The 57,671-nt window shown below is 61.3% G+C and carries 41 protein-coding genes (1 of these 41 running past the window's edge); 19 read left to right on the forward strand and 22 right to left on the reverse strand.

Annotated features, from left to right (window positions below):
* Positions 1-197, forward strand: a 197-nt coding sequence (locus FJ936_RS30730) for a hypothetical protein (RefSeq protein ID WP_210245833.1), incomplete at its 5' end; no start/stop codon positions are given.
* 7 nt (positions 198-204) lie between these two features.
* Here the strand turns inward: FJ936_RS30730 and FJ936_RS28635 are convergent.
* Both FJ936_RS28635 and FJ936_RS28640 read right to left on the reverse strand, forming a co-directional pair.
* A complete protein-coding gene (locus FJ936_RS28635; RefSeq protein ID WP_140789733.1) occupies positions 205-1,284 on the reverse strand; it encodes a hybrid-cluster NAD(P)-dependent oxidoreductase in 1,080 nt (359 codons plus the stop codon).
* Between the two features lie 89 nt (positions 1,285-1,373).
* Positions 1,374-2,231: a LysR family transcriptional regulator gene (locus tag FJ936_RS28640; RefSeq protein WP_141907330.1), complete on the reverse strand. Its 858-nt coding sequence runs from the start codon at positions 2,229-2,231 to the stop codon at positions 1,374-1,376.
* A gap of 134 nt (positions 2,232-2,365) precedes the next feature.
* Here FJ936_RS28640 and FJ936_RS28645 point away from each other — a divergent pair, with 134 nt between their 5' ends.
* The 5 genes from FJ936_RS28645 to FJ936_RS28665 all read left to right on the forward strand — a co-directional run bounded on the left by FJ936_RS28645 (position 2,366) and on the right by FJ936_RS28665 (position 7,676).
* Positions 2,366-3,448 carry an amidohydrolase family protein gene (locus tag FJ936_RS28645; RefSeq protein ID WP_140789729.1) on the forward strand — a complete coding sequence of 361 codons (1,083 nt, stop codon included), beginning with the start codon at positions 2,366-2,368 and terminating at the stop codon, positions 3,446-3,448.
* 11 nt (positions 3,449-3,459) lie between these two features.
* Complete coding sequence (locus tag FJ936_RS28650; RefSeq protein ID WP_141907331.1) at positions 3,460-3,813, forward strand: Rieske (2Fe-2S) protein; 354 nt, start codon at positions 3,460-3,462, stop codon at positions 3,811-3,813.
* A 200-nt stretch (positions 3,814-4,013) separates the two neighbouring features.
* Positions 4,014-4,946: a glycine betaine ABC transporter substrate-binding protein gene (locus FJ936_RS28655; protein ID WP_181763192.1), complete on the forward strand. Its 933-nt coding sequence runs from the start codon at positions 4,014-4,016 to the stop codon at positions 4,944-4,946.
* A gap of 86 nt (positions 4,947-5,032) precedes the next feature.
* Positions 5,033-6,163, forward strand: a complete 1,131-nt coding sequence (locus tag FJ936_RS28660) for a betaine/proline/choline family ABC transporter ATP-binding protein (protein WP_348643179.1) — start codon at positions 5,033-5,035, stop codon at positions 6,161-6,163.
* Complete coding sequence (locus tag FJ936_RS28665) at positions 6,150-7,676, forward strand: ABC transporter permease subunit (RefSeq protein ID WP_210245834.1); 1,527 nt, start codon at positions 6,150-6,152, stop codon at positions 7,674-7,676. Before FJ936_RS28660 ends, FJ936_RS28665 begins: the two co-directional genes overlap by 14 nt.
* A gap of 69 nt (positions 7,677-7,745) precedes the next feature.
* On the opposite strand, the gene FJ936_RS28670 is transcribed toward FJ936_RS28665, so the two are convergent.
* Genes FJ936_RS28670 through FJ936_RS28680 form a run of 3 tightly spaced genes read right to left on the reverse strand, consistent with a single transcriptional unit; the run spans position 7,746 to position 14,232 of the window.
* Positions 7,746-9,320, reverse strand: a complete 1,575-nt coding sequence (locus tag FJ936_RS28670; protein ID WP_348643180.1) for a trimethylamine methyltransferase family protein — start codon at positions 9,318-9,320, stop codon at positions 7,746-7,748.
* A 2-nt stretch (positions 9,321-9,322) separates the two neighbouring features.
* Entirely contained in the window at positions 9,323-11,788 is a 2,466-nt protein-coding gene (locus tag FJ936_RS28675; protein WP_141907335.1) for an FAD-dependent oxidoreductase, read from the reverse strand.
* Positions 11,785-14,232: an FAD-dependent oxidoreductase gene (locus FJ936_RS28680; RefSeq protein ID WP_141907336.1), complete on the reverse strand. Its 2,448-nt coding sequence runs from the start codon at positions 14,230-14,232 to the stop codon at positions 11,785-11,787. The genes FJ936_RS28675 and FJ936_RS28680 overlap by 4 nt, the downstream gene beginning before the upstream one ends.
* A 118-nt stretch (positions 14,233-14,350) precedes the next feature.
* Between FJ936_RS28680 and FJ936_RS28685 the strand changes: the two genes are divergently transcribed.
* Both FJ936_RS28685 and FJ936_RS28690 read left to right on the forward strand, forming a co-directional pair.
* The gene (locus FJ936_RS28685) at positions 14,351-15,328 is read left to right on the forward strand and encodes a LysR family transcriptional regulator (RefSeq protein ID WP_181763193.1); all 978 of its coding nucleotides are present in this window, start codon (positions 14,351-14,353) and stop codon (positions 15,326-15,328) included.
* Between the two features lie 98 nt (positions 15,329-15,426).
* Positions 15,427-16,755, forward strand: a complete 1,329-nt coding sequence (locus tag FJ936_RS28690; RefSeq protein WP_141907338.1) for an aspartate aminotransferase family protein — start codon at positions 15,427-15,429, stop codon at positions 16,753-16,755.
* Positions 16,756-17,472: 717 nt separating this feature from the next.
* On the opposite strand, the gene FJ936_RS28695 is transcribed toward FJ936_RS28690, so the two are convergent.
* The 4 genes from FJ936_RS28695 to FJ936_RS28715 all read right to left on the reverse strand — a co-directional run bounded on the left by FJ936_RS28695 (position 17,473) and on the right by FJ936_RS28715 (position 22,638).
* Positions 17,473-17,802 (reverse strand): hypothetical protein, encoded by a 330-nt coding sequence (locus FJ936_RS28695; RefSeq protein WP_141907339.1) that lies wholly within the window; start codon positions 17,800-17,802, stop codon positions 17,473-17,475.
* A gap of 659 nt (positions 17,803-18,461) precedes the next feature.
* The gene (locus FJ936_RS31040) at positions 18,462-18,947 is read right to left on the reverse strand and encodes a DUF6074 family protein (RefSeq protein ID WP_246680578.1); all 486 of its coding nucleotides are present in this window, start codon (positions 18,945-18,947) and stop codon (positions 18,462-18,464) included.
* Positions 18,948-20,296: 1,349 nt separating this feature from the next.
* The gene (locus FJ936_RS28710; protein WP_141907340.1) at positions 20,297-21,160 is read right to left on the reverse strand and encodes a YihY/virulence factor BrkB family protein; all 864 of its coding nucleotides are present in this window, start codon (positions 21,158-21,160) and stop codon (positions 20,297-20,299) included.
* A gap of 1,073 nt (positions 21,161-22,233) precedes the next feature.
* Positions 22,234-22,638, reverse strand: a complete 405-nt coding sequence (locus FJ936_RS28715) for a hypothetical protein (RefSeq protein WP_246680579.1) — start codon at positions 22,636-22,638, stop codon at positions 22,234-22,236.
* A gap of 194 nt (positions 22,639-22,832) precedes the next feature.
* Between FJ936_RS28715 and FJ936_RS28720 the strand changes: the two genes are divergently transcribed.
* From FJ936_RS28720 to FJ936_RS28730, 3 genes are all read left to right on the forward strand, one after another.
* Positions 22,833-23,654, forward strand: a complete 822-nt coding sequence (locus FJ936_RS28720; protein WP_141907341.1) for a Ku protein — start codon at positions 22,833-22,835, stop codon at positions 23,652-23,654.
* A 493-nt stretch (positions 23,655-24,147) separates the two neighbouring features.
* Positions 24,148-24,489 carry a hypothetical protein gene (locus tag FJ936_RS28725; RefSeq protein WP_141907342.1) on the forward strand — a complete coding sequence of 114 codons (342 nt, stop codon included), beginning with the start codon at positions 24,148-24,150 and terminating at the stop codon, positions 24,487-24,489.
* Positions 24,490-24,636: 147 nt separating this feature from the next.
* A complete protein-coding gene (locus FJ936_RS28730) occupies positions 24,637-24,954 on the forward strand; it encodes a YMGG-like glycine zipper-containing protein (RefSeq protein WP_140789708.1) in 318 nt (105 codons plus the stop codon).
* Between the two features lie 360 nt (positions 24,955-25,314).
* On the opposite strand, the gene ligD is transcribed toward FJ936_RS28730, so the two are convergent.
* Complete coding sequence (gene ligD / locus FJ936_RS28735; RefSeq protein WP_141907343.1) at positions 25,315-27,087, reverse strand: DNA ligase D; 1,773 nt, start codon at positions 27,085-27,087, stop codon at positions 25,315-25,317.
* A 244-nt stretch (positions 27,088-27,331) separates the two neighbouring features.
* Between ligD and FJ936_RS28740 the strand changes: the two genes are divergently transcribed.
* The gene (locus FJ936_RS28740) at positions 27,332-29,707 is read left to right on the forward strand and encodes an EAL domain-containing protein (protein ID WP_246680580.1); all 2,376 of its coding nucleotides are present in this window, start codon (positions 27,332-27,334) and stop codon (positions 29,705-29,707) included.
* 74 nt (positions 29,708-29,781) lie between these two features.
* Here the strand turns inward: FJ936_RS28740 and FJ936_RS28745 are convergent, their stop codons facing one another.
* A complete protein-coding gene (locus tag FJ936_RS28745) occupies positions 29,782-30,255 on the reverse strand; it encodes a hypothetical protein (protein WP_141907344.1) in 474 nt (157 codons plus the stop codon).
* Positions 30,256-31,387: 1,132 nt separating this feature from the next.
* On the opposite strand from FJ936_RS28745, the gene FJ936_RS28755 reads away from it, so the two are divergent.
* From FJ936_RS28755 to FJ936_RS28770, 3 genes are all read left to right on the forward strand, one after another.
* Complete coding sequence (locus FJ936_RS28755) at positions 31,388-33,937, forward strand: caspase family protein (RefSeq protein ID WP_141907345.1); 2,550 nt, start codon at positions 31,388-31,390, stop codon at positions 33,935-33,937.
* Positions 33,938-34,375: 438 nt separating this feature from the next.
* On the forward strand, positions 34,376-35,473 hold the full coding sequence (locus FJ936_RS28765) for an OmpA family protein (RefSeq protein WP_140789699.1): 1,098 nt from the start codon (positions 34,376-34,378) through the stop codon (positions 35,471-35,473).
* Between the two features lie 67 nt (positions 35,474-35,540).
* A complete protein-coding gene (locus FJ936_RS28770) occupies positions 35,541-36,719 on the forward strand; it encodes a caspase domain-containing protein (RefSeq protein ID WP_181171228.1) in 1,179 nt (392 codons plus the stop codon).
* A 61-nt stretch (positions 36,720-36,780) separates the two neighbouring features.
* Here the strand turns inward: FJ936_RS28770 and FJ936_RS28775 are convergent, their stop codons facing one another.
* Positions 36,781-37,317: a hypothetical protein gene (locus FJ936_RS28775; protein WP_246680582.1), complete on the reverse strand. Its 537-nt coding sequence runs from the start codon at positions 37,315-37,317 to the stop codon at positions 36,781-36,783.
* A gap of 212 nt (positions 37,318-37,529) precedes the next feature.
* On the opposite strand from FJ936_RS28775, the gene FJ936_RS28780 reads away from it, so the two are divergent.
* Positions 37,530-38,033: an OmpA family protein gene (locus FJ936_RS28780; RefSeq protein WP_140789767.1), complete on the forward strand. Its 504-nt coding sequence runs from the start codon at positions 37,530-37,532 to the stop codon at positions 38,031-38,033.
* A gap of 31 nt (positions 38,034-38,064) precedes the next feature.
* On the opposite strand, the gene FJ936_RS28785 is transcribed toward FJ936_RS28780, so the two are convergent.
* The 7 genes from FJ936_RS28785 to tagH all read right to left on the reverse strand — a co-directional run bounded on the left by FJ936_RS28785 (position 38,065) and on the right by tagH (position 51,001).
* Complete coding sequence (locus FJ936_RS28785; RefSeq protein WP_141907382.1) at positions 38,065-40,506, reverse strand: M23 family metallopeptidase; 2,442 nt, start codon at positions 40,504-40,506, stop codon at positions 38,065-38,067.
* Positions 40,503-40,997 (reverse strand): DUF1036 domain-containing protein, encoded by a 495-nt coding sequence (locus FJ936_RS28790; protein WP_181171465.1) that lies wholly within the window; start codon positions 40,995-40,997, stop codon positions 40,503-40,505. The genes FJ936_RS28785 and FJ936_RS28790 overlap by 4 nt, the downstream gene beginning before the upstream one ends.
* Positions 40,998-41,009: 12 nt before the next feature.
* The gene (locus FJ936_RS28795) at positions 41,010-43,691 is read right to left on the reverse strand and encodes a serine/threonine-protein kinase (RefSeq protein WP_141907346.1); all 2,682 of its coding nucleotides are present in this window, start codon (positions 43,689-43,691) and stop codon (positions 41,010-41,012) included.
* Positions 43,688-44,467, reverse strand: coding sequence for a PP2C family serine/threonine-protein phosphatase (locus FJ936_RS28800; protein ID WP_140789691.1), 780 nt, complete (start codon positions 44,465-44,467; stop codon positions 43,688-43,690). Before FJ936_RS28800 ends, FJ936_RS28795 begins: the two co-directional genes overlap by 4 nt.
* Before the next feature lie 135 nt (positions 44,468-44,602).
* On the reverse strand, positions 44,603-48,145 hold the full coding sequence (gene tssM / locus FJ936_RS28805) for a type VI secretion system membrane subunit TssM (RefSeq protein ID WP_181763194.1): 3,543 nt from the start codon (positions 48,143-48,145) through the stop codon (positions 44,603-44,605).
* Complete coding sequence (tssL, locus tag FJ936_RS28810; RefSeq protein ID WP_348643181.1) at positions 48,142-49,497, reverse strand: type VI secretion system protein TssL, long form; 1,356 nt, start codon at positions 49,495-49,497, stop codon at positions 48,142-48,144. Before tssL ends, tssM begins: the two co-directional genes overlap by 4 nt.
* A gap of 424 nt (positions 49,498-49,921) precedes the next feature.
* On the reverse strand, positions 49,922-51,001 hold the full coding sequence (gene tagH / locus FJ936_RS28815) for a type VI secretion system-associated FHA domain protein TagH (RefSeq protein ID WP_141907348.1): 1,080 nt from the start codon (positions 50,999-51,001) through the stop codon (positions 49,922-49,924).
* Between the two features lie 227 nt (positions 51,002-51,228).
* Between tagH and tssI the strand changes: the two genes are divergently transcribed.
* From tssI to FJ936_RS28830, 3 genes are read left to right on the forward strand one after another with little or no spacing between them, the layout of a single operon-like run.
* Positions 51,229-53,556, forward strand: coding sequence for a type VI secretion system tip protein TssI/VgrG (gene tssI, locus FJ936_RS28820; RefSeq protein ID WP_141907349.1), 2,328 nt, complete (start codon positions 51,229-51,231; stop codon positions 53,554-53,556).
* A gap of 10 nt (positions 53,557-53,566) precedes the next feature.
* On the forward strand, positions 53,567-53,989 hold the full coding sequence (locus FJ936_RS28825; RefSeq protein WP_141907350.1) for a DUF6484 domain-containing protein: 423 nt from the start codon (positions 53,567-53,569) through the stop codon (positions 53,987-53,989).
* 10 nt (positions 53,990-53,999) lie between these two features.
* On the forward strand, positions 54,000-55,163 hold the full coding sequence (locus tag FJ936_RS28830; RefSeq protein ID WP_141907351.1) for a hypothetical protein: 1,164 nt from the start codon (positions 54,000-54,002) through the stop codon (positions 55,161-55,163).
* 38 nt (positions 55,164-55,201) lie between these two features.
* Here the strand turns inward: FJ936_RS28830 and FJ936_RS28835 are convergent, their stop codons facing one another.
* The 3 genes from FJ936_RS28835 to FJ936_RS28845 all read right to left on the reverse strand — a co-directional run.
* Positions 55,202-56,014 carry a beta-ketoacyl synthase N-terminal-like domain-containing protein gene (locus FJ936_RS28835; protein ID WP_181763195.1) on the reverse strand — a complete coding sequence of 271 codons (813 nt, stop codon included), beginning with the start codon at positions 56,012-56,014 and terminating at the stop codon, positions 55,202-55,204.
* A gap of 227 nt (positions 56,015-56,241) precedes the next feature.
* Positions 56,242-57,330, reverse strand: coding sequence for a DUF2169 domain-containing protein (locus tag FJ936_RS28840; protein WP_141907353.1), 1,089 nt, complete (start codon positions 57,328-57,330; stop codon positions 56,242-56,244).
* A gap of 3 nt (positions 57,331-57,333) precedes the next feature.
* On the reverse strand, positions 57,334-57,671 hold the 3' portion of the coding sequence (locus tag FJ936_RS28845) for a hypothetical protein (RefSeq protein WP_141907354.1). 154 nt of this gene lie beyond the right edge of the window; only the last 338 of its 492 coding nucleotides appear in the window; its start codon lies beyond the right edge, outside the window; its stop codon occupies positions 57,334-57,336.

The following is a 57,671-nucleotide window of genomic DNA, read 5'->3' on the forward strand; positions in this document are numbered from 1 at the left end:
AAACGGTCCAGAAGTTCCTTCTCAATAGCCATGCGATGATTCTCCTTTCCATCATCATGGCCTCACGCACAAGATTCCTGACAGTCCCTGGACACAGCTTTGAAAGGTGCCTTTCTAGACTACGAACACAGGCGTGGAATGAAGAAATCTCAAACGACCAGCTTGCCGTCAATGAGACGACCCCGTTCAGAACCTGAATCGAAGTCAAAGATCAAGTGTAACAGCGCCTTTCGCGCGGCTGCAACAGGCCAGGACCAAGCCCGAGGACTTTTCATCGGACGTGAGTCCGCCGAGATCCTGCATCGTGACTTCGCCAGAGAGCTTGGCTATTCGGCACGTACCGCAAACTCCCTGCTGGCAGCCACTGGGAACATAGACGCCACAGTTGCGCGCCGCCTCCAGCAGGGTCTCTCCGGGCGCGCAGCGATGCTCCAATCCGGACCGAGCGAAATGCACCGAGGACGAAACGGCAGATGCTACGTCCGAAGTAACACCGCTCAGGCCGCCACCGAAGCTCTCCTCATGATAACGACGTGCATCAACACCCGTCTGGCCAAGACCGTCCCGCAGCGCCTTCATGTACTGTTCGGGGCCGCACGCGTAGACCGTGCGCTCGCGAAGATCGGGGACCAGGCGCAGGAGCATGGGACCGTCTACCCGGCCGGTGGGTCCTGCCCAAGTGGGATCTCTCCTAGAACAGACGCATGTGACGCTCAGGTTCCGAAACCGGGCAGCGAGCACATCGAGTTCCAACCTGAAGATGAGATCTCGCGGCGACCGCGCGCTGTAGATGAGGCACAGGTCCAGATCCGACGCTCGGTCCGTCAAGGTGCGCAACATCGACATAAGAGGCGTGATCCCGCTGCCTCCGGCAAGAAAGAGAGGCTTCTCGCTGTGGAAGCCGTCGAGTTTGAACGAGCCCAGGGGGCCTTCGATGTTGATTTCGTCGCCCGCTCGAAGGTTGTCGTGGAGCCAATTGGAAACGAGCCCGCCTGGTGTCCGCTTGACCGTGATGTGCAAGTCGAGCGGTCGTGTAGGTGGCGACGATACGGAATAGGAACGGCTTACCGTAGCGCCACCGATTGTGAGGTGAAGGACAACGTATTGCCCCGCATTGAAGCAGAACATGCGGTCTGACGCAGCCGAGAAGACAAATGTCTTCACGTCGTGTGTCTCGTCGATGATCGCGCGGCAGAGCATTGCCTGTGAGGATGCCTCGGCCCATTGCCGCTGCCGCATGGTTGCGAAAAAATCGGAAGCCGAAAAGGAAGTGTGTGCGTTCATGGCCGGGCTCTTCAGTGACGCCCCAACATGCCAGCCGAACCATCTCCCGAACAGGGGTTCAGCCCCGCTCTTTAATCGGGAATTTCGATTTAGGTCTCGAGCGACATCACCGCAAGCTGCAGTGCACGGAGTCCTTTGCGAATGATCGGTTCGTGTCTGCGCCGAGCGAGCATAGCCGTGTGGACAGGCTGGTGGAGCGTCGGTGCGCCCTCGACCAGGAAGGACGGGCACTCGGCCGTAAATCTGCGGGCATCGTCGTTGCGCATGTAACAGCTCCCCCCGGCTCGCCGCAGCATCGCTTCGGCCAGGCTCTCGGATCCCATGGAAAGTCGCGAAATTGCCAGAGAAGGGATCAGCTCCGCATGGGTCTTCTCAAGTAACACGGTGTAGCCCGGACGAATGTAGCTATCAGGATTGACCTCCGACATCGTCCTGGCGAAGGTCGACACCATTACGTATTCCTCGACCATGAGGTGGTCGTACGCAATTTCGGGAAGATAGCGGGGTGCGTAGAGCACGGCGATATCGAGATTCCCCATGCTGAGATCTGTCACCATCTGGTTGGAATAGTCAGATTCCACGTGAATCGAGGCTTGGGGAAGGGCCTGACAGAGCGCCTCCACCCAGCCAGGCAGCACTGAGCGTGTCATGCCAACCTGCGCTGCCACGCGCAGGGTTCCTTCGAACCGGTTGAAGGCCCGCACGTCATGGCGCGCTTGCGACCAGGTCGACAGCATCGCCCGCGCGTAGGCTTCGAAACGTCGCCCCGCCGCTGTCGGTTCAGCGCCAGCGCGACCACGATGGAAAAGCTCCGACCCGACTGCGCTTTCAAGACTCTTGATCCGGCTGCTGACAGTCGACTGCGTAATGTTCAGCCGGTCGGCAGTCCGGTTAAAGTTTCGCGATTCGATGATGTCGAGGAAGGTCTCAATGTGGTCCAGCTGCATGGTCTAACCCCTCCGATCGAAAAACTCGATCATTACCCAGAAATCATTGGCTTGATCCGGCATTTGTCAAGGCGGAAGCTGAAGAGACTAAACGGCTAGCGGAACGCGGCCTGCGGAGAGGGAGCGAAGCTAAAGTGTTTATCGTCGACTGCGATTGCCACAACTACTGGTCCAGCGCCACGGTGCTGGAGCCCTACCTCACCGGTGTCTGGAAAGACATGTTCATAGAGGGCGAAAAGACCGGTCCCCGCGGATCCTTCCCGCATGGCCACCGTCCCTGGTTTCATCCGCAGGATTTCTCGCGAAAGGACGTGCGGCCCGAGACCGAAGCCGACAACTACCGCATCATGAAGGAAAAGCATCTCGACAAATACAATGTCGGCGTGGCGATCCTCACCGGCGACGAGCCAATAGAAGCCTCGACTCTGGCCAATCCCTATTACGCAAGTGCGCTGGTCAGTGCCTACAATGACTATCAGATCGCGGAGTGGCTGCCGAAGGACAGCCGCTTCATGGGTTCTATTGTCATCGCGCCTCAGGATCCGACGCAGGCGGCGGCCGAAATCCGTCGGCTCGGCAGCCACCCTCGCATGGTCCAGGTTCTCGCCTCCCAAGGCTCTGTGCGGCCGTATGGTGATCCCTTCTACCACCCGATCTACGAAGCCTGCGCGGAAATGGGCCTGCCATTCGCCATCCACCTCGGCGGACACGGGGGGATCAACTGGAACGCTGTCGCGCCTGCCCCCACGACTTTCTTCTGGGAGACACACGCTATCCTGCACATGTCGGCGATCAGCCATGTGGCCAGCATGATTGCCCATGGAGTGTTCGAGAAATGGCCGGAGCTCTACTTCGTGGTGGTCGAGTGCGGCGTGGCCTGGGTGCCGACGGTGCTGTGGCGCCTCGACGCCGACTACAAGGCTCTTCGCAAGGAGACGCCTTGGCTGAAGATGCTGCCGTCCGAGTACTGCCGCCGAAACATTCGGTTCTCCACACAGCCCCTGGAGCAGCCGGCGAATGTGCAGCATCTCTGGTCCATTCTGGAGGCAATGGACGGCGAGAACACGCTTATGTTTGCGTCCGATTATCCGCACTGGGATTACGATGACGTCAACACATTGCACATTCCGCCGGGGTGGCGCCGCAAGGTGCTCGGCCAAAATGCGCTTGACGTCTATAAGCGCATTCGCCGCCCGGAAGCCGCCGCGGCAGCATGACGAGGGTCGACATGGCTGAGAAGACGTATATTTGTCGCGCCGACGAGATCCAGATCGGAACGCCATTCATCGCTAAGGTGCGCAGCCTGTCGATCGGCGTGTTCCGGATCGGCGAAAGTTTCCATGCGCTGCTGAATGTCTGCCCTCATCGAGGGGCTCCGCTTTGCGAAGGGCCGCAATGCGGCACGACCGCTCCCGTCGAGGGACCCGAATTCATTTACCACCGCGAGAACGAAATCGTTCGCTGCGCCTGGCATGGGTGGGAATTCGACATCAAGTCGGGTGCGGCCCTGGTCAACCCGAGCGTTCGCGCGCGGACCTTCCCAGTCACCCTCGAAGCTGGGAGCATTTACGTGACGGCCTGATATGGAGGCGGGACTTTGGGAGCTAGTTGGGCATCGCAACCATGATCAACGTCTTATGCGCTTCATCGTTTTTGCTAATGCGACGCAATTTGGGATGGATTGCCTGCACGTTCCGCTAACGTGACAATAGTCTGAGAAAAATCAGCGCAACTCGACTGGGGAACACCATGAAACATGATCTTCTTGCATCGGCTCTTGGCATGCTGTTGCTGGCGCCGATCGCATCGGCAACTGCTGCAGACGTCACCATGCCGGACCCAAATTACGCTACCGCGACGGCGGTCATGAACGTGATCAAGGACGCCGCCGAGCAGGAGCTCGGGCTCGACGTTTCGACCGTGACCACCACGGCCGTCCCCGTTATTTGGGAAGCGATGGACCGTAACAAGGGGGAAGTCGATATCTGGCCCGATGTCTGGCTGCCGAACCAGCAGGGTCTTGTCGACAAATATGTCAAGGGCGCGGGCACCGTGAAACTCGCGAAGAATGGCTATGAGGCCAAGCAAGGTTACTGCGTGACCCAAGTTACGGTCGACAAATACGGCGTCAAGGACGTATCCGACCTCGCCAACCCCGATAACGCCAAGATATTCGACACCAATGGCGACGGCAAAGGCGAAATCTGGATCGGCGCTTCAGGCTGGCAGTCGACCAACATCGAAAAAGTGAGGTCCCGTGATTACGGCTTCGCCGATTTCTTCGATCTGCAGGTCACCGACGAAGCGGTAGCTGCGGCATCGCTCGATCGTGCCGCGAAGGCCGATAAGCCGTGGGTGGGCTACTGCTACGGTCCGCACCAGAATTTCGCGCGCTACAAGCTTGCCTTCCTTTCCGAGCCGAAACACGATCCGGCCAAGTTCGTGATGCTGCAGCCGAGCGAGGACCCTCAATGGTTCGAAAAATCGAAAGTGTCGTCGGCCTACGCTGACACCACCGTGCACATCGCCTATGCTGCTTCGCTGGCGCAGCGGCAACCGGAACTGACGGCCGCTCTGGATCGGATTACTCTCAATCCGGATGACATCAGCAAGTGGGCCTACGCAATCATCGTCGACAAGAAGCCGGCAGATGATGTGGCGAAGGAATGGATCAAAACCCACCCCGATGAGGTGGCGAAATGGTTTGGGCACTGAAGTCGAGGGCTGAGGCTGCGGGCTCTAAACGGGCCCGCATTGTCGCCAAGCCGCGCGATCCTGTTTTTAGACGGGGACTGTAGCCGGTGGACGCCGCACCGGTCAGGGCATCGGGCCGAGCCGACCCGGCGGACCGCGCCGACGGGGCAGCCCATGCTGCCGCCATTATCATGAAGGGCGTTTGGAAAATCTTTGGCGCCCGCGCGCCGGAGGCGATTGCGGCGGTTTTGCGCTATGGCCTCGATAAGGACGAAATCGCCAGGCGGTTCGGCTGTGTCGTTGGCGTGGCCGATGTCAACATTTCAGTTCGGCCGGGTGAAATCTTCTGCGTCATGGGTCTGTCGGGCAGTGGCAAATCGACATTGATCCGCCATATAAACCGCTTGCTTGAGCCATCCGCGGGCGAGATTTTCGTCGATGGTGAAAACGTTATGGCGAAGTCGCCCAAGGAGTTGAGGGCATTGCGGTCCCGCAAGATAGCCATGGTTTTCCAAAGCTTCGGGCTGCTTCCGCATCGGACCGTGCGCGACAACGTCGCGCTTCCGCTGGAGATCCAAGCGGCAAACAAGCAGCGGAGATTCGATGCCGCCGAGGCGGCGCTCGCCAAGGTGAACCTATCGGGCTGGGGGGATCGTTACTGCCATGAACTCTCCGGCGGCATGCAGCAGCGCGTCGGGCTGGCACGCGCTTTGGCTGCCGAGCCGGCCATCCTACTGATGGATGAGCCGTTCAGCGCGCTCGATCCGCTGATTAGGCGGCAGTTGCAAGATGAGTTCCTGGCCCTTTCGCGCTCCATGGGCAAGACAGTGATTTTCATAACCCATGACCTCGACGAGGCTATACGGATTGGCGACCGGATCGCGATCATGAAGGACGGTGTAATCGTCCAGACTGATACGCCTGAGGAGATAGTCACATCCCCGAAGCATGACTATGTGGCGAAGTTCGTCGCCGACATTTCGCGCCTGAAGGTGATCACAGCTGGACGGATCATGGAGTCGGTCCAGAATTTCAGGACCCGGCACCGTCCGGAGTTGGATGTCAGCCGGTTGCGCAGTGTGGATTCACGGCAACCCCTGGCCGAACTGGTCGAACTCGCGGCACAGGATGGCGCACCGCTGGCTGTGACTGCTCCCGATGGGTCAGTTGTCGGAATTATCGATAGGCAGATCCTTCTCGACGGTTTGCGAAAGGGCAAAGCCCGTGAACGCCCATGATCCGGCCCCCGTGCGGTCGACAGAACAGGCTCAAACGGCAGAGGACGCGCTCGTACGGGAGTTCGTTGTGCGCAATCCGCATTATTACGCGCAGGTGTTCGCCCGTATCCGGCGAGCTTCCGGTGCCATCTGGCCGTTCAACTTCGCGGCCGCGCTGCTTGGGCCAGTGTGGGCCGCGGCCAGAGGCATCACGCTGTTGTTCTGGCTTACGTTCTTCCTGGAGACACTAGCGGTTGTTCAAATCGGCGTCGGCGCGGCTCGCAACCTCGGCGTCACAGAGCAAGCACGAGCCGAACGCGTCAGCAAACAGGCACAGGTGCGTGCGCAACAGGCGGAGGCCGCCGAGGCGGCGGGGCAGGACAATGCAGCAGGACTGAAGTCATCAGCCGCCGCTCTGGAGAAAGCTGCCGACAGCGCCAGGATGCAGGCTGAGGCTGCGAAGGCGAAGGCCCCGCTTGTAATTGGGTCCGGTCTTGTCACTTTGCTGCTGGCCAGGCTGCTCGCCGGTTTCGTCGCCAACCGGATGCTCGAGCGACGCTTCGCGCTCTGGCGGTCGAAGTCGACACTTCAGCGCGGGCTCAATCTTCCGCTGGCCATATGTGCTTTTACCTTTTGTATCGCAGCCTACGGGCTTTCGGCTTATCGCTTCGCCTCGTCAACGCCAGCGGTCTGGCTAACTGCTGCCCCCTCGAACCGCGAGTGGCAGGCGACCTTGTCATCAGCGCTGGACAGCCTAATGGCAGCGGTATCGCATCTGGGGGACGGCTTTTTCGGCGGCATCACCGCCGCAATCTCGTTGGTGCTCGATGGCTTGGCCTATGGGCTGACAGGCATGCCGTGGCCCGTTACGATGGCGATCATTCTCGTCCTTGCCTGGCAACTGGCTGGGCCGCGCATAGCCATCTTCAGCGCTGCTGCGCTCGCCTATCTTGCCGTCCTCGGCTTTTGGGAAAAGAGCCTGGAAACCGTGGCCCTGTTGGGCACATCGGCTATTCTCTGCCTGTCGACCGGAATCCCGCTTGGGATATGGTGCGGACGCCGGCCGCGCGTCTACGTGTCTGTGCGGCCGGTGCTCGACTTCATGCAGACCATGCCGGCGTTCGTCTACCTGATCCCAGTGATTGCGTTGTTCGGCATCGGTAAGCCGCCCGGCGTCATCGCCACGCTGATCTTCGGCACGCCGCCCGTTGTGCGCCTGACCGCACTCGGCCTGCAAGGCGTCCCTCCGGCCATAAGAGAGGCCGCGCAGGCCTATGGCGCTACAAGATGGTTTCTCTTAACGCGGGTCGACCTCCCGCTTGCCATGCCTTCCATCATGGCCGGAATAAACCAGACCATTCTGATGTGCCTTTCAATGGTGGTCATCGCTTCCCTGATCGGTGCCAAAGGACTTGGAGAAGATGTCCTCAACGCCCTTCAATATGCGGCCGTGGGGCAGGGATTGCTCGCGGGCTTCGCCATTCTTCTGTGCGCCATGATCATAGACCGCATCGTGCAGGGAAGGGTCGAGTAGCGGTCTGCTGATTTTCGGCACCGGCCAGCACGTCCCGAACCGGGCACCACAGGACCACGATACCCGCGCTCAGAAATAGTCCTGGTCCGGCATGCTCTCCTTACGTTTGGCGATGAAGGCCTGCAGCGCTTCATCGATCGCGGGATCGAGGCCAGGGTCCACATAGTCGCTCAGAAGCTTCTTCCACTGGCGATTGGCGCGCTGGGCGGCATCCAGGCCGCCTTCGGCATTCCACTGCTCGAACGAATTGTTATCGCTGACGGTCGAGCGGTAGAATGCGGACAGGAAGTTCGACTGCGTATGGGCGCTGCCTAGGAAATGCGATCCGGGCCCGACTTCCCCGATGGCATCCATCGCCTGACCGTTCACCGACAAGTCGATACCTTCGAACAGGCTCATTACCTTACCGCAAAGGTCGGCGTCGATTATGGTCTTCTCGAAGCTGGTGACAAGACCTCCCTCCAGCCACCCCGTCGCGTGGTTGATGACGTTGGCGCCGGCGAGAAGCGACATCAGCAGGCCTAAGGTCCCCTCCTGCTCAGCCTGCGCGTCTGGCAGCTTGGACGCCGAAAGCGTGCCGACCGTGTGGAATGGAACACCGACCCTTCGCGCCAGTTGTCCGGCCGCCAGGACCATCTTTGCCGCTTCCGGCGTGCCGAAAGTCGGCGCGCCGCTCTGCATGGAGATGGTGCTTGCAAAGCTCCCCATCAGACAGGGCGCTCCTGGATTGATAAGCTGGACTAGGGAAAGGCAGGCAAGCGCCTCTGCGAGCACCTGGGCTAGAGTACCGGCGACGGTGCAGGGGCTCATTGCGCCGGCGAGCGTCCATGGCGTGCAGGCGACCGGCTGATTGTTGCGCGCGCAGACCTTGAGCGACCCGGACATGTTCGCATCGAGCACCAACGGTGCGTTGGTGTTGCTGACGTTGTAGAGCACGGCGTTGGTTGCGACGAACTCCTCGCCGAAGACGATTTTGGCGATGTCGACTGCGTCCTGCGCCCGCATGGAGCCGATAAACGCCCCCATGAAGGCGCGATCCGAATGGCGGACATGCGCATAAAGCATGTCGAGATGCCGTTTGTTGGCCGGCAGGTCGACAGGCTCGCAGACCACACCGCCCGAATGATGCAGATGCGGGATCATCTGATGGATTTTTACCAGATCGCGAAAGTCCGCGATCGTGGCATAGCGACGGCCCCGATCGAGATCATGGACAAAGGGCGGCCCCCAAGACGGACAAAGCACGGTATTGTCGCCGCCGATCATCACCGTGTTTGCCGGGTTGCGGGCATGCTGCTTGAACTGCGAAGGCGCTGTGGCGCGTACGATCTTGCGGCACATTCCGGGCTCGAAGCGCACCCTGGTGCCCTTCACGTCGGCGCCCGCTTCGCGGAAGATGTCGAGGATCTCCGGATCGTCATGGAATTCCATGCCGACCTCCTTCAGCAAACGATCGGCATTTGCCTCGATTAGGCTCAACCCTTCTTCGTCGAGGATATTGAAAGTGCCAATCCTGCGGTTGAGGTAGGGACGCCGTGCCGCCTGCTGTGCCATCCGCTGGCCTTGCCTTCCGGCACGGCCCCCGCTTCGTGGCGCTGGAGCGGTAGGGATGTTCGTGGCGTCCTTATTCATCTTTATCTCCATGATCAGGCAGGTGTGCAGGCGACCAGCGCATCTGCCCGGACGCCGCGCATCCGCAGATTGTCCGGATCGTAAGGAGCTTTCCTCAACTCCCGCGCCGTCAGTTCCTTGCCGAGGATCGAGACGGTCAGATCTTCAACCGCAACGCCGGGCTTCAGATAGGCAAGTGCGATGGTCTTGCCGGTGCGGAAGCCATGAGCCCCGGAGGTGACGATGCCCACCGGGCGGCCAGCCTGCATTACTGCGTGAGCATAGAAGGGCAGCCTTTCGTCATCGTCTTTGATCTGAAGCAAGACCATTGACCAAGAGCTCTTGCAGACGCGCTCCAGCATTGCCTCGCGGCCCACAAATGTCCGGCCATCGGTCTTGACCAACGCGCCCAAACCGGCCTCCAGCGGCGTACGCTCGGTGGTCAGGTCAGCCCCCCAGGCGCGATAGCCCTTTTCCAGCCGCATCGCGTTCAGCGCGTAGACACCGAACGGACGCAGGTCGAACTGAGCGCCGGCTTTGGTGATTGCCTCGTAGAGCTTGCCGAACTGCGCGAGTTGCACATGCAGTTCCCAGCCGAGTTCGCCAGCATAGGAGACGCGGAGCGCTGCCGCTCTGATGCCCGCCACGCGCATGATCTGCGCTGAAAGCCATGGGAATGCCGCATTAGACAGGTCGGCTTCGCAGATCTTTTCCAGTAGATCGCGGGCACGCGGGCCCATTACGCCGAGCACGCCTCGCCTCTCCGTGACATTATCGATCGTCACGTCCGGAAAGGCCGCGGCGCGCGCCCGCAGCAAATCCTCGTCATGGCGTTCGGCAAGTGCTGCACTGGTCAGGTAGAAGACGTCATCGCCCAAACGCGTCACGGTGAATTCCGACGCCACGCCGCCCTTTGCCGTTAGCACATGAAGAAGCCCGATGCGGCCATGACGCTCCGGTGGCCGGTTGGCGCCGAGAGACGCCATGAAGGCGCCGGCGCCAGGTCCACCGATTTCGAACTTGGAGAAGGCCGAAAGGTCAATGGCGCCGACGCTGCCCTGCACGCCGAGGCATTCGCCGCGCACTTCGTCGAACCAACCGGGCTTGCGGAAGGTGAGCGGCGGATTGCGGTCGGTGCCGTTGGAGGCAAACCAGTTCGGCCGCTCCCAGCCATAGGCGGCGCCCAGCACCGCGCCCTGGCTATTTTGAAGCTCAAGCGCCGGCGTCGTGCGGCGCGGGCGGCCGGCCTCGCGTTCCTCATTGGGATAGTGGACGCCGAATTGCAGGCCGAATCCTTCGACCGCCTTTTCGATGCGATAATCACGATCGGCGTAGTTGCCGAACCGGCGCGGATCGACGGCCAGAGCATCGCTTGGCGGTGACCCGTCGACGATCCAGTCGGCAAGGAAGCGACCAGCGCCGCCGCCTTCCATCACGCCCATGCTCGAGCCGGTGAGCAGCCAGGCGTTCGCAAGGCCGAAGGCCGGCCCGACCAGGGGATTGGCATCCGGCGTGAAGGTGATCGGGCCGTTGACCACCGTCTTGATGCCGGCATTGGCAAGCGCCGGCACCCGGTCCATCGCCAGGGCGATGATGTGCTCGACCCGATCGAGGTCCGGCGGCAGCAGTTCCATACCGAATTCAGGCGGCACGCCATCGATCGCCCACGGAAGGGCTGACTTTTCGTAGGGGCCAACGATATAGCCGTCGCGCTCTTGGCGAAGATACCAGCTTTCCTCCGGATCGCGGATGATCGGCAGTTCCTTGGTGCCTGCGGCAATACGCTCGGCGATCCCGGGAACTGTGTCCGTCACGACATACTGATGCAGCATTGCCACCACCGGCAGGTCGATGCCCATCATGGCGCCGATCTCGCGGCACCATGTGCCGGCGGCATTCACCACATGCTGGGCGATGATGTCGCCCTTTTGGGTGCGGACAAGCCATTCGCCCGATGCCTTGCGTTCGATCCCCAGCACCGGATTGTGGCGCACGATCTCGGCGCCGCGCGAGCGTGCTCCAGTGGCCATGGCGTTGGTCGCGAGCGTCGGATCGACATGGCCGTCATTGGGCTCGTAGATGGCGCCGATGATCTCATCGGTATGGCAGAGCGGATAGAGCTCCTTGAGTTCGCTGGGGCTCAGGATGTCGAAGTCATGTCCGACGAACCGGCCGAGCCCCTGAACATGGCGGAATTCATCCATCCGCGCCTTCGAGCGGGTTATGCGCAAAGCGCCGCTGGGATGGAAGCCGGTCGGCAGTCCAGTCTCGGCGGTTAGGATTTCCCGGTAGAGCTGCACCGAATGCGCGCGCATTTCCATGATCGTCGCGTTGTGAGCGAAATGCGTGCAAAGGCCCGCGGCGTGCCAGGTGGAACCCGCAGTCAGCTCTTGTCTCTCGACGAGCATGACGTCGTCCCAGCCGCGCTTGGCGAGGTGGTAGAGCAACGATACGCCCATGGCGCCGCCGCCGATAACGACCACACGGGCCTGTTGTCTCATGAATTTTCCTCCGCGCTTGCGCGCATGCGCGATCCGGTTGGGTCGTAAGGTGGTTTGTCGAGCGGCCGAAGCTTGTAGCGGACACCGGCTACCGTGATTTCGTAGTCGCAGGCGAGCAGCTGCGTTTTCGTTTCGCCCGGATCGAGGGCAACATAGCCCAGACAAAGGCTTAGACCCGTGCGAACGCCCAGGCCACCCGAAGTGGTCAACCCGGCGAGCTTGCCGTTTCGATAGATCGGCTCGTCATGCAGCAGAAGCGGATTGGCGCCGTCGACGGCGAAATGCATTAGCCGGCGCTGCACGCCTTCGGCCTTCTGCTTCAACAAGGCCTCCCGGCCGAGGAAATCACCTTTCTTCCAGGACACGGCAAATGAAAGACCCGCTTCCAGCGGCGTGTCCTTCGGCCCGATATCATGGCCCCAATGGCAGTAACCTTTTTCGAGGCGGCAGCCGTCGAGCGCGTAGTGACCGCAAAAGACCAGGCCGTGAGCACCGCCCGCCGAGGCGATTGCCGCCAATACGCTCTCGGCATGTTCGACAGGTGCGTAGAGCTCGAAGCCGAGTTCGCCGACAAAGCTGATGCGCGTGGCCCGCACATTGGCGGTTCCGATGTCGATGCGACGCGAGGTCGAGAACGGGAACGCCGCGTCGGAAAGATCGGCGTCGGTGAGGTTCTGGAGCAGCGTACACGAGCCTGGGCCCATGACGCCGAGAACGGCCTCCGCCGATGTGGCGTCGAAGACTGAGACAGCGAGGCCGAGATCCTCGGCACGGCGGCTGATCCAGGCAAGATCCTTCTGCCTTGTCGCGGCGCCTGAGATGATGCGGAACGCGTCTTCACCGTCGCGCGTGACCGTCACGTCGGCTTCGATGCCGCCGCGCGTATTGAGCATCTGGGTATAGACGGCGCAGCCTTCGGACCTGTCAACGTCGGCGGCGCACAGGCGCTCCATCAGCGCGGCCGCGTCGCGTCCGCGCACATCGATCTTGGTGAAGGGCGAAAGCTCGAACACGCCGACGCCTTGCGCCATCCGCTCAGCTTCGTTCCTGGCCGCGCTCCACCATTTCTGCGCGCCGACGCAATAGCCGCGTGTCTCCGCCCCGCCAAACCAGAGCGGTCGCTCCCAGCCGGTCGGCGCGCCGAAAACAGCGCCCGCTTCGGCGAATGTGCGGTGAAATGCGGAGCGCCTGACGTCACGCCCGGCGGTCGCCTGTTTATAGGGCCAATGCATGTGGAAAAGATCCGCGACGGCTTCCTCCATCCTGGCGCCGACGAAGGAACGGGCCGCTGCCGAACGGTCGAAACGGGCGATGTCGAGGGCCCACAGATCGAGGCCAGGTTCGCCATCGACGATCCATTCAGCCATCGCCTTGCCGGCGCCGGCCGAAGACATCATTCCCGTCGAATTGAAACCGGCGGCAACAAAGAATCCGCGCAGGTAGGGCGACTCACCCATCAGCGGTCGCGTATCAGGCGTAAAACTCTCCGGCCCGTTCATGAAATGCCTGATGCCGGTTTCAGACATCGCCGGCAGAAGCTTCAATCCTGCCGACATGAACGGCTCGAACTGCTCCCAATCCTCCGGCAGCTCAAGGAATGGCCTGTCGCCGGCGGGTCCGCGAACGTCGAAGAGCTTGGCGTTCGGCTCGAACCCGCCCAACACCAGCTTGCCGGAATCGCCCTTGATGTAGATGCCTTCATCGAGGTCGCGAAGGATGGGGAACGGATCCTGGAGCCCCGCAATCGGCTCGGTGACGACATACATGTGCTCGACGGCCTGCAACGGCACTGGAACGTTGGCGAGCGCGCCAATACCGCGCGCCCAGGCGCCGGCGCAGTTGACGACGATCTCGCAATCGATGGTGATGCCGGAGGCCAGGTTGACGCCCGCGATCCGGCCGTTTCGGGCTATGAAGCCCGTGCAAGCGGCTCCTTCAAGGATGCGGATACCAGCGCTCCGCACACGTTTTGCATAAGCAGCACAGATGTCGACTGGACTGGCCTGGCCGTCTTCGTCGACCCACAGCGCGCCAACAATGCCATCGGCGCCGACCCCGCTCACCCGCTCGGTCACAGCGGCCGGACCGATAATTTCAACCGTCAGGCCACAGACATCGCCCATATGCGCGATGCGCTTCAGCTCGTCCATGCGCTCCGGGTGACGCGCCAGCCACAGCCCGCCGGTACGCCTGTAGCCGGACGCCTGCCCGGTGAGCTCCTCAAGGCGTGGGAACAGTTCAGTTGCGTATTGCGCGAGCCTTGTCAGGTTAAGGCTGGCGCGCAACGGGCCAACAATTCCGGCTGCATGCCACGATGTGCCGCTTGTCAGTTGGTGGCGCTCCAGAAGGACGACATCACCCACCCCCGCTTCGGCAAGGTGATAGGCTGTGCTGAGGCCAATGACGCCGCCACCAATAATTACGATGCGTGCACTGTCATTCACTTATCGGGCACCTTTGCTGGGTCGCAAGAAGGTGATCTTTTCCCGCTAAGCCTCTTGCGCTCAAGCCGAATTGCGCAACATTAGCAAAACTTATGGAACCTCACGGGCGGAGTTGCGGGTGACGAGCGGCAGTTTCGATTTCAACCTGTTTCGGGCGATCGAAGTGTTCGTCGCCGTTGTCGAGACGAGGCATGTCACCCAGGCGGCACAGATGTTGGGCATGACGCAGTCAGCTGCTTCGCAACATCTCAAGAACCTGGAAAGGGGCCTCGGCGTCACCCTGATTGACCGCAATTTACGGCCGATCGAACTCACCAAGGCAGGCATTGCACTGCACCGCCGCGCCGTCGCCATACTGGCTGAGGTCGAGGGCCTACGCACCGACGCACGCCGGGTCAACGCTGCGCCGCTGCCCTTGTTGCGCATTGCCCTTTTAGCCTCGATTGCGACCACGCTGGCGCCAGCGCTGTCAGTCCTCGCCCGCAAGAACTTCGGCATCCCCGAACTCAGCCTTTTCGCAGGTCTTGCGACGGATCATGTCGCCTTGCTGCGGGCCCGGCGCGCCGACCTCGCCGTCACCTCTGGCGAACTGTTCGAGATCGAGGGACTGACGCGCTATCCTGTAATGACCGAAAAATTTCTGCTGGTCACGCCGAAAGGCTTTGCCGGCGATGTCCGCGACATCGTCAAGCTCTCGAAGAAGCTGGCTTTCGTACGCTTCTCGCGCGAAACGCCCGTCGGCCTTCGCGTCGACCAGCATCTCAGCCGCCTTCGCATCGAGATCCCACGCGCCATGGAAGGCGACCGTTCCAGCGTGGTGATGGCGCCGGTTGCGGCTGGCATGGGTTTTGCCATCCTGACGCCGACCTTGCTCATCGACGGTCTGGCGGAAGGCATGGAGATCGACGTCCACTCGCTGCCTTTCACCGGACTGTCGCGCAGCATTCTGCTGGTCGCGCGCGAGCGCGAACTCGGAAACCTGCCGGCGGCTTTCGCCGCGCGCACCGCCGAAGTGCTGACCGACGCGATCACCACCCGTCTGCCTGGCCTGCCCAACGACTGCTATGTCGTCGACCGCTCTTCGTCGCACGACTAATCAACTCCATCAGTTATCCTGATGAGGATGTTTGTCGGTGTGCGCGCCGAGCATTTCGTGCTTTCAATCTCCGCGATTTGCAACACGGGAGGCACGGCATGAACGCTCCGCATGTCGATTCAAGTCTGGAGATTGATTGGTCGACCAACGCCATCGTCGATCGGCGGAACCGTTTCTACTCGGCCTCGCAGCGTAAGTTCGTTCCTTACAAGGAGCCGTTGATCCTGAAGCGTGGCCGCGGCCAGTATGTCTGGGACGAGCAGGATCGCAAATACATCGACCTGCTCGGCATGAACCTGTGCATCTCGGTCGGGCATGCTCACCCTCAGGTGGTGAAGGCAGCCACTGACCAGATGAGGGAACTGACGCATTGCACGACTATGTTCTACCATCCAGTCCCGGCCCAATATGCGGAGGAACTGGTGGCAACGATGCCAGCCGGTCACGATTGGGTTGTGCATTTCACCAACAGCGGCGCCGAGGCCATCGACCTAGCGCTGTTAATGGCGCGCTCGCACACCGGGAGCATAGACATGCTAGCGCTTGCCTCCAGCTATCATGGCGCCACCTTCGGCGCGCAGTCGGTGACCGGCATAGCTGGTTTCCGCCATCCCGTGCCACAGCTTGGCGGAGTCACGTTCGTGGCTGAGCCCAACCAGTATCGCGGCGTGCACGGCGAAGGTGTCGAGTCTTATCTCGATGAAGTAGAGCGTGCGATCGCTACATCCACGAGCGGACGGTTGGCTGGCATGATTGTCGAGCCGGTGCAGGGCTATGGTGGTATCGTGCCGATGCCCGCAGGTTACATCGCCGGGGCTTTCGAACGCGTACGGGCGGCAGGGGGTGTCTGCATCATCGATGAAGTGCAGTCGGGCGTTGGGCGTACGGGAGAAGCCTTCTGGGCGTTCGAATCGCACGGCGCCGTTCCAGATATTGTCGTCGTAGCCAAGGGCGTCGGCAACGGCATCCCGCTCGGTGCTGTCATCGTCAAACGCGCTATCGCAGAGTCCATGTCGGACAAATTCCTGTTCCACACCTACGGAGCCAACCCCGTTGCTTGCGCCGCTGGACGCGCAGTGCTGAAGGTGATGCGGGAGGAGCGGCTGCAGGAGAACGCAGCCGCGGTCGGCGGCGCGCTGAAACACAGGCTACAAGTTCTCCAAAAGGACTTCCCGCTGATCGGCGACATCCGGGGACAGGGTCTGATGCTCGCCATCGAGCTGGTAAAGGATCGGGCCACCAAGGAGCCAGCACCCGAAGCAACGATGAAGGTCTTCGAAGAGACTCGGCGTTATGGTCTCGTCGCCAGCCGCTCAGGCCCCTATCGCAACGTCATCAGGATGTGCCCTCCGCTCTGCCTGGCGATGGCCGATCTCGATGACGTGGTAGAAAGCTTCGTTCGCAGCTTCCGGACGGCGATATCTTGATAACCGACCACCGCGTTCTTCGCGGCGGCACGAGCCTGCCGATGTCGGGCCTGACCTATGGTAGGGCCTGTTCAGCACGGCCGCCTTCAGGCAGACAGAGCGTGCTGGCGCATTGAGCGCTCAGCTTTCCCTTCCATGAAGAGGACGGCGGGCGAGCAGTTCCCGCGAAGCTGAATATTTCTCCATGACCTTTGTTGATGAGCACCGCGAGGGCGCGGACGAGAGCTCCCTTTCAGATGGATTGCCTGCGCCGGTCCGGCGGCTCTCGCCGGGAACCCTAATCATTGTCTCGTCTGCCGCGTGCCGGAAACGATTGCCATCGGCGGTTGAACTGCCCGAAGAGCAGGGCGACCGACGCCGGTTGGGGGGCGGGGGAAACGTCGGTCGCCATCAAGGACAGGGACCATGGATTCAGCAAACTGCGTTGCGATTGGTCCTAGTGAGAGGAGAGCCGATTCGGACAGGAATAGCAACTGCCCGAAGTGTACACTGGACCGGGGGCCCTCGTCTCGGCCGCGCGGCTGGGATAGCCAGGATGATCATTCCCATCCTCCGCTGATGTCACTTGCGCTCATTGTGCCGCGCGTTAGGCGCCGATTTACGCAATTGTCGCCTGTCGATGACTTCGGCATGTCGAACACAGGGTGATCGGCGCGGCCGAAGAAACGAGGGGCCACGCTGACCGAAGCATGAAATCAGTGAAACCAAGGCTGGTCGTCAGTAAGGGCAGATCCGCACGCGTTCCAACACCCGGTGGTGGTGATGCCAGTGCCTCAACAGCTTGACCCGGCAACGGCGGTAGTGATGCCTAGAGTAGCGGTGCGGATACCGTACCATATAACTAGGATAGTCACCGTAGTAGCGCGGGCCGTAATAGCGGCCGCCATAGTCGTAGAACGGAGCTCCGTAGAACGCGCCGCTCGAAAATGGGCCGAAGCCACCGAACGGGCCAACGCCGAAGCCAGGCAATCCCCAAGCATCCGCCGGGGCGACCGTGGCGGCCGCGGAGGCAACAGCGATCAATGAGGCAAGTAGCAGCTTTTTCATGGCAACCTCCTAAAGGCTGATCAACTGCTAAACGACCGCAGGAGGCCTGAGTTCCCGATCGCTGATGTTTCCCTAGGTCGCTCGAGCCCTGAGCAGGCTTGCCGCAAGAGGACGCAAAAAATAATTGCCCGGGCGGTGTTGTCGGGACCGGTGGGTGGCCGCGCGCGGCTCTGTTGGAGTCGATCATCACCATAGGCGTGTCTCGATGCTGGCGGCGAGTGCCTCAAGCTGAAGGCTGAACCATTCCATGCCAACTCATGAGTGCTCTCCCTGATCGGTTCCGATGCCTCGGAGGTCCGCGCGGCTGTGACTTTCGCGGCACCGAGGTGGACTTTAGACTTTAACCTCGTCGACCAAGGCATGGCCGCCAAGCGTCGCACCAGCACCTATCGCATTGGGCCAAGATGAGCTGCCGGATGATCAAGCGCGACCTCTAAAAGGGGAAGGACATCCTCTGCGTGCAGCGCGACTCCGGCAGTGCTGCCATGGTACTCATGGCAACAGAGCGCTGCGCCGCTTGGCTTCCTCGCGCATGTCGCACGGGCTCATGTCGACAACCAGATCTTCGCGGGTGATCTTTCCATTCTCAATCGTGTCCAAGAAGTACAGCGTCATACCTGCCGGATTGGGCTTGGTTCCATGATGGTATTGTCCGGCACTTACCGCTTCGTATCGCCGTCTGCTAAGATTGTCGCGTTTCTGGCGGCCCGGTATTCCGATTCCCAAGGCAGCACCTCGAAGTCGGGCTGGTATCCAGACGCTCTGTAAACGTCCTGCGATAGGTAACTGCACCTGGTTCCCTGTCTCACGCAGACAAATGCTGGGACGCCTGGGCACCGGTAGAGGCCAATTATGTGCGAAACGAAACTGTTCATAGTTGTAGGCTTTTCATAGCCTGCGATTGCCGTCTCCATCCATTTTGATGAAAGCGTCGTTCGCATGCGTTGAACGGCACCAAAGAACCGAACGACCTCGGTGCGCGCCTGGTCTGTGTCATGGCCGCGTTCAATAGCGACTGACAACAGATGCTTAGCCGTTTCGTCCCAAAGAAGGGCCGCTTCATCGTTGGGAAGCCGAGCTATTGCCTCCGCGACGATTTTCACAGAAGAAAGCTCTCGGCTGACGGGAAAGGCAGACACTGACATGGGCTGAACCGTTCGAGCCTGATACACCCGCAGGGTATTTCAGGTGGCGGGAACAGGCTAAAACAACAGGCTCTGCCAGAACACCTCAGCTCGACAACTATCCACCGCTTTCATCAGCCCCCTTGCCAATTCGAGGCCTCCTCGCGCTCAAGGATCCCGCCGGGCCGGCACCGAATGCATGCAGCGGCGGCCGACCAATCGGTCCCCGTCGGCAGGGCGAAGCCCGTGTGCGGCGAAGAGGATGTAGCGCTCGCTTCGCACACGTCCACGGGCCCCGGGGCGACTACGGCGCGTTTGTGAGTCCTGGATCGCGGCGGTCAATCATGATCAGCGGCGTTGGAGGTCCTGATCGCGCGGTTTGTAGCCCTACGGGAGCGGGTGCTTGGCCTTACCGAGGCGAGGAGGGAGAGACTTACGATTTCACGCAACCAAGTCAGTTTGCCAGCATTGATGTTTGGAAACGCCGGAGGAGGCTTTATGCTACATTATAGCGTGCCTCGGGAATTTGAGATCGGTGACGAGGTCGCGTTGACAGGCACGGTCACCTCGATACTGCCTAGCGGACGCGCCCAAGTAAGCATTCCGTCCTATGAGCAACCCTATTCGGTTGACCCGCCACCCAAAACCCGCGCTGGAGATGAGGTCGTTCTCGTCGGCGACATCATTCGCGTCGATCACAAAGCCGACAAGTTGACAGTGCGGATTGACTGCGGGGGTATAATCACGGTCGGACACTCTGCGATTCTCAGGTTGAGAAGGCACCGTCGGCCCTTGTCACGCTGACGCCCATAAGCTGCAAAGTGCAGCACGATGCCGCGGCATTTCATCGTCCAGCTTGAAGGCCCGACGTTCCATGGCCCGCGGCGGATCGCAGGTGACCGCAGTCTGCAAACGCTAACTTTGTTCGTTGGCCTCACCAGTTTGTGGGGTACCCGCCTCCGACAAGGAGCGGCGCCGCGGTTCGCCTATTGGTGAAAGACGGCCCTGCTCACGGCCTATTTGTTTGCCGAATTTATACGCTAGACAGAGGGCACCGAATTGAACGAGTAAGCGTATCATGGAGGTCTCCTTTCTGGCCACCAAACCGACCCTGTGCGTTTAGGTTCCAGTTCTTCGCTGGAGGTTGAGTGCTGAGGCGCAGGGCAACGAGCTCGGTGGGTTTTACGAGAGGAAGTCGACGACGGCCCGGCGCTCGCGGGGGGGGCGAAACGACGGGTGGAGTTCCAGGTCGCGCGTGGTCACGTCGATCTTCATAGCCCTGGGCTCCGTGCTCGCTCCAGGAGCGACAATCCCGCACTTTTGCCAATCGCGTTCTTGGCCACGTATCGGGCGCGCTTTGCGGCCGTCGCTCAACCCGGTGAAGCCTCACCTAAGGGTCGCCGGCTTCCGTGTTCAAAAGAGTAGGCGTGAGTGAATTCGGCACCGAGAAGAAAAATCAGCGACGAGTAGTAGATCCAGAGCAGCACAATTATCAACGCGCTGGCGGCTCCGAATGAAGATCCCATGGCGCTGCTACCCAGGTACAAGCCGATCAGGCTCTTGCCGACCGTGAACAGCGCGGCTGTCACGAACGCTCCGAACCACACGTCGCGCCATTCCAGATGGCGGTCCGGCAGAACCTTGTAGATGGTGGCGAAGAGCACTGCTATCAGCAGGTAGGAAATCAAGACATTCAGCCCTTCGATCAAGATGGATCCGAACGGCAAAAGCCGGTTGATCGTGCCCCCTAGCGCGGTAATGGCGGCGCTCACAGCAAGCGAAACGATCAGCAGGAAACCGAGGGCGATCACCAGTCCCAAGCTTGCCGTCCGGGCACGAATCAAGCGAGAGACAGAGCCTCCCTGGGGTTTTGCTTTCCAGATCTCATTCAAGGCCGTCTGCATCTCACCGAACACGCCGGATGCCGTCAGCAACAGCGTCACCAGGCCCACAATGGTAGCGATGGCACCAGACGATGGGTTGGATGCACTTTGCAGTGCGCTTTGTATGACGTTCGCGCTTTGACTGCCCATCAGGCCTGTCAGTTGTCCCGCGACGGCATTGCGCGCTGCGTCCTGTCCAAATACCAGGCCTGCTACGGCCACTACCAACAACAGAATGGGTCCCAGAGAGGTCACCGCGAAGAACGCCATTGCGGCCCCATGACTGAAAGCGCTGTCGCCGATGAAGCCGGCCACGCTCGATTTCGTAATTCGCCAAGCCTTGTCCAGCATCTCTTTTTCCCGCTACCGATTACGAAACCTAAGTGGTCAGAAGTTTCGCCCCGCGCGGTGACCCTCTCAGGCCCGATCACCTATGGATTTTGTTCCGCGGCAGCGCAAAGGCCAGATGGTCAACCGCCATCGCCGTCCAACAAGAAGATCGGTTGATTGTTCCTGTCGAGTTAGCGTCAGTGCGGGTTCAATGGCGCTGGAGAACCCCATGCAGGGCGTCACGTCGGCGCGTCCGCCGGAGTGACACGGCGAGGCGTAGCTGCCGGGCTCCGACATTTTGCCGGTTTGGGCTCCGACAAGATCAGGATGCGAGCCACCGGTTTGGAAAGGCAACTCCCCGAGCGGGTTATCAGCCAACACTCCCCGGAGCCGTGAGATCTGAGAATTCACAGAATTTCGGTGGTGACCACCAAGACGATTCCGACCGCTGCTACGGCCCTGATCAAGATCATTGCGGCCTCGAAACTTCCTCCGACCCGGCGTATGCGGTCCATCATTTTGAGGCTCCGCTACCGCGACCTATTTTTCAGTTTGCGAACAAGCACGGAAAGCTGCTCCAGCGGAATCACCAATGTTAGCGCCTCCGAAAAATCAGGCCGCACACGACTTGGCGCTCGCCCACGGCGATTCTGCCGGACCCTTAGCATAGGGGTCGCGCCGCGCCCTGAAGGCCGCTTCCGCGACACACTGGGCATGCCATCGTAGAGCCGTTGCACTGGCCCTGGTGGACGCCGTGAGGGCAGCAAGCCCCTCTGGAGGCCGGCCATTTGATGCAATCAAACACCTTGCCGGCCAAGACATTGCCGGCATCGAAACTTTCTGAACCCTGCCATTTGCAACCTGCCCGCCGATCGGAGGGGCAAGAGTGCAGCAGGAGGAATTCGTTTCGGCTAATTCACGTCTCCGCCACCGGCCGTTGAGAGAGTTGGAAGCGGATCTGTGTAGGCGCTTGCCCGCCTTCGCATGCTGCAAGAGAAACACGACTGGGACAAAGCGGGTCGGTGTCACAGCCAACGAGCCGCACGCCCTGGGCTTGCCGCACCTCAAGCGCCCGGGTTCGTCGGTGTCGGTGCCTATGTCAGTTCATAGTAGAAATCGCAGATCAGGTCCGCCACCTTGACGGCTTCAAAGTCCGTCATATGGGCGGTCGTCTCGATGGCGACCGTTTCAATGTCGTCTTGGTCGGCGGCAAGAAGGTCCAAAATCCTGGCGAACTTGAACTTGAGCTCGCGGTCGCCCTCGAATTCATCGAGCGTGACATGCAAAACGTTCAGGTTTGCATCGATCAATCGTGTTTGGATGGGATCGGAAGAGGCGGCTAGCGTGCGAACTGCCGCGAAAAAATGCTCGCGCGCATTGGCGTATTTGTCGTCCATTTTGTCAAACCTTATGGTCAGTCGATGCGCCCTGGACGTGGGCGGGAAGGTCGGCTTACGCTTTGGCTCGAACTGAGTCAAATGATGCAGCACGGTGGGCACGTGACCGGCAAACGCCGGTGGCGGCCGCGCATGCGCGAACGAGGTCGGCTACCGGTCCACAGCATTCCCCGATGATGTCCCGCTGTCGCCAAACCATTCCGGATGTCGGCGACCTAGTAGCGGAGCCCTGGTGTGCCGACGGAACGGGTGGCGGCTTCGTGTGTTCTTACTGGCGGCAGACAAGGAGCAATGTCATGGCGGCACCCCGCGCGGTTTGGAAAGGCTTCCTGAAGATCGGGTCGGTTTCGTGCGGCGTAAAGATTGTCGGTGCAACCAGCGAGGCTTCCAAGATCCATTTGAAGATTTTGAACCGCCAAGATGGGCTGCCCGTCAAAAGCGCGTATGTCGACGAAGAGACTGGCGATATCGTGGAGGGCGAGGACCAGGTCAAGGCTTACGAGGTGGACAAGGACCATTTCATCAAGGTCGAGCCGGATGAGATCAAGAAGCTCAAGCTGACATCGGCCCACACGCTTGAGGTGGATTCATTTGTCGCAATTGAGGACGTCGACACACGATATCTGGAAAAGCCCTATTATCTGATCCCGGCGGACGGCGCCTCGCTCGAAGCCTTTTCGGTTCTTCGTGATGCGATGGCGAACAAGCGCGTGGCCGCGCGCTCTTGCGTGGTGCTCTATCAGCGCGGGCGCGAGGTGCTGATCCAACCCTTCCAGAAGGGGATGCTGCTGACCGAGCTGCGCACTCACAACGAGATGACGTCGGAAAAGACCGTGTTCAATGGCTTGGAAAACCCCAAATACGATGAAGACCTTCTTGAGATAGCCGGGCTGTTGATCGACAAGAAAGTCACCAAGTTTGATCCGTCGAAGTTCGAAGACACGTACGAGGACGCGTTGATCGCCATGATCGACGCCAAGCGCAAGGGCAAAGCGCCGCCCAAGCCCGCGCCCGCGCCAAAAGAGAACGTCATCGACCTGGCCTCGGTGCTTCGCAAGAGCCTTGCCAACGAAGGCATCAAGGGCGGCACCAAATCAAAGGGCCGAAAGTCGGCATAGTGATGGTGCGTAGTCGGACGTACCCGATATCTGGTCTGTTTCCGTACGAACCCGCAAGCGACAGACGGATCCGGGTTTGCCGCCGGCGCTGTCTTGTTCGGCCGCCCTCTCTTGGTGGAGACTGTGCGGCTCAAAGCTCGTGACAGGGCAGCGCCTATTGCATGTTTGGGACATCGCCGATGACAAAGAGGGTTGTGGCGACCGTCGTCGCCTAATGGATGGTCCGCGTCTCGGCTCCAGGCAATGACGCCGACATGCTGAACCCTCACCGTTCGCCGCGTGTCGCCATCGGACCAATGTGACGAAGCGAGAACAAAGAGTCGGGCGCGGCCTTGACGGGGTAGGAATATGTTCCTTATTCCTGGAACAGATGAGCAGGAGAGGCTTATGCCAAGGCGCCAAACGCGCTCGGGCGACGGCCAGGCTATGCCCCAAAGAGGTGGCCGATCGGACCGGAAAGATCCACCCGCCGCGAACCAAGAGGATGTACAAAATGCACGACCTGATCGCCTTCTTCCAAACGAATGCAGCATTGGTCATCGGCAACCCGATAACGTTTGCGACCTTCTCAGTGCTGTTCGGGAGCGGAGGATTCGTCGCAGGGCGCTACTTTCTGACCGAGCGCATCGCGAACTTGGAAAGCCGGATCATAAGGCGCGATGAAGAAATCGCAGCGCTGGAAACTGGAGGTAGGGAAAAGGCTGAAGAGCCGTCGCTCATCCCAATAATCGGCACGTCGGTGATTGAGAGCGATGCAACGCCGCTGCTAGGAAAATGGCCGGACCGGCGCCAATCAGGGAAACTGTCAGCGCCGCCACGGCAACGTCGTGCCTAACAATCTGGCTGATTAGGGCCCGTTTTAGATCAACGTTGAACCAGCGAGAAACCATGTCTCACTTCGTGAGACAGCCCGCCGCCGTTCCGCCGCAATGGCGCAGCACTTGGCACGATCGGCCCGCGCGGCCTCAAGGAGGTTCCTCAGATGAGACTCAACAAAGCGGTTGTGGCTGTCCTGGTGACGGCAGCTCTGGCAGGCTGCGAAACGCAGACGGAAGGCCAGCAGCGGGCAACTACGGGCGCTCTGCTCGGCGGCGCCGGCGGCGCCCTGGTCGGCCAGGCTATTGGCGGCAACACGAAGAGCACCGTGATCGGCGCGGCCGGCGGCGCGTTGCTAGGAGCAGTGGTCGGCTCCGCCACCACCCCGCAGCGTCGTGAGGATCAGCTCTGCCGGTACCAGGACCGCTACGGCCGAATTTACACCGCGCCCTGCGATGACCGGTACTACAACGGCAATTATTGAGAAGGCGCGGTAGGCTCGCTCGATGGTATGTTAATGCGCCACCCATCTGTGGCGGATTAACAGGGACACCGCTATGCCTGTACAGGAGGGGCACATGCGAGGCGGTTGACTGGGTGTCTGGCGGGATTTGCTTGGCATTGTGAGCCAATCAGGTCCCGGGCCAATGCGATGTTACGATTTGCGCAAGGGTCCAGATCGAACTGAATTGAGACACCTTCCGACGTCGAACGCCGGCCCGAGACCGTTCAGCGCCCGTCCCCGCCAGGTGAGGTCCGCAGCCAGGTGTTCGGCAAGGCGGCAGCGGCGGCAAAATTGGCCAGCACTGACACAGCACAGCGGCACTGGCTTCATCTCGTTCAATCAGGCTGCTTTCCTGATGGCTGCCTTGAACGGGTGATCCATGGTGAAGGCGTCTGGACGCACCCCCCGCTCAACCTGGCCCCATGTCACAGGGTGGGCGATCGGAAATGCGGGGCGTGCGCGTGGAGAGAACGCGCCCACGGCCGTGTTGCCTCTCCCGTTGCGAAGGTAATCAATGAAAATACGTCCCGTTCTTGCCGCCGGCGCAGCAGACAAGAGGTAGCGGTCAGGATGTGCGTCAGCGAGGCACCGGGCAAGCGATTTGGCGAGTTGCCGCGCGTTGTCGTGGGTCATCTTGGTCTCAAGAGGAGCCATCACATGGATGCCCTTACCGCCGGTGACCTTGGCCCAACTCTTCAGACCTGAAGCCTCCAGGATGTCGCGAAGCGCCAGCGCCGCTTCGATCACCTGCTCCCACTCGACGCCATCGCCGGGGTCGAGGTCCAGCACGACGCGGTCGGTCTGCTCGATGTCATCAACGGTGGCGTTCCAGGGATGAAGTTCGACCGCATCCATCTCGACCAGACCGAGCAAACCGGCGAGAGCGTCCACCCACACGCGCACACCCTCCCCACCCTCGCGCTTTCGGATGCGCAGCTGGTGCACGGCGCTCGGGATATCCGGCAAGGGACCCTTGTGATAGAAAGTGGTCCCGCTCGCGTGGCGCACCAGCTTCAGTGGTCTGTGGCCGAGATGGACCAGCGCTTGCTCGGCAACCTGTTCCCAGTAGCGCATAAGGGCTTCCTTGGACGGCGAGACCGCGTCAGGCAGGAGCTGAAGAATGTTCTCAGGGGGCACTGCGTGTCCCTCGGCCCTGTTCCGCCGCTTCGATGCGGCGGGCGGCTTTGCGGGGATCGTGACGAGATCTTCACGAAGGCCCTTGAATACCGCTTCGCGCAAGATGCCGCGGTCGGTGACGCTGCTGAACTGCACCTCGGCCAGAACGTCCGGCCTGACCCATGTGGCCTTGGGCTTGTCGATCGGGTCCGACAATGGCGAGTTGTCGACAATCAGCGGGTCCAGTCGCTCCCGGACCTGTCGCGCGATGCTCAAGCTGAAGCCACTCTGGGCTTTGCCGGCATAAAGCAGCCGGTCGCCTTCGCGCCTGCCGATGTAGAGCGAGGCGATCCGGCGCGGCCGAGCGCCAAGCTTCTCGACGAAAGCCACCACAGGAAAGGTGTCGCTCTTGATGCATTTGACCTTGACCCAGCTTGTCTGGACGCCGGAGCGATAGGGGGAATCGGCGCGCTTTGACACTATACCTTCCAAGCCCATGCGGCAGGCATGCGCGAACATGTCCTTGCCGCTCACCTCAAGATGTTCTGCATAGGTCAGCGTCGGCGCTGAATCTTTGAGCAGCTTCTCCAAGGCGGCCTTGCGTTCCAAAAGCGGTTGCTGCCGAAGATCGCTGCCGTTGAGGTGAAGCAGGTCGAACGCATAGAAGATGAGCCTCGGCGAACCCGGATTGCCCAGCTCCCGTTCCAACGCTTGGTAGTCCGGAAGGCCTGTCTCGCCCAGAACAACAGCCTCCCCATCGATGATCGCGGACTTTGCCCGCAGGCTCGCCGCGGTCTGAACGATTCTCTTGTACCGCAGGGACCAATCGTAACCCCGGCGCGTGAAGGCTCGCGCTGTTCCGCCCTCCATTATGAGTTGGGTCCGGTATCCGTCATACTTGATCTCGTGAAGCCAGTTGCCGCGGTCAGGAGCTTTCTCGACCAACGTTGGCGATTGGAACTCGATAAACGACAGCCGGTCTTCGGTCTTACCCATGCGCACCCGAACTCCTGGAATGGGGAGTCAAAACGTGAGACGGCAATGAGTTCCGATAATTTTAGCGAAATTGCATATACCGGCCATGGCGATGTGTCCGCTGAGAGACAGGTCGCGCTACTAACCTAGCCGCGCAGTTTCACCAGGCGCTTGGTACCGCGCGATACGTCTCGACCGACGAACCGAGACGCGGATCGGTTGATCTGAAAGGCAGGTTTGCGGTCCCAGATGCCGGCGCAGTTCGGTGCCCCCGCAGCGTCCGGCTCTCGCTGGTTTTCATACTTTCGTCGCCGCTGCTCCGCGCGATGCGGCGACCCCGAACGCCAGGCTGCCGGGGAAGAGCACGCACCCGGGCTTCTCGCGCAGGCCTTTTAACGGTCCAGAAGTCTTCATCGCCTATAGCCATCTCATGAAACTGCTGCGACATTTTGCCGAGCCGACCCGTCGTCTCTTCCTGGTGCGAACGGCTTTGCCCGTCATCGCGCTGACACTGCTCATTGCAGCGATCACCACCGGGTTATTGCTTTGGTCCACGATCCAGACCGACCGCGTCGCCGCGGCGCGGCAGAAAAGCCTGGTTGCACTGATTATCTCCAAGCTGGAGAGCGCAGTGGCACATGATCAGGAGAGCGTAACGGTTTGGGACGACGCCGTTAAAGCGCTGCGCAGCGGCGATGCGAAATGGCTTGATACCAATCTCGGCAGCTGGATGCATACCTATTTCGGTCATGACCAGGTTTATATTCTCGATGCCAATGATGTCCCCATCTATGCGTTCACCGACGGTTCGACCGCTGACCCTGGCAGCTACCGCGCCATACACGCGACCACCGAGCCTCTCGTCCAGACGTTGAGAGCGAGACTGAAACGAGGGGACACCGAAGGTGTTACCGAACAGGTGCTCACCATAGGTGCGTCCGACATGGCCGTTATCGCCGGCCATCCCGCGGTCGTCAGTATCAAGCCTGTGGTTTCCGACAGTGGCCACATCGCGCAGGTGCCAGGCCAGGAATTCCTGCATGTGGCCGTTCGCTATCTCGACGGCAGTTTTCTTACCTCCTTGCGGCAGGACTATCTGCTCGATGGCGCCCGATTTTCCTGGGACAGTAACCTTGCTTCCGGCGAGGCTTCGTATCCCGTTGTCGACCGATCTGGACCTATCGGCTTCTTCGTTTGGCGGCCATACCGCCCGGGAGGCTCTGTCCTCTTGCAACTCGTGCCAGTTCTCGTCGCCTTGTTTGGTCTGGTGCTGTCGGGTGTCATCATGGCCCTGATAGGCTTTCGCAAGCGGACGTTGAAGCTGATCGAGACGGAGGACCGGATCTACCACCTCGCTCACAACGATGTGCTTACAGCGCTGCCCAATCGCGGTCAGTTCAACGAGCGTCTGGCAGATGCGCTGGCGCGCCTGCCGTCGACGGACGAGCAGCTCGCGATTCTTTACCTCGACCTCGACCGCTTCAAGCAGGTTAATGACAGCTTTGGCCATCCGGCGGGTGACGAGCTGCTCAGGGAGTTCGCGGACCGGCTAAGACGGCTCACGACTGAAACCGACACCGTGGCGCGTCTTGGTGGCGATGAATTCATCATCATCCAACGCGCGGTTGGCGGCGAGAATGACGTCAAGGCGCTATGCGAGCATTTGATCGAGTCTGCCCGTCGGCCGTTCGAGGTCGCCGGGGTGCAAGTCTTTGTCGGCGTAAGTGTCGGGGTAGCGGTTGCACCCAAGGACGGGGTGGACACGGTCGAGTTGGTGCGGAAAGCCGACGTGGCGCTCTATCATGCCAAAGCCGGGGGCCGCAGCAGCTACGCCTTCTTTGGACACGAGATGGATCTGACGTTGGCCATGCGCAAGGGCATGGAACAGGACCTGCGCAACGCGCTGGATGCGACCGGCCAGATCCAGGTCCATTATCAGCCGCTATACGCCGCCGACACAAACAGGATGACCGGTGTCGAAGCGCTGGCCCGCTGGTCTGATCCGGAGCGGGGCTGGGTTGCACCGGACTTGTTCATACCGCTGTCCGAGGAAGCAGGGCTGATTGAAAAGCTTGGCGAACTGGTTCTCAGACAGGCGTGCCTTGACGCGGTGGATTGGCCCATCGAGACCTTGGCTGTGAATGTGTCGGCCTTGCAGCTGAACAATCCCAGTTTCGCCATGCGAGTGACCAGTATCTTGCTGGAGACGCACATGGATCCGCGGCGGCTCGAAATCGAAGTTACCGAAAGTGCTCTGTCGGAGCGCCGGAGCGAATGCCGAAACAACATCGAGGCTCTGCGCAGCATTGGGGTGCGCTTTGCACTCGACGATTTCGGCACCGGCTTCTCCTCCTTGGGGAGACTCCAAACGCTGGAAGTCGACAGGATCAAGATCGACCGAAGCTTCGTGCAGGGCTTTGGTCGCTCCAACGGTGACGAGGCCATCGTTCAGGCAATTATCAACCTGGCCCGCGCGACCGGACTTAGCACCACTGCCGAAGGGGTGGAGACCGAAAGCCAGTGCGATTACTTGCGCAAGCTCGGCTGTGAGCAGCTCCAGGGCTTTCTGCTGTCCAAGCCACTGCCCAAGGGGGAGCTTCAAGAGCTTTTCGGGGGCGTATCAGCGCGCGCCTCCGCTTAGGAAGCCGATTGGGGGCGAGCCACAGAAGCTGTCATCCGCGGCGGCTGGATGACGGGGCCATCCACAGGCCCGGCTTAGCAGCCCTGGACCTTCAGTGATTTGACCATGCGAACGATAAGCGGATCATAGGGGACCTTCTCGTTGCGAGCATAGTTGACCGTAAACAATGCCGCTCTGTCCCCGCAGATCTTGATAGCCCGAACATACAGGATCTGACCGTCCTTCAGTCCCGAATAGCTCGCCCATTGCGGGGTCACTCGCTTGTAGGTCACCTTCCAGCCGTCGTTCTCGTTCACGGCAATGCGATGCTCGATCTCGGTGCGAAAGCTTGCCTTGCCGAGTTGCGCCCCCCAGACCGCAAGAAATGCTTTGTTTTTGCCCTCAAAGGCTGCTCCTTGATCGGAGCGCTGGGCAAGCACAAACCCCGGGGGAACATCGAATACGAATCCGAGATGCTTGATCCCAAACCCCTCCCATTGTTCAGCGCCCAGCAGGGAAGTGGGGATCATCATGGCCAAGCTGAGCAGAATATGGGGCAGACGTTTCATGGGTGTAATCCTGTCGTGCTTGTCGCGTGCGCCATGCGGGCGCAGACCCGCCGGCCGTGGCGGAGGGCCAGCCATCCGCGCTCTAAAGCCAGCGGACCTTTTCAAATCTGAGGTGGCGCTGTTTGTTCCATTAGGAACTGGGAATATCCCGGTACGCGCGTCCTAGTCGTTTCGATAGGGTGAGGTTTGCTGTTGCCCCGCAGCACCCGCCACGGCAGGAGGCGATCGCCGTCACATTGCCGGACGCGGCAACGGGTTCCGCGGTGATGGCAGAATAGTAGCCGACACCAGCGAGAACATAACGATACGCTCGCCTGCTCGCGGCGCGGCTTGCGAAAGTAGGAAGGCGTGAAGTGACGGTTGTCCGCTGTTGATGTGGCGGTTGGGAACGATGCCAGCCTTTTTTAGCAGGGTCGAGACACGCCTTGCATTGAAGATTAGCCCTTCTCCTAGGACTAGCAGAGGCTCCATTTTTTCAACAGCTTAAAGGGAGTTCCGACAAAGTCGACTCACTATCAATCCCAGGGGCGTGGGGTTGCCGCGGCAGGCTTCCCGTTCCGGCGTCGCCCTCAGCATCTTCGCCGTACCTTCCGCTCCATGTCTACTTCTTGTCGCGCGAAATACCACGTAGGCGCCTGCCGCCTTCGGGATGTCCGCTTCACCCTAAATGATTTCGACAGCAGACAGCTTTCGCCCCCGAAGCGGTCGATAGGGGGTTCTACAATTGGCCACTGCCTGGGGTTCCTGGAAGCTTTTCGAACTTTTTGGGTCGCGCCAAAGCCCGCATTGCGTGTTCTGGTAGCACAGACTGGGACATTAGACTCGGCTCTAGATTCAGCTCTGTGAAGAATTTGAGGAGACTTCGCCTTTTTGGCGCGCTCGCTCACCCGCTCCAACCAGGCGACAGCAAGCAGCCCTGCACAGTCCGATCACGCCCGGAGGCTCGGTCGCATTCGCCCCGCTTGTTGCGGTACCCACGCCACTGGGTTATTTTAGGAGTGTGGGAACAGCACCTGCCATCCATCGGTGGTGCGACCTTGCCGTTTTGGGCAGATTGTGAAGTCTTTGACAGACCAGGTTGTTGCAAGCTGTGTCTTGTGCCCTCCAGGCCATGAGCAGTTAAGGATGCGCCATGCTGCGATGTTTTGCGTTCATTGCGGCCCTGATGCTCGCGAGCTTCACGACATTCCAAGCTTGTGCCGATCGTAGGGTCGCCCTTGTCATCGGCAATTCCGAATACCGCGAGATTCCGGCCCTCAAGAATCCGGACAAGGACGCCGAGGACGTGTCGAACACCTTTCGGCTGGCCGGATTCGATGTGTTCGTCGCCAAGGATCTCACCAAGATCGAATTCGAAAAGCAGTTCCGCAACTACCTCGCGGCAGCTGACGGTGCCGATCTGGCGATCGTGTATTATTCCGGCCACGGCTTTCAGATCGGCGGAGAAAATTTCCTAATCCCGGTCGATGCATCGCTCAAGAACGCGGCCGACATTGAGGTGCAGGCCGTCAAGCTCGATGATGTGCTGCAGCAGTTGCGGACGAAATCGAAGATCCAGGTGATCATCCTCGACGCCTGCCGCAACAATCCGTTTCCGCGCAAGGACTATTGGTTGCGAGACCAGCTGATCGTTGCTGGCAACACCGGCCTTGCGCAGGTGAAAAGCTCGCTGAACACGCTTATAGCCTTCGCCACCGAGCCCGGAGCCGTCGCTTATGACGGAAATGGCGACCTCAGCCCCTTCTCCTCCGCCTTCTCCCGTCGCGCGCTGGCGCCGAACCAGGAGATACGCTCGGTCATGGCGGCCGTTCGCAGGGATGTGGTCCAGGCTACGGCCGGTAAGCAGGTGCCTTGGGAAAACTCATCGCTGATCGACGAAGTCGTCCTCATGCGTCGCGCCAACCGGCCTGCACTGCCGCCGGTCTTGGAAAAGGTCGTGCCGTCCGGCGTCGGGCCTGTCGCGCTCGACTTGCCGGAGCCGGTCGATGTCGATGGCGGTGCGGTCACCGTCAGCATTGACAGGCAGCCGGCGCTAGGGCGTCTGATTTTGGACGGCAAGCCGGTTGCGGCGGGGGAGCCGATTGCCGGCAAGGATCTCCCGCGATTGCGAATGGACGTGCCCAAAGGTGTGGGTGCCCAGGAAGAAGTCGACATGCTGGCCTATTCAACGCGCGACAATTGGGGTGGCGAATCCCAGGGCATCCTGGTGTTCCGGGTCAAGAATGGTGAGGGTGCCGAGGGCAAGCAACTTATAGCCTCGCTGGAGTCCGAGCAGAAGCAGCAAGCGGTGGAACGCGGCATTCACATTGCTGGCGCCGCCGAAGCGATCGAGAATCGTGAAGTCCATGTTCCAGTTGGCGTCGGCCCGGTTCCGTTGCAACTGGATTTCCCAACCGCGGATCCGGCGGTCAGCCTAAAACTTGCGGGCTATCCGGCAACGGGAACGCTGTCGCTGCCGGATCGGACCTTGTCGCCAGATTCGAGCCTGATGGCCGATGAAGTCGACCACTTGCGCTATGAACCCCAGATTGGCGCCGTCCAGCCACTGATCGTCGGCTTTGAAATCAGGGCCGACAACATGTCCTCGAAGCCGGCGACGATGAAGCTCTCGCCAAGCGTCGACCCATGCGACAGGGAGGCCGGTGAGCCACTTGACCTGCAGGGCGTCGTCCCCGGTTTGTTGCCGAATGAGATCAGCAGCAACGCCGTTGACGTCTGCCGGGCGGCGGTGAAAGCCTATCCCGATGTGGCTCGCTTCCACTACCAGCTCGGCCGGGCGTTGCTTGCGGTTGGTAAGGCCGATGAGGCCAAGAAGGCGATCCAGGAGGCTGCCGACAAGGGGCATGTGCGCGCAGTGTTCGAGCTGGGCTACCTCAACGCGACGGGAACGGGAATGCCCGTCAATCGCAAGCAGGCCAATACCTTCTATGCTGCAGCGTCCGACAAGGGCGATCCCTATGGGATGACCTCGTGGGGTCGCGCCTTGTTCAACGGATATGGCATCGAACGTGACACCGGCAAAGGGCTGGATCTGCTGCTCAAGGCGGCGGCGATGGGGCACACTTATGCCATGAACGACCTCGCCGCCATCTTCACCGAAGGCCGTAATGGTGTGCCTGCCGATGCAGCTCGCGCCGTGGCTTTCCTCAAGGCTGGCGTCGAGCGGCAGGACATGTACTCGATGAACCTGCTCGGCCGCAATTATCTCGCTGGCACGGGGGTCGAGAAAGACCCCAAGACAGCGCTCTCGCTTTTTCAGAAATCGATGGATCTCGGCCAGCCCTACGCTCCCGGCAGCCTTGCGCGCATGTACAGGGACGGTGTCGGCGTGCAGCAGGATCTTGAAGAAGCGCAAAGATTGTTCGAGCTGGCGACGGCGCGCGGCGATCAGTCGGCTGCGTATGATCGCGCAGCTCTGGAGATGCAAAGGGGCGAAAAAGCGGACCAGGCCGTGGCGGTGCGCTATCTTGCCTTCGCGGCCGCGCTCGATCTTCGCAACGAGACTCCCGATGCCAGGAATACCCTGGCGAAGTTTGGCGCCAAGGCGAAGTCGGCGGCCTTGAAGCAGATGCGTGGGGACCTGAAGGCGAAGATTTCGGCCAACGGTTCGTTGGACGATCAACTGATCAAGACCGCCAGGGCGGTCTGGGAGCAAGCCAACCCGCGCCGGGACTTGTTCTGACAACATGGAGGCAACAGGTGGGCTGGTCACTAAAACAGGTAATCGTCGCAATCGTCCTATTCCTTACGGTGGCAGGGTGCACAACCATCGCGCCTCCCGTTGAGCCTACGACGACGACACATCGTACGAAGTCGGTTGGTACGACGACCGCGCCAAAGGTGGTGAAGCACAAAAATGTGAGCGCCAAGAAACTGCTCACACCGGTCAAGAAGGAAACCGCGCCCGTCATTGCGCCCTTGGGCGGCGGTGGCGCCGGCGGTAGCGGCGGTGGCAGTAGTGGCGGTGGCGGCTGGGGGGGATAGCGCCACCACAGCGCACCACAAGTGCAGGGCAATCGTAGGTTTCGCAAGCGCTGGAACTGCTCGCCAAGCAGGGACAAGTGCTCTATGATTGCGCCGATGCCGTTAGTTGGATCGGGTTGCCTGGCGGGGGCGTTCCATGTTCGAAGTCGTTGCATTCTGGCGAGCGCGAGCAAAAGCGCAGCGTCCTGGCTTTGTCGTCATAGCGATATTGGGACTGCTATTCCTCGGACCGCAATCGGCGAGTGCCGCGCCGAACTGGACGCTCGATCCGGACGCTTCGGTGCTTACCTATCAGTCGGTCAAGAAGAACACGATCGTCGAAACCAACAAGATCAGGAATATTACCGGCACGCTGACTTCCGCCGGTGATGCCAAGGTCAGCTTCGATCTCAATTCCGTCGACACCGGCGTCGACCTCCGCAATGTGCGCATGCGCTTCCTGTTCTTCGAAACGTTCAAGTACCCGACGGCCGAGCTGACGGCAAAGGTGGACCCGGCGGCCTTTGCCGACTTGCCAGCCAAGCGCCGCATCAAGGCAAGCTTGCCCTTCCGGCTCAGCCTGCATGGCGTCGACAAGGATCTGGAGGCGAGCGTCGTCGTCACCATGATCAGTGATACTCAGGTCTCGGTTGCTTCCGAGGCTCCCGTTGCGGTGCACGTGGAGGACTTCGGCCTGCTGCCGAACGTCGACAAGCTGCAGCAGGCCGCCAATGTGACGAACATAGTGCCCACTGCGTCGGTGTCCTTCGACTTCGTCTTTGTTGCCGAGGGCAGCAAGCCGGGTGCTGTGCAGACAGTCGCAGCCAACGCCGCCGAAGTCGGCCCCGTGGCCACCGACGCTGCGAAAGCCAATTTCAGCGACGAGGAGTGCCTCAACCGGTTTGCTGTTTTGTCGCGCACCGGAGCCATCTACTTCCGTGCAGCCAGCGCCCGACTTGATGCCAAGAGCCGTCCGTTGCTCGCCGAGGTCGAGGGGGTGGTCGGCAAATGCCCGACCCTGAATGTTGAGGTCACCGGCTACACGGACTCGGACGGTTCGCCAGAGGCGAACAAGACGCTATCGGAACGGCGCGCCAGGGCGGTTGCCGATGCGCTGGTCGCCGATGGCCTGCAGCGCCGCCAGATCAGTGCCACCGGCTATGGCGAGGAGCGGCCGGTTGCCGCCAACGATACGGCAAAGAACAAGGCGCTCAATCGGCGCATCGAATTCTCCGCCACGAAGCTCGCGAACTGAGGTCAGGGTGGGCTCCCGTCCATTGGCGTTTTGCGCAGGCTTGTTTCGCGGCACTGGCCTTGTCACGATGGTCTTGCTTTTCACCTTGACCGCCGCCACTGCCGAGCGTCGTGTCGCGCTGGTGCTGGGCAACTCGCAATATCAGCACGCCGCGCCGCTCGCCAATCCCGCGCGCGACGCGCAGGCCATGGTCGAGCGCCTGCAGAACCTTGGTTTCGAGGTCGTCTCCGGTTTCGACCTTACCAAGCAGCAGACGCAAGCGACCGTCGCCCAGTTCGCCAAGCAGGTGCGCGGCGCCGATATCGCGCTTTTCTTCTATGCCGGACATGGCTTGCAGGTCTCCGGCAAGAACTACCTGCTTCCGGTGGATGCCGCACTCGAGGACGAAACCTCGCTCGACTTTGAGGCCGTGTCGGTCGATTTCATTTTGCGGCAGATGTCTCGCGAGACCAGCATCGGGCTGGTATTTCTGGACGCTTGCCGGGACAATCCTTTGGTCGATGTGCTGGCCAAGACCGCGGGCATCAAAGGTGCAAGCAGCGGGCTTGCGGAAATTGGGATTGAGAACGGCGGTGCGGGAACGCTCATTGCGTTCGCTGCCAGTCCCAACCAGCTCGCCTATGATGGGTCCGGCGACCACTCGCCCTTCACGACGGCGTTGCTTCAGCACATTGGCGAATCCAATGTCTCCATTACCGAAGCGATGAACAGGGTAACCAGCGACGTCTTCAGGGCGACAGGCGGTAAGCAGCGCCCCTGGACCAATGTCTCCCTGACCACCGAGGTTGTCCTGCACAAGGTCGATCTCAACGCGCCGCTGATCGTGGGTGAAGCGAGCACCCCGCCTGATGAAGCCAGCTCCGGGACGCGCAACACCGGCGGCTCGTCAGCCCAGACTGACGACCAGCTTGCGCTCGATGTTCTTCGAGCGAAGATCCCGAAGCTTGCCACTGACGGGCCAATCTTTTTCGATCGCCCGGTCACGTTCGGGGATCCGGTGATCGACGGCAAGAGCATCGCCCAATTGATCAAGGGCGAACCGCTTTTCAGTCCGGTCGAAGGTCTCGACAAGTCGGTGTGGGAAGGCAAGCACTGCGACAGCTGCCATGAGTGGAACGAGGCCCGGCTTTGCGAGCAGGCGAAGAATTTCGCTGCCAACGACGTCTCGGTCCTTCGCCTTCAGCATCCGCTGGGTACCCGATTCAAGGTCGCGCTGGCCAGATGGGCGCAAGGCGGCTGCCAGTAGTAGTGCTGGGCTGGTGCCAGCGACGAGGGAGGGCAAGCAGGGGAGGCGAACGGCGAACCCGTTACGCCTCAAGCTGAGCCATCTCGATGCCCATTTCGACAAAGGCGGAAAGCAAGGTAAATCGGTCCGCCAGCGCCACGCGGGCCAGTCCCGCCAGGATTGCGGCATTGACGGCATGGGCGGCGGGGAATCCGCTGGACTCCATTTTGAGGGTCGGGTGACGCCATACCGCTGCCAGTGCGATCCAGGCGGCCGGCGTTGCCGGCGGCAGCTGCAAGGAATTGCTCAAGGCTGCTTGATGTTGAAGATTGTCAGGCTCGCCGACGCGGGCATGGACAAGCGCCAGCAATTCGAGGTCCTGGCCAGCGAGCAGCTCGGCGACATTGCTCAAGCATTCATGTCCCCACCAGACGGCGGCTCGCTCGGGTAACAGGTAAGCACAGAACGTGACTGCTTCTTCCGGCACGCGCCCGGCAAGCAGGCTACGGCAAAAATCTAGGGGCGGCTGACCCGTGGCCAGCGATTTCATGTCCCTGGCGATGGCGGGACAAGCAATGAACAGATCCCGTGCCGTTCTGTACCCGAGTTCATTAGCCATAGCTGCCACATCCCCACGAGCCAGCAGACAAGCACTCAAGCCTGTGAGCGAGCGCCGGTCAAGCGTCAGACCTCAACAGGTGGTCGCCACGAGCAGCATGCGTTTGGTCACAGACAATCGCTTCCTGATTTGCTATGGTAGGCGCCAGCAAATCCACTCACACTGGAGTGACGGTCATGCGATGGGTCAGTTCAACCTTGGCATTGGCGGCCATGCTTCTTGCAACGCACGTCTGTGCCGATCCGCTTCAAAAGTCGGAAGACATCGTGAAGTTCTTCGCCAATCAGCCCGGCAATCTCGGTGCCTCGCGCGGCATCTGCGTCGGTACAGAGGAAGAGTGCAAGAGCAAGGCGGAGAAGACCGGCTCAGCCCCACAAAAAGCTGGTCTCGACATGATGATCAATTTCGCCCTTGATTCGGCTCAACTCGACCAGATCGCGCGCACCGAACTCGATGAGTTCGCAAAGGCCCTCAAGGACAATCGGCTGAGCACCTTTAGCTTTGTCGTCGAGGGGCATACCGATGCGACCGGCTCGGATCGGTACAACCAGGACCTTTCGCAGAGAAGGGCGCAATCGGTGGCGGCATTCTTGACAGCCAACGGGGTAGAACCGGCCAGACTGGAAGCAATCGGCGTTGGCAAATCGCATCCGCGGGTCGCCAACCCTTACGATCCGGTCAACCGCCGGGTGGAGATGCGTGTCAGGACCGAGTAGGCTCGCCGACCATCCTTGACAAAGATATGCATTAGCCTGGCTCAAGCACACCTTGGACAGAATTGAGCAGCGCTGTTATTGCCTGCTTGTATTTTTCGAACTCCGGTGACGTCTGCCGAACTTCGGTGGTCGTCGCCGGCTGGCCAGCATCCGTCACCACGCGCGGCACTTTTTGACCCATCTTCCGCTCGGCCCAGTCGATGACATAGCCAGCGGTCTTGCCGATGAGGAAGGGATTGGCCTCGATCACCGCTGAACCCAAAACGGCGCTCAATTGCGACGTGCCGGACGCGGCCAGCACCTGGTGCGCTCCTTCCATGCCAAGGAAGTGGCACAGGTAAAGGCGACCCGCGGTTATCTGGTGGCCGCGGGCACGCAGATAGGCTTCGCCTTCGCGCGCCAGATTGCGCACCATTTCACGCGACAACGTCACGTCATAGCGAAGCGCGAGCAGGTCGGCGGTCGAGAGCGAACGGGCTAGATCGGGACGATAGGTGTTCATCATCCGGATCCAGGTCTTGGTGATGAACTGGCCAGCCCCGGTTGCCGACGAGTTGGGATTCTTGGCGCGGGCGCTGCCGCCGCTTTCAACATGTACGATCCGGTCGGCTAGCGTTTCGACCGCGGCATCGCCAGAGCCTGCGGATCGGCCAGAGCTGGGGGATTCAGCGCTGGCAACCGTGGTGACCGTCCCGAGCGGATCGATCGCCTCGCCGTTTTGATAAAGTTCGAAATGCAGATGCGGTCCGGTCGAGAGCCCGGTCGTGCCGATATAGCCGATGACGTCGCCTGCCTTCACTTTGGTGCCGACGCCGCTGGCAATGGCGAATTTCTGCATATGGGCGTAGCGCGTCTCGCGCCCGTTTGAATGGGTGATCTTGACCAGATTGCCATAGCTGCCGCCGTCGCCTTGGAAGCTGATCTCGCCGTCGTAGGCGGCCATGATGGGCGTGCCCACGGGGGCTGCCCAGTCGACGCCTTTGTGGATTCGAACCGTTCCGAGGATTGGATGCCTACGCGGGCCGAAGGTCGACGTCATCACCCCGCTCACTGGCGTGATCATGCCGTTGGTGACCGTCTGCGAACGGACCTGATCATCGCCGGTGACGCAGGCATACTGCCCGTCGGCTTGCTGGTAGACGAAGCAGTCGAGGTTTTTGTTCTTACCCAGGACGCCGACGTAAAGCACCCGTCCGGAAATCTCGCCTTGGCCGCGCGGGGTCTGCGAGTAGATCAGCACCAGGCGTTGGTCCTCGCCGGCGAAGGCGTCCAGATCCTGTCCTCTCGACAGATACATGATCGCTTCGCCGATCACGCTGGTCGGCACCTTGTTGCGCGCCGCCGTCGAGTAGATTGCGTCGAGCAGACGGTACTGCCGCTTCGGCCCACCCTGATCCGAACCACCGGAATAGTTAAAGAGGTCCTCGCGGACCCAGGGATCGACGCCTGCAACAAAGGCGCCCCCGGCGTTGCGGGTCAGTGTGCCGACGTAAAGGTTCCTTGCGTAGACGGAGACCTGCATCAGCGACATGGTCGTCGTCTCACGGTTCGGCCGGAAACCGCGCAGGGCGACCACAAAACCAGGCTCCAGCCGATCGCGGTTGAACACCGCTTTCAGCGCCTCGCCCGCAAGCCTGGCATCGTCCGCGGAGAAATGCGCGTCGAGCGCGACGCTGTCCAGACTGCGCTCGTTGAGGACTTTCACGAAAGTGTCCTCCGTTGCCTCGTAGCGCTGATAATCGCTGATGACGGTCGCGACCGTGGTGTTGTTCTCAATGGCGGTCTTCTCAAAGGCGGGCAGCGCTTTCTCGCCCTGGTCAATGGTCTCGCCCCAGCCGGCCTCGGGGTCGTCCGCGTCAGCTTTGAGCGCCGAACCCGGGGACGTCTCCCCCCCTTCAGGCGCCGCCTGCAGGTCGTTCGCCAGATCATCGCGTTGATCCTCGGACGCGACGGCAGGTTCGGGCGCGGTCGGCTCGTGGCCCTCGGGTGCCGCGGCGGAGGGCTTCGGAGCAGCCTGCCGCTGCGCCTGGAAGAAGGCAAAATCCTCCTGCGTGGAGGGGATCGTCGTCATGAACTTCTCGCTGGCGCTCAACATCACGTCGGACAGGATCTCGATCTGCGGCGAAGCCCCGGAACCGTCGAGTTCGGCCGGGCGCGCAATCGTGCGGCCCTTCGTGGCGGTCTCGTCATCGGGTGCCAGCGTGATCCACATCGGGTCACCGGCAAGATCGATGATGGCCGGCACATAGACCGAGGCGTCGGGGGGTATGTCATCCAAACCTTCGACGGGATGCAGCTCTTCATTCTCGTCGCCGAACGACCAGTCATCCCGGGTGAGATAAAACCCGGTGGCAATCGCAATGACGGTGAGCGCGGCAAGGCCAGCAAGAAAGCGGTGCCAAAGTTTGCGTCTGCGCTCGCTCTGGCGCGCCAACTTCTTTTGTTTGAAGCTCGTGTCGATACCGTGCGTCACGGGCCGTTTCCGGTCAGGAAATAGGTCCAGCGCACCTGCTCGAGCGTATCGACTTCGACGAAACGGGCCGCGATGTGACCGCGCTGCCAGCACTCGTCGATGCCACGGATAGAGAAGCGGTGTCGATCAACACACATTTCGGTCGATCCGCTGAGAATCGCATGGCCGAACACGTCGGTCGCGTAGAGGTATACGTACCGGTTGGTCAGTTCCTCGCGGATGACGTTCACGCATTGGTTGGCGCCAATGGTCCACCAGCCGTCGGTCTGGTCGGCATCGTCGATCTTTTGTCCGACGGCGAGATTGACGACGTCGAGGGTCTGGTTGCAGACGGTGAATTCCGCATGCGCGCTGTCGGTCGAGACGGCAAGGAGCAGTGCTGCGCCCAACAGCGCGGAAAACGCGACGCGGTTGGCCAGCAAGCGTCCAGACCAGCTACGCTTTATGCGTGCGGAAGGCGGGCAAAATAAATGCAGGGCGCGAAGGTCCATCGGCGTTCATATCTATCCGCCGAGCCTGAAATACTTCGCGGCGGCGGAGAATTGCGAGCCGTCGGACTCGATCTCCTCGAGGATATTTGGCAAAAGGTCGGAGGCTGGTGTCGGCCTGGAGAAGCTCGCGGCCCGAATGTCGTGCGGTCCGGTGATCACCAGCATGATCTGCGGCAGGGCTTTGCCGGCCGCCTTGTCGGCGGCGCCCAAACCAATCGGTATGCTGAAAGTCGCCTTGTCGGCTTGCGCCACCATGCGGTCATCAAGGTTGAAGGCGATGCCTCTGTGGTCGATCAGCATGACGTTGGAAACGAGCCCGCCATGCGTTGCCAGCGTGCCCCTGATCGGCGAGCCGTCCGGCACCGCCGTCCGGTCGAGAACCAGTTGCGGCCTTTCCACATGGTTGCGGTCGAGCAAGCGCAGGAACCTGGTCACTTCACACTGGGGCTGGTCGATGACACGGACGCTGATATCGGGCTCGAGATGGAACCTCGACTGAAAGTCATTGAGCATCTGCTCGAAGGGCTGCACGGCGGTTGCGAAGCCTTCGATTGCGGCGGCGCTGGCGCTTTGGGATGTCAGCGACGCGTAGAAACAGTCGCCGCCACTGAAGTCGCGCACCCATGACGCACGTTGCGCCGTCTCGTCGACTGCCGCCGCTGGCGGCACCGCCGGCTTGGGCATGTTGATGGCGACGTCGGTGTTTTCGGGCCGCGTGGTCAACGGCGGCCGCGGTTGCTGGGACGGTTGCGGCGTGTTCGCCGCTTCGGACGGCGCGGCTGGCAGCGGCTTGCTGGCGATCGCAGTCGGCGGCACCGGCTGAGCCGGCGGGCTGACCGGCAGCGCCGGCACTGGGCTTTGCGCAATCGTCGGCGATGAAGCCTCCGGCTTGGCCATTTTGGAAAGCTTATCGACCAGCTCGGTTGCGCTTGGTTTCGTCGCCGGCGGGTTTGCTTCCCGCGCCGGCTTGCCCTCTGCCTGCGTCTGGCTTGGCGCCGACGTCCCCGGCGGCTCGCCGACTGGCTGCGGCGGGTTCGCCTTCGCCTCGGGCTTTGCCACCGACACCGCGTTTGACCGGGTCACGGTCGGCGTCTCGGCAGGCTTGATCTCGACCGGCGGAGTAGCCGTTGCTTCGGGTTGAGCCATGGATGGTGCGGTCTCGCCGATGGGCGGCACCATAGGCGCCTGCCTGTCGGCGGTCACCGGCTGGCCCGTCGGCTCCTGGCGGGCGACCTGCTGTGATTTTGTTGCCGATGGCAGGTCGGGGCGCGGGGTCGGCACCGGCATTTCGGGGGGCTTGGCCTGCTGCGGTTTCTGCTCGCCTGCTGCGTGCGCCTGGTCCGCGGTCGGTATTGTGGTCTTCACCTGAGCATCCGGCTGCGCAGGTGGCATTGCCGTTTGGTCGGCGGCAGCGTTGTCTTGTTTTGACGGCTCCGGCTGTAGCGGTGATGATGGCGGCGGTTGCGATGCTTCCGGTTGCGGCTTCTGCACCACCGGTTTTGATGTCAGAGGCTTGGGGGTCTCTTCGGCCGGCGGCCGCGCCAGGATGCCACTGACATAAAGGCCGCCCCCCAACAGGACCGCCAGCGTCACCAGGGCGCCAGCGATGGCCGGCATCCGCCCCGGATTTCGCGGCTTAGCCGGAACGGTCGTGCCGGGCGTCGGCGCCGACTCTGGTTGCGACAGATGCGCCGGCCGGACATGCTCGACAAAGCGTTGTTCGCCCGGAGATGCCGAAGGCTCGAGCCTGGAGGTGGGCAGTGCCGTCCAGCCGGCGCGCGGCAAGCCGGAGCGTTCCCGCGAACCATACGATACGGGCGGCAATGTGAGCTCGACATCCTCGCCACGCGTCGCCCTGGCGATCTCGGCCATGCTGGCGGGCCGATCGCGCGGGTCGGGCTGCAGCATGGCGCCGAGGAGATCATGGAACTCGGGATCGATGTCAGACAGGTCTGGGACGGTCCGGCGTTTTTCGATGACCTCGTACTGCGAGCCGCTCATGTCGAGTGGCTTTCCGCGCAGTGCGGCGGCGAGTACCAAGCCGAGGCTATAGATATCGGACTGCTCACTGACCTCGCCGCCATAGAGGCCGAGCTGTTCGGGCGATACGTAATTGTATTTGCCGGCGAACTTCCCACCGATCAGCGTTTCACCGCCTGCGGTCGCGGAGCGAGCGATACCGAAATCAATGATTTTGGCGTGCTCCACCCGCCCGCCAGGCAGGATGATGTTGTCCGGCGAAAGGTCGCGGTGAATCGCGCCCGCCTGATGAACAGCCGCCAGCCCCGAGGTCAAGCGATGGCAAAGGCGCCGCACGTCTTCTCCCTGCATCGCTCCGTGACGCATCACATCAAACAGTGATTGGCCGTCCACAAACTCCATTGCCAGGTAGGGGCGGCCGATCTTCGGATCAATGGTGAAGACGTGATAGCGAACCACCGCATCATGCGACAGATGGTTGAGGATCGATGCTTCCTTGCGAAACAGCGACAGGATCGTCTGGTCACGGGCGAATTCGGGCAGGACGATCTTAATCGCCACGTGATCGCCGGTTTGGATGTTGTGGCCGCGATAGACTTCTCCCATGCCGCCGGACGCGATCCTCTCGTCGAGTTCGTAGATGCCGCTGAGCTGCGTGCCGGCGCCGGCATAGGTAACGTTGGTCGATATCCGCGTCTTATCGTCGTCGCTCATCTCGCCAGGCTCTCCGGTCCGGACCGATCCGTATGGGGCGCACCGTTGCGCCCGCCGCCGATCTTCACGAGAACGATGGTCACATTGTCGGTCCCGCCGCGCGCCAGCACCGTCTCCAGCAGGCTCCGGCACGCCGCCTGCGGCGTTGCCGATCTGACTGCGGCTTCGATCTCGGCGTCGCTGACATGAGCCGTCAGTCCGTCGGTGCTCAGGACGAAAACATCCCCCGCCATCAGCTCGCCCTGCTGGAAATCGATCTCGAGCTCGTCGCTCACCCCGACTGCATGGGTGATGACGTGGCGGCGCGGCCAGGTAAGCGCCTCTTGCGCGCTGATCATGCCGCGATCCACCAGTTCCTGGACCTCGGTGTGATCCTTCGAGACCTGAAAGATTGTCCCGTCACGGATCAGATAGATGCGGCTGTCGCCGGCCCACAGGCCGGCGAACCGTCCATCCATGGCAAGCAAGGCGGCGAAGGTCGAGCCGATGGTGATGCCGCGGGATCGCGAGATCTCGCGGATCTCGGAATTGGCGCGGCTCAGCCGGTCCTCGAAGCGCGCACGAAGGTCGGGTGCCGAGCTCGCTATGCCGATCGTTGCCAAATGGTCGACGATGCTGGCCGACGCGACCTCGCCGGCTTCGTGCCCGCCCATGCCATCCGCCACCACCCAGAGACCGGTCTGCGGCTCTATCAGGTAGTTGTCCTCGTTGTGGTCGCGCACGCAGCCTCTATGGGTCACGCCGAAGCTTTCGATGGAAAGGGCGACAGTGCTCAATTTGCCACCTAGCGCTTCGCGAGCGTCCCCTGTGACCAACCCCGGGCAGCGTGCCCAGGCCACTTTGCCATAAGCGCATCCATTAGAGTACCAAAATGAGTGCCGCAGCCGCCGCTGCGCTTGAACAAAGCCGTGTCAGAACGCCTTCGGACAGCTGAAGTCGGCCAGGGCTGGCAAAAGGAAGGGATTTGCCGCCGGTCCGGTCTGGATCATGTAAGCGACGTCGCGTCCACCGATCACGAAGCGGGCTTCGCCGCTGGCGGTGATGGTCGCCTTGTCCAGCAGACGTTTAAACGCCCACGGTCCCTCGAATTTGATAGCCGAGTCGCGGCCGGGCATTTGCGGCATCAAGGTGAGGCTGGCGGAAGCCGAGGCTGTGCTGTTTGGCCACGTCACCGTGCTCGGCGCGTTGCCCGTCTGGCTGCTCTGGATGGTCTGGCCGTCAATGTTGAGAACGGCGTTGTCTGCGTCTCCATTGAGCGTAGACGGCGTGATGGTCATCGAAACCGAGGGCACAGAGCCGCCGGACGGAAAGAAGGCGCTGCGGATCTCTGCGGCCGACTGAAAGGATTTCAAGGTCGACTTCGCCAAGTCGTGGCCGGCGCGGGCATCCTGTCTCCAGGTCCATTCCTGGCCGCTCATGTCGATCAGCGACGCAAGGTTCTGCGCAAAGAAACGGTCGATCAGCCCGCCCGGCGCGAAGAGCCTGGCGAAATCCGCTATCGAGATCTCTTGCGTGGCGTCCCTTGCGAAGGGATAGCGCCCGCCGACCGCCTCCTCGCAGGCTCGTGTGACCGTCTGGTCGAGGTTCTGGTTGAGGTTGGCCAGCGAGGCTTCGGCGACACTGCCAGCAAACTCGTCCGCTGCCGCGTTGACCATGCGCGCAAGCGGCTTCGGAAGACGCGAGACATTGGCGCGCAGCGTGGAGATCTGCAGCTGCAGATTGGCGTTGACGCGTTCGGTTTGTGAAGGATCATCGGCCGAAAGCCTCAGGCTTTGAAAGATATCGCGGAAATTCCGCGTCAACGCATCGATCGGCCGCCCTCCGTTTGCGCCGCTGACCAGGGACTGGAACGATCGAAACTGCGCCTCGACGCTCGCACCGGCAGTGTGTGCGACAGCCGAGCCAGAGCCGGCACGGCTCTGCGACTTGCCGCCGGCGATCTGCAGGCCGATGCGAGCCAGGCCTTTGGCCATGCTGGCGAGATCCTCTTGCGCCGCGCCGCCTTGGCCCTCGACCATCTCATCCTTTGTCAACGCGGTCTCGTCGGCGATCGCCGTGGAGAGCTGAGCAAGAGGCGAGTCCGGCGCGGCGAGAGCGGAAAGCGGCAGATATCGCGGCTTGTCTTCGAGCAATGCCTTGAACATCAGCTGGTCAAGGACGCCGTTCCACGCGGCGGAGAATTCCTTGCCGTAGCGGTCGATCAGTTCTAGACCGAGCTTGGGCAGGTCCTGGTCGATGCCGCCCTGTTGCCCGCCGCCGCCAAGCACCCATTGGTCGTTGACGAGGATCTGCGCGATGCGCGAGAGCTGCGGCAGGAAGAAACGGTTGAAGCCGTCGCGCGTGTAAAGCCCGGGAATGTCGAGATCGGCGAGATCGCCGCCATCCGCGCGTTCGAACACGAGCTGTGCCTCAGGCCCGGCTTTTGCTGCGACTGGGAAGCTCTCCAGCCTCGCCGCGTAGATCGCCGACTTGATCAGCGCCGAAGCGCGGTCGGCAAGGCTCATGCGGCCAAGGGAGCGCTGCGCGGCTTCGATCAATGGCTGGTTGAGTTCGAAGACGGGATCGTAGGCGTCGTCCAGGGCAAGCATCGCGCGCAGATGCTTTTCGAGCTGCGCGCGGCCCTCGCGGTTGTTCTCGCCCGGATAGCGGTTCACTTCCCAATCCTGCTTCATCCAGGAAACAATCAACTCGTTATCGACCTTCGGAGCCTTTCCGCCGAGCATCAGGTAGATCTTCAGCGGCTCGTAGAGTGCGATTGGATCGGCAATCTTGGCCTGGATGGTCCGCTCCGCCTGCACCAGGAGCCGCGAGCGGAATGTCCGCTCGAGCGCTTGCCGATAGGCATCCTTCGCGGCCGACAGCAGCCTGTCGCGCTGCCCAAGCCCGAACGTCTCCTCGATCGGCTTTCCCTGGTCGCCGGTCTCGAATCCCGCTGGCAGGTTGCGCAACTGGTCGAGCGGGCCGATCACATTTTCGAGGTCGACGTCGCTCACCATAGGGCTCTTGAGCAGCGCATCGGCGCTGTCGCGATAATGGGCCATGGACTGCCTGGTGGACGTGATCAGGGACTCGTTGGCGAAGAAGCTCAGCCCAAGCACGCCGAGCGCCGTCGACGTCGCCAGCGCAATCGCGGCGAGGCCACCAAATCTCGCAAGTCTGGCGCGCCGTTCGGCCGCCCGGTCGAAAGATACCCAACCTGACTCCGGGAAGATCACCTTGCTCAGGAGATCGTGCAGGAAGAAGCTCTTGCCGGTGCCCGAAAGATGCGCCTGCGAGGCGGTGCCGAAGCTGCGCCCGATTGTGCCCAGTACCTGGTCGAACGGTGTTCCTTCCTGAGTACCCGAGGAGAAATAGAGGCCCCGCAAGCTGACATTCACCCGCGATCGGGAGGCATCGAACAAACTGCCGATGAAATGCGCGGTCCGGTTCCTGAGGGCGCCGAACTGCGCCGGGAAGTCGAAGATGGCGATGCGCGCCACCGGGTCGGCCTCTTCCTGCAAGCGTTCGACGAGTTCATCTGCCAAGCGCTGCGCCAGAGCGTCGAATTCGGCCACTGCCTCGCCGGCCATGTTCCTTGTGCGATCGGCGGTCTGGAACGTCGCGCCCCATACCTGACGCCTGCGCGCGTCATCAAAGCCACCGAAATAATCCATGAAGCCCGACAAGAGGTCGGCCTTGGTGAAAAGGAGATAGGCGGGAAACTGGATCTTGAGCGTCTCGTGCAATTCGCGCAGACGGCTCCTTATCTCGGTGACATGCGCATCGATATGCTGGTCGTCGAGGCTGATGAGATCGGCGAGGCTGATGGCGAGGATCACCCCGTTGATTGGTTGTCTGGGGCGGGTTTTCTTGAGCAATCCCAGGAATGCAAGCCAGCTCGCCTGGTCGCGTTCGCGGTCCGATTCGTGCGTCGTGTAGCGGCCGGCCGTATCGATCAGCACGGCTTCATCGGTAAACCACCAGTCGCATGACCGCGTGCCGCCGATGCCAGTCACCGGCTGGGCGTTGCCGGAGCCCGCAAGCGGAAAGTTGAGGCCGGAGTTGACCAGCGCCGTCGTCTTGCCGGCGCCTGGCGGACCGATGACGATGTACCAGGGGACATCATAAAGGAAGTTGCGCTTGCGGCTCGTCCGCCTGAGCGTCGCGATGGCTTCGCTCATGCGCGCTTCGAGCACCGGTGAATCGTCGTTGCGCTCGTCGCCGCGCACAATGGCCGTTTCGAGCGCCTGTTGCGCCTTGCGTCTTTGCCAGAAGCGAATGCCGTAGAAAGACGCGAGCACGATGGCGGTCGTGCCGATGATGAGTGCCCTGAGCCACACCGACCCAAGCGGGCGGGTGTCGGCGAAGCGGATCAGGGGTCCTGCATACCAGATGGCGGCCGAGAAGCCGACGAGGGCAAGCGCGCTGAAGATCCGCAGCACCCAGCCGATCAGCTCCTCGCCGCGCCCGCTCATAACGCGTCCTGCTTTGGGAGTATCACGTCGACGCGGCGGTTCTTGGCGCGGCCGTCGGCGGTCGCATTGTCGGCAATGGGTTCGTCTTCGCCCTTGCCCTCGACGCTCAGGCGCGACGGGTCCTTCAATTGCTTGGCCATCATCGCCTGCACCGCTTTTGCACGTGCCACAGAAAGATCGAAATTCGACTTGAATGTGCTCGACTTCTTCGGCTTCACGTTGTCGGTATGGCCGACGATCTTGATCGGTCCGGGTTCGGCGTCGAGCGCCGAGGCGATGTCTGTCGCGATCGGCTGGAACTGTGCCGTTATTCCGGCCTGGCCGGACACGAACAACAGCTGGTTGCTGATCTCGACGACGATGAAGTCGCCCTTGGTGCCGACGCTCACTCCTCCGCTCGCGACCTCCCTGGCGAGTGCAGTGCGGATGCGGTCGATCTGCGTGGTGTTTGCAGGCATAGGTGGTGGCGGGTCGGCTCGCGCCGGTTCGGCGGGTGCCTCCACGCTGGCCCGTTCAATCATAACCGGGCTGGATGGATTGAGCGCCAGCAACTCGCTGGCAGTGACATCGCCTTCGTCCGTGATCAATATCCTAAGCAAGAAAAAGGCTACCGTCACCAGGGTCGCGGCGGCGGCTGCGATCGCCCACAGCGGCAGCCGCCCTGCTGGCCTGGGCATCGCCGCCGCCATGCCTTGCCACTTGGGGGAAATCTCGTCTGCGGCTCGCGGCCTGAAATAGCGCAGTGTGTCGTAGACGTCGCGCCGGACGCGCTCGAGCGTGTTGCGCTCACCGGACAATGTTCGATACTGGCCTTGAAAGCCCAGCGAAAGGCAGGCATGCATCAATTCGAGCAGGTCGCAATGCCCTTCAGGCTTGGCGAGGATATTGTTCAGCGCCTCGTAAAAGCCCGTCCCTGTCGGCTGCGTGTGGAAGAACTTTATCACCATACTGTGCCGCAGCCAGGTATGTTTGTCCGGCCAGGGCAGATTGCCGATGAGGTCGTCGGCTGTTTCGCAAAGCGCAAACTTGGCGATCCGCGCGTCTTGTTCGGCAATTCCGGCTTTGGCCGTGGCACGGTCGAAGCTATCGATAGTGTCGGCGATATGCTCGCCCAAAGCGGCCGCTTGGCGTTCGACCGGCGTCAGCCGCAACTGGCCGCACACCATGAGCAAGGGGGCTGCGGCGGCGAGGATGGGATTGGCCGCGGCATACTTCACAACAGCGGTGGCGTGGAGCAAGGCATCCTGCTGCAACACCGGTCTTTTTGCAGCAACCGCTTCGTTGTCCTGAACAACCACGGTTCCCGATGACCAGCCGGGGGGCAACTGCCGGCCGGCGCCGGGGGCGAACACGGTCGATTCCCTGGCGGGTGAGGGGAGAGGGGGCACGCTTTGCAGACCGGAACCAGCGGGAGCCACGAGCGGCCTTTGCCTTGGCCGTTGCACGCGGATGACGGTTTTATCCGGAGGCTCGGAGGAATCGTCCTTCGAGCTCATCGATGCACCACCGACGAAGTCCAACGGGCGTCTTTCAGACAGAAGGAATGCCGCATACGAGGCTCAGTATCAGCAGCGAGCCGGATGCAAACTCTGATCTTGCCGAAACATGACATTCCTGCACACACCCAAGCCGCGCCGCTCTGCCAGCCTGGCAAGCGCTCCTATGCCATTCTAGTCGCACAGGAAGCCGATTGAAATCGGAAAGCAGGGTGTAGAGGAAGCGGCTTTCCTTTCCTTGAGGTTAATTAGCGAGCTGGCAACGCCATCTGGCGCCCGGTTATTTCTGCTTGCCAGCCTTGGCGTAGGCTTCGGCGAAATAGGCAAGAAAGACATCCAGCATGCCGTTTTCGTGCTTGTCTTCCATCGTCCGCCACGTCGCGACGAGCGCATCCCAGGCTTGGCTCTTCCTTGATGAAAAGGAGGCGGGCGGGATTCTTCTGGCGATTGCCTCCGGCGACAGGTCGTCGAGCAGCCTCGAGAGCGCGGCCTGCATGGCTGCGTAGGTTGCGATTTCGTGGGTCTTCAGATCGTCGAACGCATCCTCGATGCTCCGCCTGGCATCCAGATAACCCGCCCGCCGCTTGGCAAACATGATCTCCAGCATGTCGTCAGTGCCCGGCACGAATTTCAGCGGGTTGTTGTCCGCGGCGCCGATCATCGTGCGATGCGCGCTCTTAGCGAGCACCTTGGCCGCCGCGCGCGCCTTGAGCAGCAAGGACAATTGCTCGACTGTGGTTCGCAAGACCGCGCCGATCTCGGCAGCGACGTCATGCGGGTCGCGCGACGCCAACAGCTCCGGCGACAAGCCGGCCGCCCTGGCGATATCGCCAAGTGTCCGGTCGGCTTCCGCCGGCTGCTTGACTGGGACATCAGGGCCGGGCGTCGGCGCCGACGACGTTGACATTTTCGCTGCCTGGCCCGGGCCATATTCTGGCGGAGTGAGCAATGGTGCGCTGCCGGGTTCAAGCGACCCTCCCGTCGAGGCCGGCAACTCGCGTTGCGTCGAACCGGTCCTGGCCTGCGGATGACCGGCGCCAACGCGCTCTTCGTCGATTGAAACGGTGATGATATAGTGGCCGATGAGCAGCCGGTCGCCTCGGATTAATCGATGCGGCGCATTCAGGCGCTGGCTGGAGCCGTTGACGAAAGTGCCGTTGCGCGAGAGGTCGTATAGCCAGAACGAGCCTGTCTGATAGCGGATTTCGCAATGTCTTCCCGAGATAACTTTGGCAGGGTCGGACAGCGTCCAGTCGCAGTTCTCGCGCCCGATTTCGAAGCCCCGGTCGCGGGCGGCATAGCTCGTGGCGACCCCTGGCGGCAGCCGGTCGGCATTGCTGATCTGAAGCGAGATGAACATTGAAAGCCACTGTCCGCTGAAATGCCATGGCATTCTAGCAGCTTGCCGGCGCAGTGGGAGAGGCGCCTTCCACGAACAATGCTCGCCAGGTTCATGCGTTGCTTTTATTTGGTCTCCGTCGAAGATATGCTAGCTTGCGGCGGTCAGATGCTGTGAACGTGATGCCGTTCACGGAGCGGGGCTTCAATCCATCATCCCGGCGGCCGCGTTGAGGAGGGGCACGACCCATGCCGAATGAACGTGCCACGGTTCTACAGACGCCGGTTGGGGCCGATGTGCTGACCTTTACCCATCTCGTCGGCCGTGATGAGATCAGCCGATGTTTCGCCTATACCGTGGGGTTCGTCAGCAAGAGCCGTGAGATCGATCCGCTGAAGATGCTAGGCGGCGTCATTTCCGTCGAAGGCGAATCCGATCCAAAGCGCTGGTTCAGCGGTCTGGTGTCGGATTTCAAACTTACCCGCATAGAGGATCGGTTGACCTATTACGAGGCCAGCGTCAGGCCATGGCTCTGGTTCCTCGGCAACACCACCGACTGCCGCATTTTCCAGAACATGACCGCTGTCGAGATCGTTGAAAAGATCTTCTCGAAATACGGCATGGCCAAGTTCGAGAAGCGGCTGCAGGGGTCTTATCCCTCGCGCGAATATTGCGTGCAGTACGATGAGAGCGATCTCGATTTTGTGCAGCGGCTGCTCGAGCACGAAGGGATCTTCTATTTCTTCGAGCACGATGAGGGCAAGCACACGCTGGTGCTGTGCGATGCCATGAGTAAGCTGAAGCCGGCGCCAGGCTACGACAAGGTGCTTTACAATTTCGAAGGCCATGGCTCGCGCCGTGATGTTGAATACATTACCGAATGGATTCCGGGCAGCGCCGTGCGTCCAGGCGCCTACGTTCATAAAGACTATGATTTCGAGAAGCCCGGCGCTGACCTGATGGCGAAGTCCGCTCAGCCCTTCGCCCATCGGGAGGCTTCGGGTGAAAACTACCGTCAGCCCGGCGCGCATCTCGATGTCGGGCGTGGCGATAAGATTGCGGGTATCCGCCGCGAGGAACTCCAGGCTCTGCACCAGCACAGCACGGCGGTGGGAACCGTACGGGGGCTTTTTTCAGGCTGCAAGTTCACGCTGGAAAGTTTTCCGCGCGACGACCAGAACCAGGACTATCTGGTGATCAGCGCCGTATATCGGCTGTTCGATCCAGGCTACCGGACCCAGAACGAAGCCCATAGCGAGAATTTCAAGGTCGTGCTTGGCATCGCGCCCACCAAACTGCCCTACCGGCCTCCGCGCATCACGGCGCGACCGATCATGCGCGGACCGCAGACCGCGACCGTGGTCGGCCCGTCGGGCGAGGAGATCTTCACCGACAAATATGCTCGGGTGAAGGTGCAATTTCATTGGGACCGCCTCGGCAAGAAGGACCAGAACTCATCTTGCTTCGTGCGCGTGTCGCAGACCTGGGCCGGGAGCGGATGGGGCTTCATCCAGATCCCTCGCATCGGCCAGGAGGTTATAGTCGATTTCATCGAGGGCGATCCCGACCTGCCGATCATCACGGGTCGGGTCTACAACGCCGCTGAGATGCCGCCCTACGGACTGCCGGCCAATGCGACGCAATCGGGCTGGAAGTCCAACTCGTCAAAGGGCGGCGGCGGCTATAACGAACTAATGTTCGAGGACAAGGCCGGCTCAGAGCTGGTCAATTTCCAGGCGCAGAAGGACCACCATCTGCTGATCAAACACGATCGCAACAAGACCGTTCAGCACGACCAGTCCGACCGCATCGACCACGACGCCAAGCACTCGGTCGGCCATAACCTTGACGAAGACGTCGGCAACAACAAGACGGTCAAGGTCGGCGTCGACCAGACCACCAACATCGGCAGCAACGATACCGAGACCGTGGGCGCGAACCGTTCGTTGACGGTCATGGCGAATGAGACCATCCATGTCGTCGCCAACTCGACGGAGAACATCGACGCCAACCATTCGCAGACGGTGGGTCTCAACCAGACGGTCACGGTGGGTGTCGCCCGCGTAGACACGGTGGGAGCCGCTGAAGCCCGAACAGTCGGCGCTTCGCAGACGAACGCGATCGGGGCGTCGCGATCGGTAAGCGTCGGGATAGACCAAAGCCATAGCATAGGCGCTGCCGATAGCTGGTCGGTGGGTGCAACTCAGAGCATCCAGATCGGAGCGGACCAGAGCTTCGCTGTGGGTGGAGCGCAATCGTCCGAAATAGCCAAGGCAAGAAGCGCCAAGATTGGCGCGGATGACGGCACCGACGTCGGTGGCGCGCATGCGCTCAAGGTCGGGAAAGGCAGCGCCATCCAGATAGCCGAGGACAGTTCGATCAATGTTGGCAAGAATCTGGTGATCGAGGCGGGTGACTCGATCACGCTAAAATGCGGCGACGCAACGATCACCATGAAAAAAGATGGGACCATCGTCGCCGACGGTAAAGACATCATGCTGAAGGGCAGCGGCAAGATAAATGTCAAGGCTGACGGCGACGTGATTATCAAGGGAAGCTCCATCAACAATAACTGAGGGCGTCACGATGAAAGTTCTGGATCGCATTGACGGGGTTGTAATCGGCCTGCTTATCGGGTTCGATGCCGGAGTACCGCTCGTTGTATTCGCGGGCAATCAGCGCGAAACGGCGGTTGCGGCTCGTAGCCTGACGGAATTGGGGCCCTCAGCGGTGGGTTCGGAACTGGCTCTGATGTTTGAGGGGGGCGACCCTGCGCGGCCGCTCGTCGTTGGACGCATCGTCGATCCGGCTCATAAGGACAAGAAACTGCCGGTCGTTCGTGATGGGGATCGTCTCGTCATCACCGCGGATGAGCGCATTGAGCTGCGTTGCGGGGTGGCTTCGATCATTCTGGAGAAGAATGGCCGCGTGACCATTCGAGGCACCCAGTTGACCAGCCAGGCCAGCGGAACTAACCGTATTCGCGGTGGGGCCGTACATCTCAACTGAGGCGCTGCCAATGCATCGGGTCGCGACCATCGCTGCAATCGTGGATCAGCATGCCGAAGATGCGGCCTTCCTCTGGCAACGCCGTCGCAGAGAGATCGATGCTCCCATACTGGATGCTGCCGACATAGGTCGCTTAGATCAGCGGCTGGAGGCCAATCTCGAAGGACTTTTGGCCGCCGGCACGGCGGGCTGGGAAGCAGCTCTAGCACGCTTCACGGACTATCCTGAACCAAGCGAACTGTTTGTGCTGGGCACATTAGCTCTGCGCTGGGGAGACGCCGATCTGGTGACCGTCGCGATCGATGCTGCAGGGCCGCTCGGTGATGTCGGCACGTCGAGCCTCTCCGCGGCCATCGCCCGTACGCCGCGTGAGAGCCTGCGACCATTCGTGGCGGATTGGCTTCATACGAGGGACGCGTTGCGTCGCAGCCTCGGCCTCTCTTCGCTGTGGCATCATCGGGTGGATGCGGGGCCGTGGCTTCGCAATTTGACAAAAGATTCGGACCTGAGGGTGCGCAGACGCGCAGTCAAGCTTGCCGGAGCGGTCAAACGACGCGATCTCCTTGCAGAGGTGTTGACTGGACTTGACGGCGAGACGCCCACCGAGCGCTTCACGGCTGCCGTAGCCGCTTGCCTGCTGGGCGAAATTCGAACCGCCCAACCCGTGATTGACAAGATCGTGACGGCGGACTCGGGATTGTCGGGACCGGCGATCGAGATAGGCCTGTTGACGAGGACGACGGCGGCCGGCAAGGCCTGGCTCCAGACGCATCTGGACCAGCCCGCGCTTCGTGGCGTTGCCACGGCCTCCATTGGTCTGCTCGGCAATCGCATGGTGATGCCGTGGCTAATAGAGAAAATGCGCGAACCAGACCTTGTCGTTGCTTCCGGGGCAGCGCTTCGCGACCTCTTCGAAGTTGATTTTGGCGATACCGACCTCTTTGCGGTCGATCCGGCTGCGCTCGGCAAGGATTTCGTCCATCTTGACGAGACCTCGCTGCCAGTGGCCGATAAGGTCGAGGAATGGTGGGACGAGGGCCGGGGCGGGCACTCTCACCGCCCTTTCAAATCGATGCGCCGGTTGCGGATCGGAGCGTTACGAGCCGCACTTGCTACGTCCGATGCGCCGCTTGCCGACTGGCGTGCCACGCGCCGGTACCCAGCCTGGACATGACATTACCCATAAGGGTCTTTTTTGAATGAACTGGCCACTTACCGCCCCCTGACGTGGGTCAACACCGCTGCGGCTCGCAGGCCATTCTCCGAGGCGAGCTCGCAGGCGGCGGTCGCACCGGGCGCATACTCCTTCAGGAAACTGTCGGCTGCCAACATCAGCACAAGAGCCCCGCTGGCAGCCCCTATGTCGCCGACTGTCATCGCCGGGAGGGCGGTCGGCAGGATTTCCCGTCGCGTCCGGTAGAAGCGCGGTCGTGTGAGCATCTGCTCCCATCCGCTGTAGCGCTCGCCATTGCCGTTGCTGACGACGAAATCAATGTCGGGCTCAGAGGGACCTGATCCCTTTACCGCGTCGCGTAACGCCTCTAGCAGAGCGTGCCCTTGGCTGTAACGCTCGGAAAGAACACTGTCCGTCTCGTGGGCTAGGCCCACGCCATGGATAGCAACATGGATCTGCGCTTTTCCGTCGGGAGCGCGGGTCAACCGGATGAAGGCTGCGCCTTCGCCGGGAATCAGGCCTTGCGCGTTCTCTTCACTCTTGAGGCGACGAGCCTGCCCAAGACGAGCCAAATCCACGGCGTTGATGAGGCTGTCGACGCCGCCGAGCAGGACCTGTTCGACGTCCTGCAGTTCCATCAACTCCGCCGCGCGCTCCAGCAACCCGATACTTGCGGCAGCGCCGCCGTCTGCTGCGCGCGAGGAAGCATGGAACTTCTGACCGGTCGTCGCAATTATCGCGGCCAGAAAATCCGCCGGTGCGATGTCGGCGTAGGCCGGATGCTTGCGAAAGCTCTCCGGGGGAGTAAGCAGAATAGCGGTCGCTTCGGAATTGATTTTGCCGGTCAGCAATGTCTCGCGGACTGCCCGCGCCGCAATGTTGACAAGCCACTGCCCCTCCGTCCTTCGCAGTCGTGAGCGAGCCGGGATTCGCGCCACCACCTGGGTAGCGCCAAATGGCGTAGCAAGCACGGCGTCTTCGAAAGCCGACAGACTTGCCCGAATGGCTGCGAGGGTTTGCCGAGCGTTCAATCCCGCTGCGGTAACCGCCCCAGCCCCCGAGACATAAAGCGGTCGCTTCATAGTCGCCACACCGGTCGATCCGGTATCGTTCCATCGCCGCCAAGGGCGGAGCGATACTCCTTTCCCCTGCGTCGAGCCAAAAGAAGAGCTGGCGTAACGTGGCCGAAGACGATCTCGCGTATGTTCGGGGCATTCCTGCGCGTTGTGGTTGAATGCCTTGCTTTCAGGGTAACGCGCGAAATTTCGGGCTCGATGATGATCGTGTCTGGTACAAAAGACTGCTCTTGCACCTTGTCATCATAGATCAATCTCAAGGGCGCGGTGACCCTTGGCAGGCGAAAGCTCCAGCGCCCATCCGGCGTTAGGCCAATGAGTGTTACCTCCTCGCCGCCGGCAAGCCGCGGCAATTGTTGATCGGTCGGTGCGCACAGATAGTGTCGAGGGTCGAGATCCTTCGGGGGCAGAGGCCATTGTGTGTCGATCCAGCTTTGATCATAAGTACCTGCTAAGCCGAGGCGCGGCTGCCATCCGCGCGCGAGCACGCCGAAGCCAGCCGGCTGCGGGCGGTCAGATGCGCTTAGAAACGGCTCACCCGGATACGTTATATTTGGGGCCTGCGTCCTGACGGTCGGATCGGCGGAAGCCGCATGGCGAAAACCGACTCCCACTGGGTTGCGAGATTCGACAGTCCCATCGGGCGTAGTGCCGCCGTATGCCCGCTCATATACGATTGGCATTGTCCTGAAAGGGTGCGGCGCGCTGTAGCTGCCGGAATCGAAAATGCGGTCACCGACGACGTTGAGGACCTTGCGAATGCCGGCGACGCTGAGGCCTACTTGCATCTCGCGCACCGGTTTTCCGTTCGGAGCGTGGGCCGTGCCATTGACGATTACCTCCGCCTTCGGCTTGATGGGGGCAATGTCGGCCTCGTACCGGCTCGACGAGCGGGCTGGGTCACCGAAGGGCACGTCACCGAATGCCACTGGCAGCTGTTCGTCCGCGGGACGCAGCGAACCATTCGGTTGCGGCACATCGAAACTGGCCGACAACATCGTTACAAGCACTTCCTGTCCATCAGCATCCATTTGGAGGTGAGTCGCGGCAGCGAAGGGCGTGCGATTTTCGAGCCAAACATCAAAGGCCACGGCTCAGCTCCAGTTACCGTTCTCGTCAAGCCCGATCGGCCAGTAGGGCATGCAGGTGAGCAGTCGCACGTAGTCCTTTCGCCCGTCTTCGACCAACCAGGCGAGCATTGCCGTCTGGGGAGGCACGCGATCGGCCGGAGGAAGATCACCGTTCAGCTCGTCAAAGGACAGCCAATATGTGCGAAAAAACCAGACAACCTCCGGGGCGGATGCGGGCCCAGCCAGCCGTTTGTCGTAGGCGAGGTCAACAGCCTCGGCCTTCTTGTAGCCATCGAGCACGAAGGCTTCGACACAATCCTGCCACCACGCATCGCCGACCTCATACGCCGTTGCGAAGTCGG

Source organism: Mesorhizobium sp. B2-4-13, from assembly GCF_006658535.1.
Classification (GTDB): domain Bacteria; phylum Pseudomonadota; class Alphaproteobacteria; order Rhizobiales; family Rhizobiaceae; genus Mesorhizobium; species Mesorhizobium australicum.

Coding starts and splice junctions, on each gene's coding strand:
- FJ936_RS28830 (WP_141907351.1), top strand. CDS start 54,000: ATGCATCGGGTCGCGACCATCGCTGCAATCGTGGATCAGCATGCCGAA.
- FJ936_RS28640 (WP_141907330.1), bottom strand. CDS start 2,231: ATGCAGCTGGACCACATTGAGACCTTCCTCGACATCATCGAATCGCGA.
- ligD (WP_141907343.1), bottom strand. CDS start 27,087: ATGGGTAAGACCGAAGACCGGCTGTCGTTTATCGAGTTCCAATCGCCA.
- FJ936_RS28795 (WP_141907346.1), bottom strand. CDS start 43,691: ATGAGCGACGACGATAAGACGCGGATATCGACCAACGTTACCTATGCC.
- FJ936_RS28720 (WP_141907341.1), top strand. CDS start 22,833: ATGGCGGCACCCCGCGCGGTTTGGAAAGGCTTCCTGAAGATCGGGTCG.
- FJ936_RS28730 (WP_140789708.1), top strand. CDS start 24,637: ATGAGACTCAACAAAGCGGTTGTGGCTGTCCTGGTGACGGCAGCTCTG.
- tagH (WP_141907348.1), bottom strand. CDS start 51,001: ATGTTCATCTCGCTTCAGATCAGCAATGCCGACCGGCTGCCGCCAGGG.
- FJ936_RS28780 (WP_140789767.1), top strand. CDS start 37,530: ATGCTTCTTGCAACGCACGTCTGTGCCGATCCGCTTCAAAAGTCGGAA.
- FJ936_RS31040 (WP_246680578.1), bottom strand. CDS start 18,947: ATGTCAGTGTCTGCCTTTCCCGTCAGCCGAGAGCTTTCTTCTGTGAAA.
- FJ936_RS28635 (WP_140789733.1), bottom strand. CDS start 1,284: ATGAACGCACACACTTCCTTTTCGGCTTCCGATTTTTTCGCAACCATG.
- FJ936_RS28825 (WP_141907350.1), top strand. CDS start 53,567: ATGAAAGTTCTGGATCGCATTGACGGGGTTGTAATCGGCCTGCTTATC.
- FJ936_RS28770 (WP_181171228.1), top strand. CDS start 35,541: ATGGTCTTGCTTTTCACCTTGACCGCCGCCACTGCCGAGCGTCGTGTC.
- FJ936_RS28775 (WP_246680582.1), bottom strand. CDS start 37,317: ATGGCTAATGAACTCGGGTACAGAACGGCACGGGATCTGTTCATTGCT.
- FJ936_RS28765 (WP_140789699.1), top strand. CDS start 34,376: ATGTTCGAAGTCGTTGCATTCTGGCGAGCGCGAGCAAAAGCGCAGCGT.
- FJ936_RS28690 (WP_141907338.1), top strand. CDS start 15,427: ATGAACGCTCCGCATGTCGATTCAAGTCTGGAGATTGATTGGTCGACC.
- FJ936_RS28725 (WP_141907342.1), top strand. CDS start 24,148: ATGCACGACCTGATCGCCTTCTTCCAAACGAATGCAGCATTGGTCATC.
- FJ936_RS28675 (WP_141907335.1), bottom strand. CDS start 11,788: ATGAGACAACAGGCCCGTGTGGTCGTTATCGGCGGCGGCGCCATGGGC.
- FJ936_RS28745 (WP_141907344.1), bottom strand. CDS start 30,255: ATGAAACGTCTGCCCCATATTCTGCTCAGCTTGGCCATGATGATCCCC.
- FJ936_RS28650 (WP_141907331.1), top strand. CDS start 3,460: ATGGCTGAGAAGACGTATATTTGTCGCGCCGACGAGATCCAGATCGGA.
- tssI (WP_141907349.1), top strand. CDS start 51,229: ATGCCGAATGAACGTGCCACGGTTCTACAGACGCCGGTTGGGGCCGAT.
- FJ936_RS28670 (WP_348643180.1), bottom strand. CDS start 9,320: ATGGAGATAAAGATGAATAAGGACGCCACGAACATCCCTACCGCTCCA.
- FJ936_RS28710 (WP_141907340.1), bottom strand. CDS start 21,160: ATGCTGGACAAGGCTTGGCGAATTACGAAATCGAGCGTGGCCGGCTTC.
- FJ936_RS28790 (WP_181171465.1), bottom strand. CDS start 40,997: ATGGACCTTCGCGCCCTGCATTTATTTTGCCCGCCTTCCGCACGCATA.
- FJ936_RS28655 (WP_181763192.1), top strand. CDS start 4,014: ATGCTGTTGCTGGCGCCGATCGCATCGGCAACTGCTGCAGACGTCACC.
- FJ936_RS28755 (WP_141907345.1), top strand. CDS start 31,388: ATGCTGCGATGTTTTGCGTTCATTGCGGCCCTGATGCTCGCGAGCTTC.
- tssM (WP_181763194.1), bottom strand. CDS start 48,145: ATGAGCGGGCGCGGCGAGGAGCTGATCGGCTGGGTGCTGCGGATCTTC.
- FJ936_RS28695 (WP_141907339.1), bottom strand. CDS start 17,802: ATGAAAAAGCTGCTACTTGCCTCATTGATCGCTGTTGCCTCCGCGGCC.